General features: G+C 61.0%; 46 protein-coding genes. 25 read left to right on the top strand and 21 right to left on the bottom strand.

The window, feature by feature from the left end; translation table 11 throughout:
• Positions 1-287: 287 nt before the first annotated feature.
• The 4 genes from AC3VI7_RS02855 to argB form a co-directional block, all read right to left on the bottom strand.
• The gene (locus AC3VI7_RS02855) at positions 288-1,112 is read right to left on the bottom strand and encodes an HNH endonuclease (RefSeq protein ID WP_489671385.1); all 825 of its coding nucleotides are present in this window, start codon (positions 1,110-1,112) and stop codon (positions 288-290) included.
• Between the two features lie 29 nt (positions 1,113-1,141).
• Complete coding sequence (locus AC3VI7_RS02850) at positions 1,142-1,861, bottom strand: OmpA family protein (RefSeq protein ID WP_489671271.1); 720 nt, start codon at positions 1,859-1,861, stop codon at positions 1,142-1,144.
• Positions 1,858-3,105 carry a hypothetical protein gene (locus tag AC3VI7_RS02845; RefSeq protein WP_489671270.1) on the bottom strand — a complete coding sequence of 416 codons (1,248 nt, stop codon included), beginning with the start codon at positions 3,103-3,105 and terminating at the stop codon, positions 1,858-1,860. Before AC3VI7_RS02845 ends, AC3VI7_RS02850 begins: the two co-directional genes overlap by 4 nt.
• Before the next feature lie 95 nt (positions 3,106-3,200).
• Complete coding sequence (argB, locus tag AC3VI7_RS02840) at positions 3,201-4,103, bottom strand: acetylglutamate kinase (RefSeq protein ID WP_369420564.1); 903 nt, start codon at positions 4,101-4,103, stop codon at positions 3,201-3,203.
• Positions 4,104-4,183: 80 nt separating this feature from the next.
• Here argB and AC3VI7_RS02835 point away from each other — a divergent pair, with 80 nt between their 5' ends.
• The 11 genes from AC3VI7_RS02835 (at position 4,184) to AC3VI7_RS02785 (ending at position 16,091) form a co-directional block, all read left to right on the top strand.
• Positions 4,184-4,600, top strand: coding sequence for a hypothetical protein (locus AC3VI7_RS02835; protein ID WP_489668566.1), 417 nt, complete (start codon positions 4,184-4,186; stop codon positions 4,598-4,600).
• Positions 4,601-4,698: 98 nt separating this feature from the next.
• Complete coding sequence (locus AC3VI7_RS02830; protein ID WP_489668565.1) at positions 4,699-5,022, top strand: copper-binding protein; 324 nt, start codon at positions 4,699-4,701, stop codon at positions 5,020-5,022.
• Positions 5,019-6,338, top strand: a complete 1,320-nt coding sequence (locus tag AC3VI7_RS02825) for a TolC family protein (RefSeq protein ID WP_489668564.1) — start codon at positions 5,019-5,021, stop codon at positions 6,336-6,338. The genes AC3VI7_RS02830 and AC3VI7_RS02825 overlap by 4 nt, the downstream gene beginning before the upstream one ends.
• On the top strand, positions 6,335-7,870 hold the full coding sequence (locus AC3VI7_RS02820; RefSeq protein WP_489668563.1) for an efflux RND transporter periplasmic adaptor subunit: 1,536 nt from the start codon (positions 6,335-6,337) through the stop codon (positions 7,868-7,870). The genes AC3VI7_RS02825 and AC3VI7_RS02820 overlap by 4 nt, the downstream gene beginning before the upstream one ends.
• A gap of 18 nt (positions 7,871-7,888) precedes the next feature.
• Positions 7,889-11,038, top strand: a complete 3,150-nt coding sequence (locus AC3VI7_RS02815) for an efflux RND transporter permease subunit (RefSeq protein ID WP_489668562.1) — start codon at positions 7,889-7,891, stop codon at positions 11,036-11,038.
• A gap of 98 nt (positions 11,039-11,136) precedes the next feature.
• Positions 11,137-11,367: a hypothetical protein gene (locus AC3VI7_RS02810; RefSeq protein WP_489668561.1), complete on the top strand. Its 231-nt coding sequence runs from the start codon at positions 11,137-11,139 to the stop codon at positions 11,365-11,367.
• Positions 11,368-11,466: 99 nt separating this feature from the next.
• A complete protein-coding gene (locus AC3VI7_RS02805; protein ID WP_489668560.1) occupies positions 11,467-12,303 on the top strand; it encodes a DUF6502 family protein in 837 nt (278 codons plus the stop codon).
• The gene (locus AC3VI7_RS02800) at positions 12,300-13,499 is read left to right on the top strand and encodes a DUF5666 domain-containing protein (protein ID WP_489668559.1); all 1,200 of its coding nucleotides are present in this window, start codon (positions 12,300-12,302) and stop codon (positions 13,497-13,499) included. The genes AC3VI7_RS02805 and AC3VI7_RS02800 overlap by 4 nt, the downstream gene beginning before the upstream one ends.
• Before the next feature lie 18 nt (positions 13,500-13,517).
• Positions 13,518-14,315: a DUF3187 family protein gene (locus AC3VI7_RS02795; protein WP_489668558.1), complete on the top strand. Its 798-nt coding sequence runs from the start codon at positions 13,518-13,520 to the stop codon at positions 14,313-14,315.
• Positions 14,316-14,336: 21 nt separating this feature from the next.
• Positions 14,337-14,549, top strand: a complete 213-nt coding sequence (locus AC3VI7_RS02790) for a hypothetical protein (protein ID WP_489668557.1) — start codon at positions 14,337-14,339, stop codon at positions 14,547-14,549.
• A 30-nt stretch (positions 14,550-14,579) separates the two neighbouring features.
• Positions 14,580-16,091, top strand: a complete 1,512-nt coding sequence (locus AC3VI7_RS02785; protein WP_489668556.1) for a multicopper oxidase family protein — start codon at positions 14,580-14,582, stop codon at positions 16,089-16,091.
• On the opposite strand, the gene AC3VI7_RS02780 is transcribed toward AC3VI7_RS02785, so the two are convergent.
• The gene (locus AC3VI7_RS02780; protein WP_489668555.1) at positions 16,088-17,596 is read right to left on the bottom strand and encodes a carboxypeptidase M32; all 1,509 of its coding nucleotides are present in this window, start codon (positions 17,594-17,596) and stop codon (positions 16,088-16,090) included. The two genes, AC3VI7_RS02785 and AC3VI7_RS02780, sit on opposite strands and share 4 nt — an antisense overlap.
• Positions 17,597-17,709: 113 nt before the next feature.
• Here AC3VI7_RS02780 and AC3VI7_RS02775 point away from each other — a divergent pair, with 113 nt between their 5' ends.
• Complete coding sequence (locus AC3VI7_RS02775) at positions 17,710-19,419, top strand: FAD-dependent oxidoreductase (RefSeq protein ID WP_489668554.1); 1,710 nt, start codon at positions 17,710-17,712, stop codon at positions 19,417-19,419.
• On the opposite strand, the gene AC3VI7_RS02770 is transcribed toward AC3VI7_RS02775, so the two are convergent.
• Positions 19,308-19,721 (bottom strand): S-adenosylmethionine decarboxylase family protein, encoded by a 414-nt coding sequence (locus AC3VI7_RS02770; protein ID WP_489668553.1) that lies wholly within the window; start codon positions 19,719-19,721, stop codon positions 19,308-19,310. The two genes, AC3VI7_RS02775 and AC3VI7_RS02770, sit on opposite strands and share 112 nt — an antisense overlap.
• Positions 19,722-20,187: 466 nt before the next feature.
• Here AC3VI7_RS02770 and AC3VI7_RS02765 point away from each other — a divergent pair, with 466 nt between their 5' ends.
• The 7 genes from AC3VI7_RS02765 to AC3VI7_RS02735 all read left to right on the top strand — a co-directional run bounded on the left by AC3VI7_RS02765 (position 20,188) and on the right by AC3VI7_RS02735 (position 27,198).
• Positions 20,188-21,378 carry a maltoporin gene (locus AC3VI7_RS02765; RefSeq protein ID WP_489668552.1) on the top strand — a complete coding sequence of 397 codons (1,191 nt, stop codon included), beginning with the start codon at positions 20,188-20,190 and terminating at the stop codon, positions 21,376-21,378.
• A 64-nt stretch (positions 21,379-21,442) separates the two neighbouring features.
• On the top strand, positions 21,443-22,690 hold the full coding sequence (locus tag AC3VI7_RS02760; protein WP_489668572.1) for an ABC transporter substrate-binding protein: 1,248 nt from the start codon (positions 21,443-21,445) through the stop codon (positions 22,688-22,690).
• 33 nt (positions 22,691-22,723) lie between these two features.
• Positions 22,724-23,596 (top strand): carbohydrate ABC transporter permease, encoded by an 873-nt coding sequence (locus AC3VI7_RS02755; protein WP_489668551.1) that lies wholly within the window; start codon positions 22,724-22,726, stop codon positions 23,594-23,596.
• 26 nt (positions 23,597-23,622) lie between these two features.
• Entirely contained in the window at positions 23,623-24,471 is an 849-nt protein-coding gene (locus AC3VI7_RS02750; protein ID WP_489668550.1) for a carbohydrate ABC transporter permease, read from the top strand.
• Between the two features lie 15 nt (positions 24,472-24,486).
• Positions 24,487-25,581 carry an ABC transporter ATP-binding protein gene (locus AC3VI7_RS02745; RefSeq protein WP_489668549.1) on the top strand — a complete coding sequence of 365 codons (1,095 nt, stop codon included), beginning with the start codon at positions 24,487-24,489 and terminating at the stop codon, positions 25,579-25,581.
• A gap of 37 nt (positions 25,582-25,618) precedes the next feature.
• Positions 25,619-26,608, top strand: a complete 990-nt coding sequence (gene glk, locus AC3VI7_RS02740; protein WP_489668548.1) for a glucokinase — start codon at positions 25,619-25,621, stop codon at positions 26,606-26,608.
• Entirely contained in the window at positions 26,605-27,198 is a 594-nt protein-coding gene (locus AC3VI7_RS02735) for an MOSC domain-containing protein (protein WP_489668547.1), read from the top strand. Before glk ends, AC3VI7_RS02735 begins: the two co-directional genes overlap by 4 nt.
• Positions 27,199-27,226: 28 nt before the next feature.
• On the opposite strand, the gene recQ is transcribed toward AC3VI7_RS02735, so the two are convergent.
• Complete coding sequence (gene recQ / locus AC3VI7_RS02730) at positions 27,227-29,146, bottom strand: DNA helicase RecQ (protein ID WP_489668546.1); 1,920 nt, start codon at positions 29,144-29,146, stop codon at positions 27,227-27,229.
• A 99-nt stretch (positions 29,147-29,245) separates the two neighbouring features.
• On the opposite strand from recQ, the gene ssb reads away from it, so the two are divergent.
• Entirely contained in the window at positions 29,246-29,758 is a 513-nt protein-coding gene (gene ssb / locus AC3VI7_RS02725) for a single-stranded DNA-binding protein (RefSeq protein ID WP_489668545.1), read from the top strand.
• Positions 29,759-30,012: 254 nt separating this feature from the next.
• Positions 30,013-30,930 (top strand): DUF2726 domain-containing protein, encoded by a 918-nt coding sequence (locus AC3VI7_RS02720; RefSeq protein ID WP_489668544.1) that lies wholly within the window; start codon positions 30,013-30,015, stop codon positions 30,928-30,930.
• On the opposite strand, the gene AC3VI7_RS02715 is transcribed toward AC3VI7_RS02720, so the two are convergent.
• Positions 30,927-31,403, bottom strand: a complete 477-nt coding sequence (locus AC3VI7_RS02715; RefSeq protein ID WP_489668543.1) for a YqaA family protein — start codon at positions 31,401-31,403, stop codon at positions 30,927-30,929. The two genes, AC3VI7_RS02720 and AC3VI7_RS02715, sit on opposite strands and share 4 nt — an antisense overlap.
• Before the next feature lie 108 nt (positions 31,404-31,511).
• On the opposite strand from AC3VI7_RS02715, the gene dusB reads away from it, so the two are divergent.
• From dusB to ruvC, 4 genes are read left to right on the top strand one after another with little or no spacing between them, the layout of a single operon-like run.
• Positions 31,512-32,546, top strand: coding sequence for a tRNA dihydrouridine synthase DusB (dusB, locus tag AC3VI7_RS02710; protein WP_489668542.1), 1,035 nt, complete (start codon positions 31,512-31,514; stop codon positions 32,544-32,546).
• Positions 32,543-32,821, top strand: a complete 279-nt coding sequence (locus AC3VI7_RS02705; protein ID WP_489668541.1) for a helix-turn-helix domain-containing protein — start codon at positions 32,543-32,545, stop codon at positions 32,819-32,821. The genes dusB and AC3VI7_RS02705 overlap by 4 nt, the downstream gene beginning before the upstream one ends.
• A gap of 59 nt (positions 32,822-32,880) precedes the next feature.
• Entirely contained in the window at positions 32,881-34,467 is a 1,587-nt protein-coding gene (gene purH, locus AC3VI7_RS02700) for a bifunctional phosphoribosylaminoimidazolecarboxamide formyltransferase/IMP cyclohydrolase (protein WP_489668540.1), read from the top strand.
• Between the two features lie 28 nt (positions 34,468-34,495).
• On the top strand, positions 34,496-35,071 hold the full coding sequence (gene ruvC / locus AC3VI7_RS02695) for a crossover junction endodeoxyribonuclease RuvC (protein ID WP_489668571.1): 576 nt from the start codon (positions 34,496-34,498) through the stop codon (positions 35,069-35,071).
• Positions 35,072-35,085: 14 nt separating this feature from the next.
• Here ruvC and AC3VI7_RS02690 read toward each other — a convergent pair whose 3' ends face one another.
• From AC3VI7_RS02690 to AC3VI7_RS02630, 13 genes are all read right to left on the bottom strand, one after another.
• Positions 35,086-36,219, bottom strand: coding sequence for a hypothetical protein (locus AC3VI7_RS02690; protein WP_489668539.1), 1,134 nt, complete (start codon positions 36,217-36,219; stop codon positions 35,086-35,088).
• Positions 36,220-36,254: 35 nt separating this feature from the next.
• Complete coding sequence (gene lpxC, locus AC3VI7_RS02685) at positions 36,255-37,190, bottom strand: UDP-3-O-acyl-N-acetylglucosamine deacetylase (protein WP_489668538.1); 936 nt, start codon at positions 37,188-37,190, stop codon at positions 36,255-36,257.
• A gap of 25 nt (positions 37,191-37,215) precedes the next feature.
• A complete protein-coding gene (gene ftsZ, locus AC3VI7_RS02680) occupies positions 37,216-38,601 on the bottom strand; it encodes a cell division protein FtsZ (protein ID WP_489668537.1) in 1,386 nt (461 codons plus the stop codon).
• Positions 38,602-38,721: 120 nt separating this feature from the next.
• The gene (gene ftsA / locus AC3VI7_RS02675; protein WP_489668536.1) at positions 38,722-39,951 is read right to left on the bottom strand and encodes a cell division protein FtsA; all 1,230 of its coding nucleotides are present in this window, start codon (positions 39,949-39,951) and stop codon (positions 38,722-38,724) included.
• A gap of 24 nt (positions 39,952-39,975) precedes the next feature.
• Positions 39,976-40,797 (bottom strand): cell division protein FtsQ/DivIB, encoded by an 822-nt coding sequence (locus AC3VI7_RS02670; RefSeq protein ID WP_489671384.1) that lies wholly within the window; start codon positions 40,795-40,797, stop codon positions 39,976-39,978.
• Positions 40,790-41,779, bottom strand: coding sequence for a D-alanine--D-alanine ligase (locus tag AC3VI7_RS02665; RefSeq protein ID WP_489668534.1), 990 nt, complete (start codon positions 41,777-41,779; stop codon positions 40,790-40,792). The genes AC3VI7_RS02670 and AC3VI7_RS02665 overlap by 8 nt, the downstream gene beginning before the upstream one ends.
• Positions 41,776-43,197 carry a UDP-N-acetylmuramate--L-alanine ligase gene (gene murC / locus AC3VI7_RS02660; RefSeq protein ID WP_489668533.1) on the bottom strand — a complete coding sequence of 474 codons (1,422 nt, stop codon included), beginning with the start codon at positions 43,195-43,197 and terminating at the stop codon, positions 41,776-41,778. The genes AC3VI7_RS02665 and murC overlap by 4 nt, the downstream gene beginning before the upstream one ends.
• Positions 43,194-44,321, bottom strand: a complete 1,128-nt coding sequence (gene murG, locus AC3VI7_RS02655; RefSeq protein ID WP_489668532.1) for an undecaprenyldiphospho-muramoylpentapeptide beta-N-acetylglucosaminyltransferase — start codon at positions 44,319-44,321, stop codon at positions 43,194-43,196. The genes murC and murG overlap by 4 nt, the downstream gene beginning before the upstream one ends.
• A complete protein-coding gene (gene ftsW / locus AC3VI7_RS02650; RefSeq protein WP_489668531.1) occupies positions 44,321-45,565 on the bottom strand; it encodes a putative lipid II flippase FtsW in 1,245 nt (414 codons plus the stop codon). Before ftsW ends, murG begins: the two co-directional genes overlap by 1 nt.
• The gene (murD, locus tag AC3VI7_RS02645) at positions 45,562-47,061 is read right to left on the bottom strand and encodes a UDP-N-acetylmuramoyl-L-alanine--D-glutamate ligase (protein WP_489668530.1); all 1,500 of its coding nucleotides are present in this window, start codon (positions 47,059-47,061) and stop codon (positions 45,562-45,564) included. The genes ftsW and murD overlap by 4 nt, the downstream gene beginning before the upstream one ends.
• A gap of 30 nt (positions 47,062-47,091) precedes the next feature.
• Positions 47,092-48,273, bottom strand: a complete 1,182-nt coding sequence (mraY, locus tag AC3VI7_RS02640) for a phospho-N-acetylmuramoyl-pentapeptide-transferase (RefSeq protein ID WP_489668529.1) — start codon at positions 48,271-48,273, stop codon at positions 47,092-47,094.
• Positions 48,263-51,208: a bifunctional UDP-N-acetylmuramoyl-L-alanyl-D-glutamate--2,6-diaminopimelate ligase MurE/UDP-N-acetylmuramoyl-tripeptide--D-alanyl-D-alanine ligase MurF gene (gene murF, locus AC3VI7_RS02635; protein ID WP_489668528.1), complete on the bottom strand. Its 2,946-nt coding sequence runs from the start codon at positions 51,206-51,208 to the stop codon at positions 48,263-48,265. Before murF ends, mraY begins: the two co-directional genes overlap by 11 nt.
• Entirely contained in the window at positions 51,208-53,034 is a 1,827-nt protein-coding gene (locus tag AC3VI7_RS02630; protein WP_489668527.1) for a peptidoglycan D,D-transpeptidase FtsI family protein, read from the bottom strand. Before AC3VI7_RS02630 ends, murF begins: the two co-directional genes overlap by 1 nt.
• Between the last annotated feature and the right edge of the window lie 61 nt (positions 53,035-53,095).

Genomic DNA, 53,095 nt, shown 5'->3' with positions numbered 1-53,095 from the left:
AGGCCACGCCATCCCGGCGGCCCACCCCTTACGCCAACACCCCGACCCCCGCCTCGCCCGCATGAGCCACGACTTCTCCAGCATGACAGGAGAAAACTGGCCGGCGCTTTGAACAGACTACCGACCCCAAACGAGCGGAAAGTCGCTGGGTCTGCGAATGGCATCCACGCATAGATCCACATCGAGAAGTGCTTTACATAATCCACTTAGAATAAGTCGCTCGGGGGAATTTTCGGATCTAAATAAACCTAGAAACCATTTCCACACACCCAAAAAAAACATACTTATTAATTACACCAACCAGGGAATTTCTCAGTAAATTCACGATATTCCGGCAAACTATTTATATGAGCATGATTATATTTTTTTGAGTGACACCCAATACATAGCACACGAAGATTTGATCGCTCATTATTACTTTTTTGCCCATCCACATGATGCACATGCAGATATCTTTTGCTTGATGAAAGATTAATCCCACACTCTTGACACGTCCAGTTATTCTCGTCACGCAACCTTTTGCTAATATCATCAAAGTTTTTTGTATAAACATTCTCCGGAGCGGTAATGGAGTTATATTTAGGCAACTTACCATGCAAAGACATAGGATATTTTTCAAAGAATTCTCTTATCGAGAACGCAGAAACAAATTGAGTTTTTCTTGTTTTGCTCCAACCATAATTAAAACCAGAAAACTTTAATAGACTTAGGCAATTCTGACACACCAACAACTTAGCATCTTTACGCCTAGCCTCATTGCCTTTTATGAGATTAATTAAAAAATAGCCATCAAGCCTAGTTGAAACAACATACCTTTCAAATCTATCACCCTGCCTCATATTTTGCAAAGTTGCGCAGTTTCCAAGATGGTACTTTGGATCAGACGTATTACCACCATAGTGCGCAACATCTCTAATATAGAGAATGACGCGAGTATCCTTGTAAGCCAAGGTTCCATCATCTAATACCTTTAATGACTTCTCAGGTATATCAATACCACTCGATACAATTCGCTCTAGCTCACGCTGGGTCAACCCACCCGACGACACAGAAATATCAATACTGCCATACACATCTCTTGGAATACCCATTCTTGATTTTAATTCATTCATGGGCTCAAATAGACAAAAATTCGGCAGCTTCATTTTCTTGAAATGCTCAGTATTTCAGAGAGGCGGTGTTCGGCATTAGTTCTCAAACGAAATTCAACCCGCTGAGAGCCGATCTGATCTTCCGTTCCATCTGGCATATATTTGCGCCTAGAGAACGACAACCCATTGGCAGTCAATCTAGATATAAGCCATATTTCCTGGCTCATGACCCGATTAATACTTAATAGATACTGCAAAGTTACTCTAGTTCTTGATTGCGAAAGCTCCATATTTAAAAAATATGCATCACTAAAATTTGAAGCACCTCCCCACATGCTTGACGTATGCCCTTCTACACGGATCTCCTCAATAAATTCAATATATTTAGGAGATGAAATAATTTTCACATACCTAGGAAAGAAGTCATCAAGAATCCGCATGAATTCAGTTTTCAGCGAAGACTTTCCCGTATCAAAAAGAACACTTGGCTCATTAAATCTAAACGTCAGATCTTTATCAATTTCAGCGCCCCACCGCTGCAAATCACCCTTGAATTCATTCTGCAAGTCGACATAGAGTTCCGCTCTCATTCCTTCATAAATTTTGGCAACATCTCTGACCTTCTCGCTTTCTTTTTCAACCTTCATCATAAATGTCAACGCAATAAGCATAAACATCATCATGAGCCCAGTCATGAGATCAGCAAGAGGTATCCAGTGCTCTTCTTTTGAAGCCACCGACTTTGATGAAAAGATATTTCTTGTTGTCATGTTTTCTTCTCCTCATAAATACGCACAACCTCACGAAGCCTCTCTGTAAGAGGCATGTAATCCTTCACAAACCTTTCAGACAATGCAGTCAATTGTTTACCGAGGCTTGTTAGTGACTTAGTCAACTCAGTCTCTAAAGCAGCATCAAGCGCAGCAATCTGTTGATTCGTTTTATTCACCATTTCGGTGACATTCTTATTAAACGTCTCATTCGCTTGGTTCATCTGGCGCGCAGAATCATCCAAAGATGTTTTAATCGATGCCGCATTTTGATTGAGAGCCTCATTTAATTGGCTCTGATTTTTTTGAACAGATTGCGTGACATCTTTCGTCAGTTGAAGAACTTGATTCCGAACCGTCGGCAAGTTACTGGATACAGAATCAATCAACGATCTTAACGAATCCAGCATTTTATGCAGCTGATCTCTTTGTATTTCTATTGCGTTTAATATACGCAAAAAACCATCTGACACACCAACAAAAGATTGCGAATCCCGCACCAATTCTTTAAAAGAATTGGCCGCTTCAGCCATCGACTTTTCTGTGGATTTTAGTTGAGCCGTTGCATGTTCTATGTGATTTTTATAATTCCCTTGCCAATCAACAAGCTTATAAACAGCCGAGTTAAGCTGCTTGAAGTTATCACCAAATTGGTCTGATATTTTTGAGTTAAATTCACGAATAACATCTCGCAACCCCTCCACCAGAGATTTCGACCCCATAGCCGACATTTTTTCTAATGATTCCTTTTGCGCATCACTAAGAGCATCTAGCCTTGCACAAATTTCTGAATTTAACAATTTTAAATGCGAAGAAATTGCACCTTCATCTTTCCCAACAAGCGCACGCTGAATATTCACTAACCGCCTCTCAATATCAGCAACGGTTACATCATCTTCAGATTTTGAGCCGTCAGCAGGTACCCCTGACAAAACAAAATAATGCCTAAACTTAATCGTAAGTGCGCCGCCGACCCCAACGACAGAAGCCCAGAATGCAGTTCTAATGCCATCCAACAATGAAGGCATACTACTTTGAATATTTTTCGGGTCGAAATCTGCCAATCCAATAGCGATACCGAGAAATGTTGAAAATATACCAAACGTCGTCAATATGGTCGGACCATGTATGTGCGCCACATCGTTAAATCTCGCATGAAATGCAAATGTCATCAACACAACAACGGCAATTAAAAATTGCGCATGATGAGGCAATGCCAAAATACCATGAGTCAGTGCATTCAAAGTTTTCTCCCTGATCTTATGAAAATGCGATAACAAAGCAGGCAAACACCGCAAAATATCTGCCCGCCTGCTTATTGCCCGCCTGCTTCTGGCCCTCAACGCGCCCGAATCATCGTCCCAAAGGCTTGGTCGGTGAGGATTTCGAGGAGGAGGACGTGGGGGACGCGGCCGTCGATGATGTGGACGGCGTTGACGCCGCATTTGGCGGCGTCGATGGCGCCGGCGAGCTTGGGCAGCATGCCGCCGCTGATGGTGCCGTCGGCCACCAACTCATCAATGCGGCGTGAGGTCAGATCGGTCAGGAGTTGGCCTTGCTTGTCGAGCACGCCGCTGATGTTGGTCAGCATCAAGAGCTTCTCGGCCTTCAAGACTTCAGCCAGCTTGGATGCCACCAAATCGGCGTTGATGTTGTAGCTCTCGTTGTGCTCGCCAAAGCCAATCGGGCTGATCACGGGGATGAAAGCGTCGTCTTGCAGCGCCTTGACCACGGCCGGGTCGATCGAGTCGATCTCGCCGACTTGGCCCACGTCGTATTCCTTGGTGGGATCGTCCTTGTCGAGCAACTTCATCTTGCGGGCGCGCACCAAGCCACCGTCACGCCCGGTCAGGCCCACGGCCTTGCCGCCGGCGTGGTTGATCAGGCCGACGATGTCTTGCTGCACTTCGCCGGCCAGAACCCACTCGACCACGCCCATGGTTTCGGCGTCGGTCACGCGCATGCCCTGAATAAAAGTGCCCTTCTTGCCAATGCGCGCCAGCGCTTCGTCGATCTGCGGGCCGCCGCCGTGGACCACGATCGGGTTGATGCCCACCAATTTCAGCAACACCACGTCTTCGGCAAACGCCGCTTGCAACGCCGGGTCGGTCATGGCGTTGCCGCCGTACTTGATGACCATGGTCTTGCCGTGGAACTTGCGGATGTACGGCAAAGCCTGGGCGAGGATTTCGGCCTTGTCGCGAACGGCAATGTGCGACAGGTCAAGGGGCGTGTGGGACATGAACAACTCCGTGATTTGAATCGGCGAAACAGGCGGGGATTCTAGGCAAGAGCGCAATGCTGCGTAGAATCGCCCCCGTCATGTCACGCCGACCCATTCACCCCGCCTTCGCGTTTTTGCGTCTGCTGCGCTGCACCCTGTGGGTGCTGATCGCACTGCTGCCGCTGCGTGGCTGGGCGGTGGCCGGGATGGGCATCGAGTCGCTCAAAACGGTGGCGGCTCACACGCTGATGAAGACGATGACGGCCGCTGACAACGAGGCTTTACCGCCCTGTCACCAGCATCACAACGACAACACGCAGGCCGATACCGATACTGATACCGATACCCAGGCTCATTGCGCGCACTGCACCCTGTGCCACGCCGCCAGCGCCCCGCCGCTGCCCATGATCTCGACCGCTGAAGAACCCCGCTCCAGCCATGTGATGTCGGCCCACGTGCCGACCGGCCACGCCCAACAAGGCTGGTCCGCTCTAGAACGCCCACCGCGCGCCTAAACATTTCCCGTTGGCCCTGAGAAAAGTCGTGCGCTGCCCCGCTGGGCACCGCGCTGCATCGTCCAGGCTCTTCCACGTCGTTTTGACGGAAATGTTTCATGCTTACGCCGATCTCTCCCCTCCTGCGCCGCGCTTTGGCGCTGACGTCGCTCGCCTGCACCGCCTTCATCACCCTGGGCACCACCGTGAGTGCCCATGCCGAACCCGTCAAGGGCGAGGTGATCAAGGTCATGGCCAGCCAGCAAAAACTCACCCTGCGCCATGAGGCCATCCCCTCGCTCGACATGCCGCCCATGACGATGAACTACCGCGTTGCCAAGCCGGAGCTGCTCAGCAGCGTCAAGGCGGGCGACAAGGTGATCTTTGAAGCCGAAGACCGCCAAGGCAACTTCATCGTCACCCAGCTCAAGGTGCAGCCATGAACGTTCACCGACCCAGACCCCGCTTCAAAACGCTGCTCATCACCGCCTTGCTGAGTGCGTGGTGCATGGGTGTCCGGGCCGGTGACACGCCGCCGCTGAGCCCTCCTATCGCGCCCTCGGCATCGACCTTGGGGGCGCAGGTGGACGAGCTGCTGCGCTTTGCCCGTGAGCGCAATCCGGAAGCCCTCAGCCTCCAGCAAGAAGCGCTCACGGCTTCCGCACGGATCGAATCCGCCGGGGCCTTGCCCGACCCCCGGCTGCGGACTGAACTGATGGACGTGACTCAAGGGGGACAACAAAGCCCCAGCGTCTCCCCCAGCCGGGTGGGCAGCACGCGCTACACCTTGATGCAAGACGTGCCGTGGTTTGGCAAGCGCGACTTGCGGCGCGACATCGCGGAGCAAGACGCCAAAAGCGCCCACAGCCGGGCGCAGGGCACGTGGTCCGAGGTGGCGGCCAAGATCAAAACCACCTACGCGCAGCAGTACGTGCTTGCGAAAAACGAAAGCCTGACGCGCGAGATCCTGGCCCTCCTCGCCCGGCTGGAAAAGCTGGCGCAGACGCGCTATGCCAGCGGACTGGCCGGCCAACAAGACGTGATCCGAGCGCAGGTGGAACAAAGCGTGATGCAAGGCGAGCTGATCGGCGTGGAAACCGAGCGGCATCACATGCACGCCCGCATGAACGCGCTGCTGGGCCGCCCGAGCAACGCGGCGCTGGCCGCACCCCAAGGACTGCGGCCCCTGCCCAGCAACGAACACCTCGATCAGACCCGCTTGGAAGAGCGCATCCAAGCCCACAACCCGCAACTGCTCGCTGAAGACGCCCGACTCCAAGGGGCCGAGAAGAGCCGTGAGCTGGCCTACAAGAACCGCTACCCCGATGTCACCTTCGGCATCGTGCCCAACCAGGTGCAGAACTCGATCAAGCAGTGGGACTTGATGATCGAGCTGAACATCCCCTTGCAGCAAAGCAGCCGCCGCAGCCAAGAAAGCGAGGCCGAAGCGATGCTCACAGTGGCCAGAACGCGGCGTGAAGCCACGCGCAACCAAGTCTCCGCCGACTTGGCCGAGAACATCGCGGGGCTCGACGCCGCACGCCGCCTCGAAGCGCTGGCTGCGCAAAGCCTGCTGCCCCAAGCCGAGCTGAGTTTCAAGTCGGCCTTGGCGGGCTACGAAAACGGCAAAGGCGATTTCGCCAGCTTGCTCGACGCCCAGCGACAAATTCGCCAAGCGCGCCAAAGCCAGATCAAAGCCCAAGCCGAAGCCCAAGCGCGGCTGGCCGATATCGAACGCATCCTCGGAGAAGATCTATGACCGCTCGCACCACAGCTCGCACTACCAAGATGGGGATCGTGATCGTGGCCGCTTTGCTGGCTGCCGGCGTGTACGGCGTCGGTTACTGGATGGGCCACCGGCAGGCTCCTGCCAACGAAGCAGCCGCGCAAGCGCGCAAACCGCTGTTCTATCGCAACCCGATGGGGCTGCCCGACACCTCGCCCACGCCCAAGAAGGATTCGATGGGCATGGATTACCTCCCGGTCTACGCCGGTGAGCAGCCCGACGAAGCGCCCGGTGCGACGCAGCAGATCAAGATCAGCACCGACAAAGTCCAAAAATTGGGCGTCCGCACCGAAGCCGTGCAACGCAAGGTGCTGGACCGCACGCTGCGCGCTGCGGGCCGCGTTGAGCTTGACGAGCGCCGCGTCTACACCATCGCGGCCAAATTCGAGGGCTATATCGAGAAGCTGCATGTGAACGCCACCGGGCAGGCGGTGCGCCAAGGCCAACCGCTGTTTGAGGTCTACAGCCCGGAGCTGGTGTCGGCGCAGCGCGAATACCTGCTGGCCAACCAAGCCCTGAAAGACGCCAGCGCGGACAACCTACCCGGTCTCCAACCCGGCATGCAGCAGTTGGCCGACGCGGGCTTGGCCCGGCTGAAAAATTGGGACATCTCGCCCGAGCAGTTGGCGCAAATCAAGGCCGCAGCCGCAGCCGGCCAAACGCGCCGCACCCTGAGCGTGAGCTCACCCGTGGGCGGTGTCGTGACCGAGAAAAAAGCCGTCCAAGGGATGCGTTTCGCACCGGGCGAGGTGCTCTACCAAGTGGCCGATCTCTCGACGGTCTGGGTGATGGCCGATGTGTTTGAACAAGACATCCGCTGGGTCAAGACCGGCAGCCGCGCCAAGGTGCATCTCAGCGCCTATCCCGACAACGTCTTCGAAGGCTCGGTGACCACCATCTACCCGACCTTGAAGGCCGAAACCCGCACCGTGGCGGTACGCATCGAACTCAGCAATCCGGGCGGTCTGCTCAAGCCGGGCATGTTCGCCCAAGTGGAGCTGGGCAACGCCACCCCCCGTGACGCGACCCTTTCTGTGCCCCTCTCGGCGGTGATCGACAGCGGCACGCGCCAGATCGTGCTGGTCCAGCGCGGCGAGGGCCGCTATGAACCCCGCGAGGTTCGACTGGGGGTTCGCAGCGACAAGGAGGTCGAGGTGCTGAGCGGCGTGCAGGACGGCGAGGCCGTGGTGGTCAGCGCCAATTTCCTGATCGATGCCGAAAGCAACCTTAAAGCGGCCATCAGCGGCTTTGGCCACGCGGCGGTCGGTCACCACGCCCAAGGCAAGGTCGAGGCCATCGACGCCGCCAACAAAGAACTGAGCATCAGCCACGGCCCGGTCGCCAGCTTGCACTGGCCGGGCATGACGATGGATTTCAAAGTGGCCAACGAGGCCCTGCTGCAAGGCTTGCAGCCCGGCAGCGCCATCAGCTTTGAATTCGTCGAACGCGGCCCGGGTGAATGGGTCATCACCGCTGTGCAGCCCACGGCACACGCCGGCCACTGACCCACAAGGACACCCAACATGCTGGCCCACATCATTGATTGGTCAGGCAGAAACCGCTTCTTGGTGCTGCTGGCGACCCTGTTTGTCATCTTGGGCGGCGGCGTGGCCGTCGTCCAAACCCCGCTCGACGCGCTGCCCGATCTGTCGGACGTCCAAGTCATCGTCTACACCGAGTATCCGGGGCAGGCCCCGCAGGTGGTCGAGGATCAAGTCACCTATCCGCTGACCACGGCGATGCTCTCGGTGCCCAAATCGAAGGTGGTGCGCGGTTTCTCGTTTTTTGGCGCGTCCTTCGTCTACATCATCTTTGAGGACGGCACCGACATCTACTGGGCGCGCTCGCGGGTGCTGGAGTACCTCAACTTCGCCTCCAGCCGCATGCCCCGAGGCATCACGCCGCAGATCGGACCCGACGCCACTGGCGTGGGCTGGGTCTATCAATACGCCCTGCTGGCCAAGGACCGCTCCTTGGCCGAACTGCGCACCTTGCAAGACTGGTACCTGCGCTACCAGCTGACCAAGGCGCACGGCGTGGCCGAAGTGGCCTCCATCGGCGGCTTCGTCCAGACCTACCAAGTCACGGTCGATCCGCTCAAGCTGCGCGCTTACGGCATCCCGCTGTCCAAGGTCTCGCAGGTGGTGCGCGACTCGAACCGCGACGTGGGCGGACGGGCGATCGAAATGGCCGAGACCGAGTACATGGTGCGCGGCAGGGGCTATCTGCGCGGCGTGGCGGATCTCGAAAACTTGGTGGTCAAAGCCGACAAGGGCACCCCGGTGCTGATCCGCGACATCGCCCGGGTCGAGCTGGCCCCGGACGAGCGACGCGGCCTGACCGAGTTGAACGGCGAAGGCGAAGTGGTCTCGGGCATCGCCATGGCGCGCTACGGTCAAAACGCGCTGGAAGTCATCCAGAACCTCAAAGACAAGATCCGCGAGGTTTCCGCCGGCTTGCCCGAAGGGGTCAGCATCACCGCCGTTTACGACCGCTCCGAGCTGATCCAGCGCGCCATCGAAACCCTCAAGCACACGCTGATGGAGGAAAGCCTGATCGTCGCGCTGGTCTGCGTGGTCTTTTTGATGCACGTGCGCTCGGCGCTGGTCGCCATCCTGATGCTGCCGGTGGGCGTGTTGATCGCCTTCATCGCCATGCGCTTGCTGGGCATGAACTCGAATCTGATGAGCTTGGGCGGCATCGCCATCGCCATCGGCGCGATGGTGGACGCGGCCATCGTGATGATCGAAAACGCCCACAAACACCTTGAGCGCCTCAAGGAGGGCGAATCGCGCTTCGAAGCCATGCTGGCGGCGTGCAAGGAGGTCGGCCCAGCGCTGTTTTTCTCGCTGCTGATCATCACCGTGTCGTTCTTGCCGGTGTTCACGCTCGAATCCCAAGAGGGCCGGCTGTTCTCACCGCTGGCCTACACCAAGACCTTCGCCATGGCCGGTGCGGCGCTGCTCTCGGTCACGCTGGTGCCGGTGCTGATGATGTTGTTCATCCGGGGCAAGATCATGCCGGAGGCACAAAACCCGGTGAACCGCGCACTGATCTGGCTGTACCGCCCCATCATCGCCGGCGTGATGTGCTGGAAAAAAACCACCATCGCCATCGCCATCGCCGCCTTGGCCGCCTCGATCTGGCCGGCCACGCAGCTCGGCTCCGAGTTCATGCCGACGCTCAACGAGGGCACGCTGTTGTACATGCCGGCTTCCCTGCCGGGGATGTCGATCACCAAGGCGGCCGAACTGCTCCAGACGCAGAACAAGATCATCAAAAGCTTCCCCGAAGTCGCCTCGGTCTACGGCAAGGCCGGCCGGGCCAACACCGCCACCGACCCCGCCCCGACCGAGATGTTCGAGACGATCATCAACTTGAAGCCCGAAAGCGCGTGGCGGGCCGGCATGACCATCGACAAGCTGGTGGCCGAGCTGGATAAGGCGCTGCAATTTCCGGGCATCTCCAACGCCTGGACGATGCCGATCAAGGCCCGCATCGACATGCTCGCCACCGGCATCCGCACACCCATCGGCATCAAGGTCTTCGGCAAAGATCTGGAGGAAATGGAACGGCTGGCGCGGCAGATTGAGACCGTGGTCAAGACCGTGCCCGGCACCACCTCCGCTTTTGCGGAACGCATCACGGGCGGCTTTTATCTCAACATCGAGCCGGATCGCGTCCAACTGGCGCGCTACGGGCTGGCCGTGGGCGAGCTGCAAGACGTGATCGGCACCGCCTTGGGCGGCGAGATCGTCACCACCACCGTCGAAGGCCGGGAACGTTTCGGCGTCAACGTGCGCTACCCGCGCGAGTTGCGCACCAACCCGCAACAAATCGCCCGCGAAGTGCTGGTGCCGACCCCGGATGGCGCGATGGTGCCGCTTGGCCAAGTGGCCACGATCAGCATCAGCAAGGGAGCCCCCGGCATCCGCACGGAAAACGCCCTGCTCTCGGCCTACATTTTTGTGGACATCCGCGAGCGCGATATCGGCGGCTATGTTGCCGACGCCCGCAAGGCGGTGGCCGAACAGGTCAAGTTCCCGCCGGGCTACTACGCCACTTGGAGCGGTCAATTCGAGTCGATGGAGCGCGCCATCCAGAAGATGAAAGTGGTGGTCCCGGTGACGCTGCTGCTGATCTTTTTGCTGCTCTATCTCAACTTCAGACGCCTGACCGAAACGCTGATCGTCATGCTGTCCGTGCCGTTTGCCTTGGTCGGCGGCATCTGGCTGATGTGGGCCTTGGGCTACAACCTGTCGGTGGCCGTGGCCGTCGGCTTCATCGCCTTGGCAGGGGTCGCGGCTGAAACCGGGGTGGTGATGCTGATCTATCTGGATCACGCCTGGGAAGACGCCAAAAGGCGCTGCCACAGCGCAGGCCGCGCCCCCGACGTGGCCGACTTGTACGCCGCCGTGATGGAAGGGGCCGTGGAGCGCGTGCGCCCCAAGATGATGACCGTGGTGGCCATCATGGCCGGCCTGCTGCCCATCCTCTGGGGCACCGGCACCGGCTCAGAAGTCATGAGCCGCATCGCCGCCCCGATGGTCGGCGGCATGCTTTCCTCCACCGTCCTCACCCTCGCCGTGATTCCCGCCCTCTACGCCTTGGTCAAGCAATGGCGGCTGGGACGGGGGTTGGAAGGCCCCAGCCGTGAAATTCACACACCTTGAGCGCCACCCCGGTTGACGTGGAAAAATTTTCCACGCACAATCCAATTGCCGTGGAAATTTCTTCCACGGCAGCCTTACCACCCACGGAACCTCGCATCATGAACGTTCAATCCCTTGCCCTCTCCTTGATCGCCATGTTCACCTGTGGTACCGCCTTTGCACAGACCGCCCCGGCAGCAGCGATGCAAAAGCCCACGGTCACCATGCAAAAACCTGCGATCACCACCGCAACACCGGCCACGCAGATGATGCAAAGGCCTGCTGTCACCCCCATGACACCAGCAGCCACCATGCAAAAGCCGGTGATGCCCGGCAAGATGGGCCGCTGATCCACGGTCCGGATGGAGACACGAACCCCGCGTTGCACTTCAGAAATAAGCTCACGGTTCGTAGATAATTCACCCCCTCATTTTTGCAAGTGCAACGCCATGAAACCGTCCTCCATTTCCAAAACGCTGGAGTATGCTTTTGCACAGATACTGCGACCTATTATTCGTTTAGCTTTATCCCATGGCGTCACCTATCCTGCCTTGGCTGAAATCCTGAAGTTCACGTGTGTGGATGTGGCTCAACGTGATTTCAAGATTCATGATGAATCCCCCAGTGATAGCCGAATCAATCTACTAACCGGCATCCATCGGAAAGAAATAAAACGCTTACGAGAAATGTCGGTGAGTGAAGCCACAGACATCTCAGAGACCGTCTCCCTCGGCGCTCAAATTATTGGTATTTGGTTGAGTCGCCAACCCTATTCGGATGCCATGGGCAGCCCAAAACCGTTACCACGCTTGGCCAGCGTGGGGGGGGAGGCATCCTTTGAAACCTTGGTCACTATCGCCAACAAGGATATTCGTTCGCGCGTGATTCTTGATGAATGGCTACGCTTGGGGGTTGCCACCATCAATGACCAAGATGAAGTGATCTTAAATGCCCATGCTTTTATTCCAAGCCAAGGTTTTGAAGAAAAATCGTTCTATTTCACAAAAAATATTCACGATCATGCCGCTGCTGCCGCAGAAAATCTATCTGGGCAACAGCCAGCTTGGTTAGAGCGGAGCGTCTACTACGATGCCTTGAGTGCCAAAAGCGTTGATGAGTTACATCGCATAGCTCAGCAAACTGGCATGGATACGCTTCAGATTCTGAATCGCAAGGCGATTGAATTGGAATCATGCGATACCCAAGATCCACAGAAACACCGTTTCACCTGTGGCATTTACTTCTATAGCGAGGCGACATCCCCACGTGATGTCGAAAAGCCATGACCCGCCATTTAAAAATCACGACACCTATGCTGATGAAATCATGGGCCACCATAGGTGTGGTACTTATATCACTGACGGCGTCATGGTCTGTGATGGCTCAAACACCCGTTTGTACCGAGCGTCCCTTGGTATCACCTACCCTACCAGATAAAAAAATTGAAGCAGGCGTTTTATCCATCATGGATAACGGCGGCATTGGCGGCACCGGCAACAAAGCAGATGCGGGTGGGGTTGGCATCATTGGCACCATCACCGGCTTCGCCAGTATCTGTCTCAATGGTCAAGAAGTTCATTACGATGCGACCACCCCTGTGAGCCGAAACGGTGTCTCGACCCATTTTGATGCACTTGCCGTGGGTCAAATCGCCGCCATTGATGCCGTCGAAACACCCAAAGGGTGGGTTGCGCGTCAAATTCATTTGATCAATGTCTTGGAAGGGCCGATCACCCACACGGCCACAGAAAATGGTTCAATTTCGGTTATGAATCAATCCGTGGTGATGGATGCCTCAACCCGCTTGGGTGGATTCAGTCACTTGGATCAATTGAAGTTAGAAACACCAGTACGAATTGCAGGTTTCCGAAATACCCAAGGGCAGATTCACGCCACCCGTATTGAGATGGCCCCTGATCTGATGGTCAGCAGCAGTATCGGTATGCCGACGCAAGGTTCAACGAATCCGATGACCAGCGCCGACGAGATGCTGGTGCGCGGTCATTGGAATGGCCAACAGCTGGAGTCGCAGAGCACACAACCGAGTCCCGCCACACCGTTCACAACGCATGGCCATCGTGTCATCGTGGAAAGCATGATTCTTGAATCCAAGAATCCCACCCATTTGCGAGTCACTGGCTTTGACGTGAGCGTGGATAAGCGCACCCAGATGCCGAATGTGCCTAATGCACTAGGTAATCAACCCATGGCCGAAGGTCAGCGCATACAGATCACCGGCCATATGGATGGCAAACATCACATCGTGGCAGAAACCATTGTCTTCAGTTCACCTCGTTCATTTGATTCGAAGCATACCCTTATGCCCATGCCTAAAAAGGGTGGTTCGATGCCATCGGATCAACCCATGATGATGGATCGCATGAAAACGCCTGATATGCCACAACGCATGAATTCAACACCCATGCCTCATCATCCAAGGATGCCTCCTGGTTCAGGCATGCCCCAAATGCCAAAGATGTAATCTCATACGTACACAGGAATGAGCCCCATTTATTCAGCCCCCATGCGATTTAAAAAATTTCTTCTGTGGGTCATTCCTCTGTGCATGGCCCATAGCCTGCCCGTTGCAGCCAAAGACATGACCCTATTCACGGGCATCGACTACTCATCGGGCACCTATGGAGCGACTCAATCAACGGACATCATTTATCTACCGATCACCGTCAAATATGAAAAACCGTCATGGTCACTCAAATTGACGCTGCCTTATATTCAAATGACGAGCCCGGACAACACCATCAACAGCGGCACCCCTGTGCAAACAGCTTCGGCGGTCAGCTTGGTTCGCCAAACAGTGTCTGGACAAGGTGACATAATCGTGACAGGCACACACAACCTTCACCAAGATTTGGCCCATGGCTTCGCGATTGATTTAACCGGAAAAATCAAGCTGCCAACAGCTGATGCCACCCAAGGTCTTGGCACAGGCAAATACGATTACTCCGCCCAGTTGGATCTTCTCAAACAAAGCGGTAGCCATATGCTTTTTAGCAGCGTTGGGTATCGTAAGATGGGCGATCCTGATGGCCTTGATTTCAAAAATCCATGGTATGGCTCTATCGGATGGGGGCATACCGCCAGCAACACCATCCAATGGGGCGGTATTTATGAACTACAACAACCCGTTATTGACGGCAATGCCTTACTCAAAGATGTTTTAGCTTATATCACCTACAAAATAACAGCTACTCATACCGTGCAGGGATATCTTGTCAAAGGCCTGTCAGATGGCAGTCCAGACTGGGGTTCTGGCATAAGTATTAGCACATCTTTTTAACAACATACCATCTTCATCATCATGAAATCAAAACAACGCGGCGAAATCACCACCATCATGCTTATCGTGATGGCCGGCATGCTGATCTGGACTTTCTCTAATAAACATACTCACATGGGACCGATGGGCATGATGAATCACGCTGACCACGCGGCCGAACCAGCCAATCCACCAGCATCCACCCCTGACGTTCAGGCCTCAGAAAAATCAGCCAGTGCCACCGCGCACCATTGATGTATGAAAACCCCTCTCAACAATGTACCGATGCACACGACCCGTCGCAGCCTGCTGCGCGGTGTCGCCGGTCTAGCCTTGACCCCGCTTTTGCCATGGCTCAGTGCCTGCGGGGGTCAGGGTATGGGCGGCATGGGCAACATGAACCCAACCCCGCTGATCAACCCGAATCTGGCCAGCGCGCGGCCACTGCCGATCGTGCCGCTGGCGACCGGCACGGTCGATGGCACGGGGACGCGGCGTCACAGCCTCAGCGCCCAAGCGGGCACGTCGCAGCTGGTGAGCGGCGTCAACACATCCACGTGGGGCTACAACGGCGCGCTGCTCGGCCCGGCGCTGTTGCTGCGCCAAGGGGAAGCCACCGCGCTGACCGTGCAGAACACCTTGGCTGAGACCACCACCGCGCATTGGCACGGTCTGCTTCTGCCCGCTGAGATGGACGGCGGGCCGCACCAAGAGATCCTTGCGGGCAGCAGTTGGACGGCGGCCTTCACCGTCAGCAACGCGCCCTCCACCTGCTGGTATCACCCGCACACCCACGGGGCCACCGGCCGGCAGGTGGCCCAAGGGCTGGGCGGGCTGCTGATCATCGAAGACAGCGCCAGCGCCCAAGCCCTGCTGCCGCACGTTTGGGGCGTGGATGACGTGGCACTGGTCTTCCAGGACCGGCGCTTCAACGCCGATGGCTCGATCGACTACGCCCTGACGCAAGCTGACAAGGGCCGGGGCTATCAGGGCGATCACCTGTTGGTGAACGGCTGCCACAACCCGGTCTGGCAAGCGCCGCAGCAATGGGTGCGGTTGCGACTGCTCAACGCGTGCAACGCCCGCTTTCTCAGCCTGCGCCTGAGCAACAGTGCCCTCTTGCACCAGATCGCCAACGAAGGTGGCCTGCTCGCCAGCCCGGTGACCCGCAGCAGCCTGATGCTGGCCCCGGGCGAACGCGCCGAAGTGCTGGTCGATCTCTCCGGCCTGAGCTTGGGTCAGAGCTTGAGCCTCAACGCCCGCTCCAGCGGCATGATGGACAGCGGCAGCGTTGAGGTCAGCGCGCTGTTTCTCAGCGTCAGCCAACCCGCCCAAGCCGGGGCGATCACTGCCCTGCCCGCCACGCTGCCCGCCACGCCGACCCTCAGCGCCCCAGCCGGGGCCATCCGGCGTGCTTTCAGTTTGGATGGCGGGATGGGCGGGGGTGGAATGGGCAGCGGCATGAGCTTCACGATCAACGGCTCACCCTTCAACATCGCCCGCACCGACTTCAGCCTGACCGCCGGGAACACTGAGATCTGGACCTTCACCAACACCACCGGCATGGGCCACCCGATCCACGTTCACGGCGTGCGCATGAGCCTCTTAAGCCGCAACGGCACCCCGGTGGCGGCGCAGGAACAAGGTCAGCGCGACACCTTTGTGGTCGATGGCAACGGCAGTGTGGACGTGGTGGTGCAAGCACCGGCCACCGCCAGCGCCATGCCCTTCATGCTGCACTGCCACATCTTGGAGCACGAAGACGCCGGGATGATGTTGCAGTTCGTGGCGGCCTAAGGGGCATAGCGCCCTTCCAGATGCCGCCGAAAGTGCAGCGGGTTCAGGGCTTCGGTGCTGGCGCGGCGGCTGAGTTCGTCGGTTTCCCAGCGCGAGGCTTGGGTCCAGATGTGCTGCGCAAGCCAGTCCCGCAAGGGGCGAACATGGCCGGCTTGGAGCTGGGTGTCGAGGTCGGGTTGCTGGCGGCGCAAGGTCGCCAGCCACTGGGCGGCATACATGGCCCCCAAGGTGTAGCAGGGGAAATAACCAAACAGGCCTTCGGGCCAGTGGACGTCTTGCATCGGGCCGTCGCGGAAGTTGCCCCGGGTATCCAAGCCCAGATCAGCGGCCATGCGCGCGTCCCAAAAAGCGGGCACATCCTCGACGTCGATCTCGCCGCTGATCAAGGCGCGTTCGAGGTCAAAGCGCAGGGCGATGTGCAGGGGATAGCTCAACTCATCGGCATCGACGCGGATCAACCCCGGCTGCACATGCAGCAGGCTGCGCGCCAAGGCGGCGGGCTCGAACGCCGGTTGATCACCGCCGTGCTGGCGCAGCAGTTGGCTCAGGTGTGTCATCACCCCGGGATGGCGCGCCAGCTGCATCTCAAAGGCCAAGCTCTGGCTCTCGTGGATCGCCATTGAGCGCGCCCGGCCCACCGGCTGGCCCAGCCAAGCGCGCGGCAGGTGCTGTTCATAACAGGCGTGGCCGGTTTCGTGGATGGTGGCCAGCAGGCCTTCCAGCACCCGGTCTTCGTCCAACCGGGTGGTGAGCCGCACGTCCTCGGGCACGCCGCCGGTGAACGGATGGGTGCTTTCGTCGAGCCGCCCGCGCTCGCCCTCAAAACCCAACCACGCCATCACCGCCCGATGCATCAGGCGCTGTGCCCCAAGAGCCATATGCGGCCGGGGCGGCAGCGGCCCAGCGCTGGCTTGGTGCGCCATCACCCGGAGAATCAGCGCGGGCAACCACGTTCTGAGATCGGCAAACAGCGCCTCAACCCGCTCGGCGCGCATGCCGGGCTCAAAGCGATCCAGCAGCGCGTCATAGGGCGACAGACCGCTGGCTTGGGCCAAGTGCTGAGCTTCCTCGCGGGCCAGCGCGACCACCTCGCGCCACAGCGGCACAAAACCGGCCCAGTCGTTGGCCGGACGCAAGCGCCGCCAAGCCTGCTCACAGCGCACGGTGGCTTGGGTGCGCCGCGCCACCAAATCTTCTGGCAAGGCTTGCAGATGGCGTGCATCGCGCTGCATCTCGCGCAAGTTGGCGCGCTGAACCTCATCGAGGTGGGTGCGCTCAATGCGCCCGACACGATCCAGCAGGGCCAGCACCTCGGGCGCAGTGCGCTCGGCGTGCAGCAGCACATCGAGCTCTGCCAAAGCGTTGGCCCGGGCTTCAGAAGCCCCCTCGGGCATGCCCACGGCCCGATCCCAAGAAGCGATGGCCCCCAGATGCTCCAGCCGGTACCAACGCAGATGGCGTTTTTCAAGGGTGGTGTAGGCGGGATGAAGATCAGGCAAGGGCATGGGGTGAGGCCGACGAAGCCGCATGGGAAAGAGCAGCGAGTGTAGTGAGTAGTGAGGTGCATGCACACTGCGCACCTTGATCGACCTCGACCGCAAGCAAACAGGATTCTGGAATGCGCTTTCGTTCTGTACCGCGACGGACCGCGCTCATTCATTTGGCCAACATGGCCGGTATGGCGGGGATGGCGGGTATCGGGTTGAGTGGCTGTCAACCGGCCGTGATCGACACGCTAAGCGAGCTTCAAGGCGGCTGGGTGGGGGCAGCGGTGCAGCGTGGGCATCGGCTGCGTGATCAGCTCAAGGGCCGCACCGGGACCCTGCCCGCCGCCTCTGTGCAGCACCGCACCCGGGTGCTGATCGTCGGCGGCGGCGTGGCGGGCTTGGCGGCGGCGCGGGCCTTGCGCGCAGCGGGCATCGACGACTTGGCCCTGCTGGAGCTGGAAGACAGCGCGGGCGGCAACGCCCGTGGGCACAGCATGGGCGGGATCGCTTGTCCGCTGGGGGCGCATTACCTGCCGGTGCCCAAGATGCAGGCGGACATCTTGGCCTTGTTGCAAGAACAGGGCTTGGCACGTTTCGAGCTGGGACGTTGGACGTTTGAAGAGCGCCATCTTTGCCACAGCCCGCAAGAGCGGCTTTACTTTGAAGGCGCTTGGCACGAAGGCTTGTTGCCGCCGGTCGAGTCGGACTCCAAACATGGTTCGCAAGGTTCAAGCACGCAAGCGGCTTATCGCCGTTTCAGTGCGTTGGTGAGTCAAGCCCAGCGCACATGGGGCTTTGCGGTGCCCAGCCTTGGCATGCCTTGGACGGCGGGTCATGCCGCGCTGGAGGCGCAGACTTTCCAAGCTTGGTTGGACAGCGCCGGGTTGGACGACGAGCGCCTGCGCTGGTATCTGGATTACTGCTGCCGCGACGACTACGGCGCAGGCATTGACACCGTCTCGGCTTGGGCGGGGTTGCATTACTTTGCCAGCCGGCACGGCTTTCATGCTCCCGGGGATGAGGACCGGGCGCATGAACCCGTGTTCACCTGGCCCGAAGGCAACGCTTGGCTCACCCGCCGCATGGCCCAGCCGCTGGGTGAGCGTTTGCACAGCGCGCGCACGGTGCTGTCGGTACACGAAGGCCGTCACGGTGTGGAGCTGCTCGCTTGGGACGAGCGCGCTGGGCGCATGGAAGCCTGGCAGGCCGAGCAAGTGGTGCTGGCTGTGCCGCTTTTTATCGCCGCACGGCTCTGGCAAAACGCACCCAGCGCCCTTCAGCAAACGGCAGCCCAAGCACGCTACGCCCCGTGGCTGGTGGCCAATATGCACATCCATCACCCGCTGCTGCAACGCGTCGGCGCGCCACCCGCGTGGGACAACGTCGCGTATGGTGGGGCGGGGGGCTCAACCTCGCTGGGCTACGTCGATGCGGGCCATCAGCGCCTCAACCCCACGCCGGGACCGACCGTGCTCACCAGCTACGTTGCCTTGAGCCAAGCCGAGCGCGCCGCCTTGCTCCATACCGACTGGTCCTTCTGGGCGCAGCGGGTGATCCGTGACTTGAGCGGCTTGCACCCTGACTTGCCGGCCAAACTGCAACGCATCGACCTGATGCGCTACGGCCACGCCATGCGCATCCCCCTGCCCGGCACCCGCAGCGCTGCGGCCCATCAAGCCCTGCCGCACTTGCCGGGGCGCATCCACTTGGCGCACGCCGACTTGGCGGGTTACTCGGTGTTTGAAGAAGCGTTTGCAGCGGGGATGCGGCAGGGGATGGATATAGGCACAGCACTGCGCACCACAGCGCGCTCATCCACCCGCTCGGGCGCGAACCGCTGAATCAAGCCCGCCATCACCTGCCGCGCTGCCGGGCCCGCGTCATGGCTGCGGTTGCAAACGTAGATATCTAAAGTGACAAGGCCAAGCTCTGGCCAAGTATGCAAAGCCAGATGCGACTCGGCCAGCAAAAGCACCCCCGTCACCCCAGCGGGGGTTTCGGGATGCTCAGGCGCAAAGCTGTGAAACAGCTCGCCCACCACGTTCAACCCCGCACCACGCACCGCCGCCAAACATAGCTCACGCAACCACAGCGCATCACACAACCCCACCACCGCACAGCCGCAGCCATGCAGCTCAGCCATCAAATGAAGTCCGTGGGCAGTGTGGGGCGCGGTGGGCATGGGGGCGGATTATCACGGCAGCACCTTGGCCACACGCAAGCCGATCATGGGGCCTTGGCTGCTGGGGGTATCGGCGTCGCGGACGGCGGAGCCAAAGTCCCAGCCACCGCACTGCCCATGGCGCCCATCCATAGGCTCAAACCCAACACGGCATAAGCATGCCGCCAATGGCTTATATCTTCATGCTTCATTCATTATCCTTGCGTTACTACATTGATCTTTATAAATACAAAGCCTACGCAAAGCCCCTTGAATCAGGGGTAAGTGGGTGTTGAGGCCTGTGGTTTTTTCACGCTTGAGGCTCAGGAATCAAGGTAAACCCTGGGGGTGTTGTATACGGGAATTCACCTATCGTTAAACTTTCATAAATCTTTAATCTATCGTTCAGCCGACCCAATCGGCACCATCCATCGAACAGGAGATTCCCATGACACAGCCCCGCACTGCTCGCCGTTTGCTGCCAGCAGCCATCCTTCTTGCGTTTGGTTCCTTGGCCGGTTCGGCCCAAGCGGTGGATTGGGGCGGTTACTTCCGCGCCGGGCCGGCCATGGCCGACAAAGATGCTTCACGCGCTTGCTACGGCTTGAGCGGCGCGGGCCTGAAGTACCGTCTGGGTAACGAGTGCGACATCTACGGTGAATTCGCCCTCTCGCAAGGGCTGAAGTCAGAAGGCGTGGACTACAAGGCCACCTTGATGACCAACCTGTACAACCCGCAAACCGACACTGGCGCAGCCACCGTCGGCATCAACCAGATGTTTGTCGAGGGCAAGGGCTACGACATCGCCCCGAACACCGCGTTCTGGATCGGCAAGCGCTTCTATGGCCGTGCTGACGTCCACATCGTCGATACCTTCTTCACCAACCTCAGCGGCGTGGGCGGCGGGGCCGACATCCCACTCAGCTTCGGCAAGCTGGGGGTGGCGTATTTCAAGAAGGACGTGGACGCGACCCAATCGGGCAACCGCTACAACGTCGATCTCTCGGACATCAGCGTCAACAAGGACGGCAAGCTGCGCGTGCTCTTGACCTCGACCCAAGGTAACTACACCGGCGGCACCTCGGGCGTGGGCCTGACGATTCAACACAACCAAGACAAGTTCTTGGGTCTGGGCGGCGGCAACACCTTGTGGCTGCAAACCGCGCAGGGCTCGGCCGGGTTGGACGGCAACTTTGGCGGCCTCGGCAACGACAGCAACGTCAAGAGCACCCGCTTGGTGGAAAGCATGACTTGGCAAGTGGGCGCTTTTGGCGGTCAAGCCTTGGCCATGGTGCAAAACGACGATGCAGCGGGTGTCAAAACGGCGTCGAGCTCGGTGGGGGGCCGGATGTCCTACGCCTTCACACGCAATTTCAAGCTGCTGGGTGAAGTGGGCGTATCGCAGAAAAAGCCTGACGGCAGCGACGCGCAACAACTCACCAAGATCACTGTGGCCCCAACCTTGGCCGTTGGCCCGGGCTTTTGGAACCGGCCTGAACTGCGCTTTTACGTGACCCACGCGACTTGGAACGATGCAGCCAACTTGGCGGCTGGGGCCAATGGGTTGACGGGTGTCCCGGCACTCTCCACCAAGACCAGCGGCACCAGTGTCGGCCTGCAAGCTGAAATGTGGTTCTGACGTGGTGCTGCGATTTTCCAAATTTGACCAAGTTGACCAAGGATTGATCATGAAAACATTGCACATGCTCCCCGTGGCGCTGGCTTCGGCCGTGCTGGTGGCGTTGACGGGCGGTGCGGCCCACGCCGGTGAAGTCGAAGTGCTGCACTGGTGGACGTCGAGCGGCGAGGCCAAGGCGGCTTCGGCCTTGAAGAGCACCTTGCAGGCCAAGGGCCACACATGGAAAGACTTTGCGGTGGCCGGTGGTGGCGGCGATTCAGCCATGACGGTGCTGAAATCGCGCGTGGTCTCGGGCAACGCCCCAGCGGCCGCACAGATCAAGGGGCCGTCCTTGCAGGAGTGGGCCAAGGAAGGCGTGCTGAGCAACATCGACGATGTGGCCAAGGCCGAGAAGTGGGATAGCCTGCTGCCGCCCGTGATCGCCGACATCATGAAATATCAAGGCCACTACATCGCCGCGCCGATCAACGTGCATCGCGTCAACTGGCTGTGGGCCAATCCGGCAGCGCTTAAAAAAGCCGGCATCAAGACCACCCCGACCACTTGGGATGAGTTCTTTGTCGCCGCTGAAGCTTTGAAGAAAGCCGGCATCATCCCCGTGGCCCACGGTGGCCAGAACTGGCAAGACTTCACCACTTTTGAGAGCGTGGCGCTGGGCGTGGGCGGAGCCGATTTCTACAAAAAGGCCCTTGTGCAGCTGGATCCCGCCGCGCTCAAGAGCCCCACGATGGAGAAGGTGCTCACCACCTTCAAACGCGTCAAGAGCTACACCGACAAGAACGCCCCGGGCCGCGACTGGAACCTGGCCACCGCGATGGTGATCAAGGGTGAAGCGGGCATGCAGTTGATGGGCGACTGGGCCAAGGGCGAGTTCATCGCTGCGGGCAAGGTACCGGGCAAGGACTTCAGTTGTTCGGCCGCACCGGGCACCGCCAAGGCCTTCACTTTCAACGTCGATTCGCTGGCCATGTTCCAAGTCAAAGGTGCCGAGAAGATCCAAGCCCAGCGTGACTTGGCTGCCGCCATCATGTCGCCCGAATTCCAAGAAGTCTTCAACCTCAACAAGGGCTCTATTCCGGTGCGTCTGGGCATGAAACTCGACAAGTTCGACGACTGCGCCCGCCTGAGCAGTACCGACTTTGTGGCGACCGCCAAGAGCGGCGGCTTGGTGCCCTCCGTGGCGCATGGCATGGCGATTGCGTCGGCCGCCCAAGGTGCGATTCAGGACGTGGTGAGCCAGTTCTGGAACAGCGACAAGATGACCGCTGCTGACGCGATGGACAAGATCGCCAGCGCGGCCAAGATCCACTGAGACCCACCGACCCCTTCTGAGAATTGAGTCATCATGGCCACCCGCCGCTTTGATCACTGGTTGCCCAAGCTGGTCTTGGCCCCAGGGTTCCTGCTCTCGTTCCTGTTCATCTACGGCTTGATCGCTTGGAACGGGGTGTTGTCGGTCTCGGCCTCACGGCTGCTGCCCAATTACACCTTCGTCGGCTTTGAGCATTACGTGGCCTTGTTCGAAAGCGAGCGCTGGTGGGTGGCCCTGCGCAACTTGCTGGTCTTCTCTTCGCTCTTCATCGGTCTGGCCATGGCGGTCGGGCTGCTGCTGGCGGTGTTGCTGGACCAGAAAGTTCGCGCTGAAGGGGCGCTGCGCACCATCTACCTCTACCCGATGGCGCTGTCCTTCATCGTCACCGGCACGGCGTGGAAGTGGATCTTGAACCCCGGGCTTGGCATCGAGCATCTGGTGCAGTCCTGGGGCTTTGAGAGCTTTCGCTTCGACTGGATCGTGGACCCGGACCGTGCGATCTACACCGTGGTGATCGCCGGGGTGTGGCAAAGCGCGGGCTTTGTGATGGCGCTGTTTTTGGCGGGCTTGCGCGGGATCGACGACTCGATCCTGAAAGCCGCGCAAGTCGATGGCGCTTCGTTGCCGCGCATCTACTGGCGCATCCTCATCCCGAGCCTGCGGCCGGTGTTTTTCAGCACGCTGATGGTGCTGGCGCACATCGCCATCAAGAGCTTCGACTTGGTCATGGCGCTGACCTCGGGCGGCCCCGGTTTTGCCACCGACATGCCGGCAACCTTCATGTACGCCATGGCCTTCACACGCGGTCAGATCGGTTTGGGCGCGGCCTCGGCCACGGTGATGCTGGCGACGGTGGCGGCCATCGTTGTGCCTTATCTCTACAGCGAGCTGCGCAAGCGCTCATGAGAACTTGAGAACAGTTGAGGTTCATCATGAAAATCTTGCAGCGCGTTTTGTTGATGTCCGTTTTGCTGGGCTTTGCCGCCGTTTTTTTGCTGCCGATGGTGGTGATGCTGATCACCTCGTTCAAGGACATGGACGACATCCGCACCGGCAGTCTTTTGGCCTTGCCCACGCACCTCAGCACCGAAGCTTGGAGCCGAGCTTGGTCAAGTGCTTGCACCGGCACCGACTGCGGCGGCCTGAAGCCTTACTTCTGGAACTCGGTCTTCATGGTCACGCCCGCCGTGCTGATCTCGACCGCGCTCGGGGCGCTGAACGGCTACATCCTGACCCAATGGCGCTTTCGCGGCAGTGAGCTGATGTTCTCGCTGATGCTTTTTGGTGTCTTCATGCCGCTGCAAGTCGTGCTGCTGCCGATGTCGCAAGTGCTGGGCTGGCTGGGCTTGTCGGATTCGCTTTGGGGCTTGGTGTGCGTGCATGTGCTGGTCGGTTTGGCCTCGACCACACTGTTTTTCCGCAACTACTACCTGGGCATTCCGCCCGAGCTGATCAAAGCGGCGATGCTTGACGGCGCAGGGCTGTTTCGGATCTTCTGGCGCATCTTGCTGCCACTTTCGACCCCGATTCTGGTCGTGACGCTGATCTGGCAGTTCACCGCCATCTGGAACGACTTCTTGTTCGGCGTGGTGTTTTCAGGCTCAGATGCCAAGCCGATCACCGTCGGCCTGAACAACTTGGCCAACACCAGCAGCAGCGTCAAGGAATACAACGTGGACATGGCAGCTGCGCTGATCGCAGCCCTGCCGACCTTGGTCATCTACGTGCTGGCGGGCAAATATTTCGTGCGCGGCCTCACCGCCGGCGCGGTCAAAGGCTGACAAGGAACAAGCACCATGGGCGCACTTTCCATCCGCAACGTTCGCAAGAGCTACGGCGACACCCACATCCTCAAAGGCATCAATCTGGAGATTGAGCGCGGCGAATTCTTGATTCTTGTCGGCCCCTCGGGCTGCGGCAAATCGACCCTGCTGTCGATGATCGCCGGGCTCGATGCGCCCACCGAGGGCACGATCCACATCGGCGAGCGTGACGTCACCCACGCCCTGCCCAAGGACCGCGACATCGCCATGGTGTTTCAGAGCTACGCGCTCTATCCCAACATGAACGTGGCGCAAAACATCGCCTTCGGCCTAGAGATGCGCAAAGTGCCCAAGGCCGAGCGCGAAGCGGCCGTGCTGCGCGTGGCCAAGATGCTCCAGATCGAACACCTGCTGAGCCGCAAACCGGGCGCGCTCTCAGGCGGGCAGCGCCAGCGCGTGGCCATGGGCCGCGCCTTGGCCCGCGACCCGCAGCTCTTTTTGTTTGATGAGCCGCTCTCCAACCTCGACGCCAAACTGCGCGTTGAGATGCGCGCCGAGATCAAACGCCTGCATCAGCGCACCCACACCACCACCGTTTACGTCACCCACGACCAAGTTGAAGCCATGACCTTGGGCGACCGGATCGCCGTGATGAAGGACGGCGTGGTGCAACAGTTCGGTCGCCCGGACGACATCTACCGCCGCCCAGCCACGCGCTTTGTGGCCGAGTTCATCGGCTCACCCGCCATGAACCTGATCGACGGCAGCGTGGGCCTTGAACGGGCGTTGATGCATGTGTTGGTCCACGGCACACCCGTGGCCCTGCAAGATGGTGCCCAGCGCGTCGTGCGGGTCGGCCAAGCGCTGAGTTACGGTCTGCGGCCGGAAGATGTGGTGGTCAACCCCGAGCCCGGCCCAGAGTCCAGCTCGGGTTTGGCCGGCGAGATCACCTTGGTCGAGCCCACCGGCCCAGAAACCTACGTCAGCGTCGATACCGCTGTGGGCGTGCTGGTGGCGCGCATCCCCGGCCAAGTACATCACCGCGTGGGTGAGCGGGTGCGCCTCGGCTGGTCGCCCGAGGTCGTGCATCTCTTTGACACAACCACAGGCCAGCGCGTCGGGCCCTGAACACGATAAACAGGCTTGGGCCTGCGATGATCACGGCATGACGACACATTCATTCCCCCGTGTAGTGGCCGACATCGGCGGCACCAACGCCCGTTTCGGCTGGCAAGCCGCCCCCGGTGACGACATCACCCATATCCGCAACCTCATCAACGCCGACCATGCGGGGGTGGCTGAGGCCGTTCGGTCCTATTTGCTGGCCGAGCATCTGCCTCAACCCAAAGCCATGGCCATGGGTATCGCCACCCCGGTGCAAGGCGACTTGATCCGCATGACCAACAGCCCGTGGGCGTTCAGCATCCAGGCGCTGCAAGCAGCACTGGGGTTGACCAAGCTGGCCGTGATCAACGATTTCACCGCCTTGGCTTTGGCGCTACCTTCGCTGCGCAAACCCCAACTGCGCCAAATCGCCGGGCCGTGTACCGCGCTCACGCCCGAGCACATCTGCTCCGGTCCCGTGGCCTTGCTCGGCGCGGGCACCGGCTTGGGTGTTTCCGGCCTGTTGCCCTTACCGGGCGGGCGTTGGGCACCGATCTCGGGTGAAGGCGGTCACGTCACTTTGGCCGCCACCGATGCCTTCGAAGCCGCCTTGCTCGACAACCTGCGCCGCCGCTTTGAACACGTCTCGGCCGAGCGCGTTTTGTGCGGCAACGGCTTGGCCCACTTGTACCGCGCTGTGGCCGAAGTCAAAGGCCATGCGGTGCTTGATCTAGGGCCGGCCGATATCAGCCGCTTGGGCCTGAACAGCACCGATGCTGATGCCGTCGCCACCCTGCACCACTTCTGCGCCTTCCTGGGCTGCGTGGCCGGCAACCTCGCCCTGACCCTCGGTGCCCGCGCCGGCGTCTACATCGGCGGCGGCATCATCCCCCGCTGGGGTGACTTCATCGAACGCTCGCCCTTCCACCAGCGCTTCATCGCCAAGGGCCGCTTCACCGACTACCTCTGCGCCCTGCCCATCTGGCTCATCCAAGCCGAAACCTCCCCCGCCCTCTACGGTGCCAGCCGCGCACTCGACCAAACAGCATGAAACTCCTGAGCCTCCAAATCGGCACCGCCAAGTCACTACCCGTGGGTGACCCCGTGGGCGAATCAAGCGTGTTGTCGGCGATTGGCAAGACGGCGGTGACGGGGCCGGTCAAGGTGCAGCGATTGGGGTTGGAAGGTGATGAACAGGCGGATTTGTCGGTGCATGGCGGGCTGGCGAAAGCCGTCTACGCCTACCCTTCAGAGCACTACGCTTATTGGCGACAACAACGGCAACAACAACGCCATGCACTTGGGTTATCCCTTGATTTGCCTTTTGGCAGCATGGGCGAAAACCTGACGCTGGCGGGTTTGTTGGAGACGGATCTTTTCGTCGGTGACGAATGGCACTTCAGCGACTGTGTGTTGCGTGTCACCCAGCCGCGCCAGCCTTGCTTCAAATTCAACGCCGTGATGGGCGACAAACTGGCGGCGAAGAAGATGGCCCAGACCGGGTTTTGTGGTGTTTACCTTTCAGTCGTCACCCCAGGCCGCCTGAGCGCCGGCGAATCTTTCCGCCTTGTCCCCGGCTCACGCCAGACCTCGATCCTGTCGCTGTTCAAGGTCAGCATGTTGAAAACGCGCAACGACTGAGACATCCATGATGTCGCTCGCAGCGGGCTCATGCAGCGTGCAGCACATCCAGAATCTGCGCGCCATAGGCGGTGAGTTTTTTGGAGCCAACGCCGGGCACGCAGGCCAAGTCGTCGAGGTTGTGCGGCCAGCGCTGGGCCATTTCGGCCAAGGTGATGTTCTGGAAGACGAGGTAGGCCGGCAGGTTGTGGTCGCGGGCCACCCCGGCACGCCATGTTTTGAGGGCTTCAAAGCGGGCTTGGGCGGTGGGATCGAGGTCTTCCAGCACCTTGGCCGCTTCAGCCGCCGCCCCGGTGCGCCAGCCCCGGCGCTCTTGGGCCTTGCGACCGGCCACCTCTTTGGGCAAGGCCGGGGTTTTCATGCGCAGGCTGACTTCGCCGCGCAAGACCTCACGCGCGCGCTCGTTCAGCGCCAAGGTGTTGAACTCGCCTTCGGTATCGAGATAGCCCATGGCCACGAGTTGCCGCATCACGGCGCGCCATTGGATCTCGGACAAATCGGTGCCGATGCCGAAAGTGGACAAGCACTCATGGCCCATCTGGCTGACTTTGTCGGTGAGCTTGCCGCGCAAGACATCAATCAAATGCGCCACGCCAAAACTGCGCGCACTGTGCTGCGCCACGCCGTGCTGGGTGAAACGATAGATGCACGACAAGGCCTTGCGCGCCGCCTCGGTGCCGTCCCACGTCTGGGGCGGATGCAGGCAGTTATCGCAGTTGCCGCAGGGCTCGCTGGCTTCGTCGAAATAACTCAGCAAACGCACGCGCCGGCAGTCATGCGCCTCAACCAGCGCCAGCAAAGCGTCAAGCTTGCGCCGCTGGGCGCGCTTGAACATCTCATCGGCTGGGCTGTCGTCGATCAAACGGCGCTGATGCACCACATCGGCCAGGCCGTAGTTCATCCAAGCCTGGGCTGGGGCACCGTCGCGGCCCGCTCGGCCGGTTTCTTGGTAATAGCCTTCGATGTTTTTGGGCAGTTCCAAATGGGCCACAAAGCGCACATCGGGCTTGTCGATGCCCATGCCAAAGGCGATGGTGGCCACCATGATCAAGCCGTCTTCGCGCAAGAAGCGGTCTTGGTTGCGGCGGCGCTGCTCGGCGTCCATGCCCGCGTGGTACGGCAAGGCGTTCAGGCCCTGCTCGCACAGCCAAGCGGCTGTTTCTTCCACCTTGCGCCTGGAGCCGGCGTAGATGATGCCGGCCGCATCGGCGTGTTCACTGCGAATAAAGCGCAGCAACTGTGTGCGAGCGCTATCGCGCTCAACGATGTTGTAGTGGATGTTGGGTCGATCAAAGCTGGCCACAAAACGGCGTGCTTCGTTCAATTGCAAGCGCTCCAAGATATCGGCTTGGGTCTGGGCATCGGCGGTGGCGGTCAGGGCCAGACGCGGCACCTGCGGGAACTGCTCGTGCAGCACCGAGAGTTGCAGGTAGTCCGCGCGGAAGTCATGACCCCACTGGCTGACGCAATGCGCCTCGTCGATGGCAAACAGCGCCAACAAGCCGCGCTCAGCCAACGAGGTCAAGATGCCCAAAAAACGTGGCGAGATGACGCGCTCGGGCGCGGCGTACAGCAAGGTCAAGCGCCCGGCGAGCAAATCGCGCTCCACCGCTTGGGTCTGGGCGGCGTTCAAGGACGAGTTGAGAAAGGCCGAAGCCACGCCCGCTTCATCGAGCGCGCCCACTTGGTCATGCATCAGGGCGATCAAAGGGCTCACCACCACCGTCACGCCCATCCCCGCTTGGTGGCGCAGGATGGCCGGCACTTGGTAGCACAGGCTTTTGCCACCGCCCGTGGGCATCAACACCAGCGCATCGCCCCCTTGAGCCACGTGAGCGACGATGGCTTCTTGCTGGCCCCGGAAGGCGGGATAGCCGAAGACCTCGTGCAAGACACGACGGGCAGCGGGGGCGGGGTTTTCGAGCAAATCTTCAAACGAGGCAGGCATGGGCGGGGATAGTAACGGGGTGCATCACGGGGTGCATTCGTTGAACCCAAGCTGGGGCACAATCGCCGGTCATTCAGCAGCGCATTCAGGAGTGGCTTCATGGCCTCCGTCAATAAAGTAACTCTCATCGGCAACCTCGGCCGAGACCCCGAAGTCCGCTACCAACCCAGCGGCTCGGCCGTGTGCAACGTCTCGATTGCCACCACCCGGAACTGGAAAGACAAGACCTCGGGCGAACGCGCCGAAGAAACCGAGTGGCACCGCGTGGTGTTCTTCGACCGCTTGGCCGAAATCGCGGGTGAATATCTGCGCAAGGGCCGTCCGGTCTACATCGAAGGCCGCCTGAAGACCCGCAAGTGGCAAGACAAAGACGGCAAAGACAACTACACCACCGAAATCGTCGCCGAGCAGATGCAACTGCTGGGCGGACGTGAAGGCATGGGGGGTGGGGACGACATGGGTGGTGGCGGTGGCGGCGAATCTGCACCCCGTGCAACACCGCGCCAAGCACCGCAACGTTCGGCAGCCCCAGCACCGGCACGCAGCAACCCGAGCCCTGCGCCCTCCTCGGCGTCGAGCTTTGGCGGCATGGATGACGACATCCCGTTCTGATCCACGCCGTCAGGTGCCCTGAAAAATCAGCGGGGTGATGTCGTTTTTTACGCCGTTTCGAGCGCTCATGGGCTTGAAACGGCCCAGCCAAGTCGGGTTCATCGCCCTGTTTCAGCTACAGTCGCAGGCATCACATCAGGCTTGTTTTTTGCAACCCCCCGCCGAGATCGACAAAGTGCCTTGGATCACAGTCTGCAACTTGAGAGATGAGCCTGCGGCAGCCCCTGCCCTCGGCTGTCTGAACGGGTAACGCCATGTCTGTCAGTGTTTGGCTGCTCGTCGTCATCGCCTTGGCCTTGCTGGTCGTGGTGGTCTTCACCCTGCTGTGGCGCTCAGCGCGCAAGCAAGCCGCCGATGACTTGCCCACCGAGTGGCCGCTGGTGCAGCGCCCGCTGTTCTCGCCGGAAGAGCGCACGCTTTATCGGCAACTGCGCGCCGCTCTGCCGCACCACATGATCTTGGCCAAGGTGCCCTTGGTGCGCTTTTGCCAGCCGGTGGACCGCAACGACGTGCGCTACTGGTTTGGCCTGCTGGGCCCGATCCACGTGAGTTTCATCATCTGCGCCGACAACGGCCGGGTCTTGGCCGCCTTGGACATCAAGCGGCCCGACTTCAAGCCCTCACGCCGCACCACCGTCATCAAGCAAGCGGTGTTGACGGCTTGCCGAATTCGCTACATCGAGTGCCGCAGCGATCAGTTGCCTTCCACCTCGGATCTGCAAGGCATCGTGCCGCAGCAAGGTGAAACGGCCGCACGCACCTATGTGCCTGGATCCGGCCCTCAAACCCACGCCAGCCCGCCGGATCGCTCCGCCGCCAGCGGTGCCTCTTCAGGCCATGCCGGTGCGCCCCAACAAGGCAGCAATGGTCGCTCAACCCTGGCCCATGCCGTGCGTACACCGCGTAACGGCACCCCTTGGTATGAATCGGGCTTCAGCCAAGATTCCTTCTTTGCCCCGGATCTGCGCGATCAGTCCTTCCCAGAGACCGATCCCAACGCGGGCTTGAGCTCATCGAACAGCCGCTTCCCCAGCTTTGCTGCCGGCAACAACGCCGATCTCCAAAGCCACCGCCAATGGCCGCCACAAACATCCACTGGCGGCCCGCCCTCGGTACCCCCGCCGGCACCCGACGGCTTCGGCAGCCCGCCACCGGCTTTTCGCCGCCGTTAAAAGACCCACAGCAGGGCGCTGGTCATGACCACATAGCGCCCCAGCTTGCCCACGGCCATGTAGGCCACACAGGGCCAAAACGGCAAACGTAGCCAGCCGGCCACAGCACACAGCGGATCGCCCACCACCGGCAACCAACTCAGCAGACAAGCCCGCGCACCAAAGCGCCGCAACCAGCCCAGCACCCGATGCTCGGGGCTGTGATGGGTGGTTTTTTCGTAGAGTTTTTCTGCGCCCCAGCCCATCCACCACGAGACCGCCCCGCCCAAGGTATTGCCGACGGTGGCCACCAAAATCGCCGGCCAGAACAGTTCGGGATTGAGCTTGATCAGGCCAAACACCACCGGCTCTGAGCCCAAAGGCAGCAAGGTGGCCGAGACGAACGCGATGATGAAGACTGCGGGTAGGCCGATCTCAGGCAAGGCCATCCAGAGCAGGAGCTGTTGGATGATTTGGGCGATCCAAGCTTCCATGGTGAGCGGCGCTTAAAGGCGCTAGAGAGCGTGATCACACGAAGCTGCGAGTGTGCCCCAGCCCACATCGGGCCGCTATACTCCTGCCTCCTTTTTCAGCAACTTGCGATGCATATCGGCCCCTTCGAGCTGCCGAACCCGGTTTTCTTGGCCCCCATGGCGGGCGTGACCGACCGGCCCTTTCGCCAACTGTGTAAACGGCTGGGTACGGGCTACGCCGTGGGCGAGATGGTGACCGCCAAGCCCGAACTGCGCCATAGCCGCAAAACCGCCACCCGCTTGAATCACGTCGGTGAGAGCGCGCCGATTGCGGTGCAAATCGCCGGCACCGACCCCGCACAGATGGCCGAGGCCGCGCGCTTCAACATCGACCACGGGGCGCAGATCATCGACATCAACATGGGCTGCCCAGCCAAGAAGGTCTGCAACGTTTGGGCGGGATCGGCTTTGATGCAAAACGAGCCGCTGGCGCTCACCCTCATCGACGCCGTGGTCAGCGCCTGCGTCCCCCACAACGTGCCGGTCACCCTCAAGATGCGCACCGGCTGGTGCGCCAGTGAGCGCAACGCTGAACGCCTAGCGCGTGGTGCTGAAGCCGCTGGCATCGCGATGGTGACCGTGCACGGTCGCACGCGTGAACAGGGCTACAAGGGCGAGGCCGAATACCGCACCATCGCGGCCGTCAAAGCCGCGCTACGCATCCCGGTGGTCGCCAACGGCGACATCGACTCGCCCGCCAAGGCCCAAGCCGTCTTGGCCGCCACCGGCGCGGACGCCGTGATGATCGGCCGCGCCGCGCTGGGCCGCCCTTGGCTGGGCGGCGATATCGCCCACTACCTTGAGCACGGCACGCTGCGCCCGGCACCGCTAACTACCGATGTGGCGGCTTGGCTGATCGCCCAACTGCATGAGCATCACGCCCTGTACGGTGAGTTCATCGGCGTGCGCAGTGCCCGCAAACACATCGGCTGGAGCGTGGCCGAGCTGGCCGAAGGCACAACCTTTCGGGCGCAGATGAACACCTTGACGACTCCCGACGCCCAGATCGCGGCGGTGAGCGATTTTTTCAGCGCGCTGGCCCAGCGCCATCCCCGCTGGCCCACACCCGCCTCTTTCCCTGTCCCTGAAGACCTTGCTGCATGAGCCAAGATAACGATCCCCCCGATGCCACCCCCGAAGAGGGCAAGGGCAGCCCCATCGATGCATGCATCCGCACCACCATGGCGATTTACTTTGCTGATCTGAACGGCACCGAACCGCGCTCGCTCTATGACATGGTCGTCAAAGCGGTCGAGCGACCCTTGCTCGAAGTGGTGATGCAGCGCGCCGAAGGCAACCAGAGCCGCGCCGCCGAATGGCTCGGCATCAACCGCAACACCCTGCGCCGCAAGCTGGTCGAGCACGAGCTGGCTTCTTGAGCCACGCCTGAACGCCGACCTCTCTCCTTTCCTCCTTACCTAGAAAAGCCGCTTTCATCATGGCCCTGACCGCTCTCCTCTCCGTCTCCGACAAGACTGGCATCCTCGAATTTGCCCAAAGCCTGCACGCGCATGGCATCAAGCTGCTGTCCACCGGCGGCACGGCCAAGCTGCTGGCTTCCAACGGCCTGCCCGTCACCGAAGTCTCTGAGATCACCGGATTCCCCGAGATGCTCGACGGCCGTGTCAAGACCTTGCACCCGCGCGTGCATGGCGGCCTGCTGGCCCGGCGCGATGTCCCTGAGCACATGGCCGCACTTGCGGCGCACGGCATCGACACCATTGATCTCTTGATCATCAACTTGTACCCGTTCGCCCAAGCCACGGCACGCGCCGACTGCACGCTGGAAGATGCGATCGAGAACATCGACATCGGCGGCCCGGCGATGCTGCGCGCCGCCGCCAAGAACTGGCAAGACGTGGGCGTGGTGATCGACCCGAGCGACTACCCGCAAGTACTGGCTGAGCTGACCGCCTCCAACGGTGCAAGCCTCACGCGCACCACCAAGTTCATGCTGGCCAAGAAGGTGTTCTCACACACCGCCGCCTACGACGGCATGATCAGCAACTACCTCACCGCCCTCGAAGCCGGCTCAGAAGAGAAGACCGCCGACGTGCCCAAGCGCGAGGCCTACCCGAGCGTTTTTAACCTGCAACTGCACAAGGTGCAGGGCATGCGCTACGGCGAGAACCCGCACCAAAGCGCCGCGTTTTACAAGGAAGCCAAGGTCGCTGAAGGCTTGCTGGCCGGTTGGACCCAGATCCAAGGCAAGGAACTCAGCTTCAACAACATCGCCGACGCCGACGCTGCGTGGGAATGCGTCAAGGCCTTCGAGCAACCAGCTTGCGTGATCGTCAAGCACGCCAACCCCTGCGGCGTGGCCATCGGTGCCACCCCGCTGGAAGCCTACGAGAAGGCGTTGAAGACCGACCCGACGAGCGCCTTCGGCGGCATCATCGCCTTCAACCGTCCGCTCGACGCCGACGTGGTGGAGAAAATCAACGCCAACAAACACTTCGTCGAAGTGGCGCTGGCCCCAGCCATCACCCCGGCCGCCCGCGCGGCTTACGCCAGCAAGGTCAATGTGCGCCTGCTGGAAGTGCCGCTCAGCCGTTTGAGCAACCCGCTCGACATGAAGCGCGTCGGCGGCGGCATGCTGCTGCAATCGGCCGACAACATCGACATCGTCGGTGACATCAAGGTCGTCACCCAGCTCGCGCCGACCGCGCAGCAAATGCAAGACATGCTGTTTGCTTGGACCGTGGCGCGTTTCGTCAAGAGCAACGCCATCGTCTTTTGCAAGGACAGCATGACTTATGGTGTCGGTGCGGGCCAGATGAGCCGCTTGGATTCAGCCCGCATTGCCGCCATCAAGGCCCAAGCAGCGGGCCTGAGCTTGCAAGGCACAGCGGTGGCCAGCGATGCCTTCTTCCCGTTCCGCGACGGGCTGGACGTGGTGGTCGATGCGGGTGCCACCTGCGTCATCCACCCGGGTGGCTCGATGCGCGACCAAGAAGTGATCGATGCGGCCAACGAGCGCGGCATCGCCATGGTGCTGACCGGCACACGCCACTTCCGTCATTGATGCCACTGAGGCCACGGCATTGAGCACTATGCGCATCCTCGGTATCGATCCCGGCTTGGCCACCACCGGCTTTGGCGTGATCGATGTCGAGGGCCACGACTTGAGCTATGTGGCCAGCGGCACCATCCGCACCATCCGCACGACAGGCACTCAAGGCACCACGGGCGTCACCTTGGGTGACTTGCCTGGACGACTCAAGATCTTGTTCGAAGGGGTGCGCGAGGTGGTGGCGACCTACCAGCCGCAGTGCGCCTCGGTCGAGATTGTTTTTGTCAACGTCAACCCTCAAAGCACCTTGCTGCTGGGCCAAGCGCGTGGAGCAGCCATCACGGGGCTGGTGTCATGTGATTTGCCGGTGACGGAATACACCGCTTTACAGATGAAAAAAGCCGTGGTCGGCCACGGACACGCCAGCAAAGCACAGATCCAAGCCATGGTGATGCGCCTGCTGCGCTTACCCGGTCAACCCAGTCAAGACGCCGCTGACGCCTTGGGGCTGGCCATCACCCACGCCCACGCCGCCAAATCGTTTGCCGCCCTCGGCCAAGCCACCGAAGTCAACCGCCGCACCTACGCGCAGTATCGGGGTGGGCGGATTTATTGAGCGAGGCGAGAGCCTCAGGCTGATTTGTTCGGTCCTTCAACCGATATACCGCTGCCTGACTCTCGGCTGGGTCGGATGTTTTCGAGCGCTTTGGCCGCAAGGTTGGCAACGTACGCCTGCGAAGCGCCGTTCTTGACCGCTTCATTCAGAGCAATCAGATCCCCGCTGATGGCCATGCGACTCTCGGAAAGTTGGCGCTCCATCTTGGAGCGCATCGCGGCCTCCTTTTGGATGGCTGCTGATTCGCCGCCACCGCTCTTGAAAAGCGACTCCACGGTTTCCACCAAGCGTTGCAGCACGGTATAGACCATGGCGGCGGAGAAGCCACCCAGCAGAGCCAGTAAGGGTTTGCCAAAGGCCACACCGCCAGCAGGCGGGTGCTCCTTGGTGGTCTTGGCAGCAGATGCATCGATGGCCGCAGAGGTTGCCGATTCTTGGGGTCCAGAAGCGGCCTGAGGAGCCGTTGCAGACGCCATGGTGACGGTCTGGAAACTGGTCAAGCTCTCCAACGAGATCACTTGCGACATCACCAAGCCCGCCATCAAGCCCAAGATGATGCGGATCCAGTACGAGCTGTCGTAGCGCGTGTCGTAGGTGGCGTTGCTGACGTAGCGATAGGACGAAAAAAGGGCGTTGAAGCAAGCCCCCAAGCCCGAGGCACTCATCAGAAACATCAGCACAACGAACAAATTCCAGCCCTGCATGCTGTAGATGCCGGCTTCCAAGTTCTTGTAGTTCACGTGGGACGACAGACTGGTCGCCACGAACATGGCCGTGAAAAACAACGCCGCCAAGATCAGATAACGCACGTTGGGCAGCGGGCCAAAAATACCCAGCAAAGTACCCTTGTGCGGGTCATTCATCAAGGTATGGACCGCGTGTGGCATCGCTGGGGCCACCACATCGGCCAAGCGGTTATGCAGCTTGACGGTGTTCGCTAACGTCAACCGGGGTTGATGCTTATCGAGGTGTTCCAGTGCGCTCGTCAATTCATCCGGGATCTTGATCGCTTGGCCCACGGCGTAGTGCAACATCGACTCGCACTCGGCCGTGAGCTCTTTCAACAAGTCGATATTTTCCGCGCTGATGGCCGGCGAGCCCTTCGGCAGATCACCGACCAAGTTGTTTTCAGTCAGTGCAAGACTCATGACCCAGAGACCTTCTTCATACCGTTCGGGTTAGATCACCAAGCCGGGGCGAGATCGGCAAAGCCTTCAGGCGCGAGACGCGCATCGTCAAAGGTGACGATTTCCCAAGCGGTGGCATCGGCATACAAAGCGTGCAAAAGCTTGCTGTTGAGGGCGTGGCCGCTACGGAAGGCGCTGTAGGTCGCCAACATCGGATGCCCGGCCACATAAAGGTCGCCGATGGCATCCAGAATCTTGTGCTTCACGAACTCATCGTCGTAGCGCAAGCCTTCGGCGTTGAGCACCCGGTAATCATCGACCACGATGGCGTTGTCCATGCTGCCGCCCAAGCTCAAGCCGCGCGAACGCATCATCTCGACGTCTTTGGTAAAGCCAAAGGTGCGCGCCCGAGCAATATCACGCCGATATAGCCCTGAGCCCAAATCAAAACTCACGCGCTGGCCGGTGGCATCGACAGCAGGATGGGCGAAATCAATTTCGAAGTTGAGCCGATAACCGTGATGGGGTTCGAGTTTGGCCCATTTAAGACCCCGACCTTCGCCCTCACGAATCTCAATCGGTTTCTTAACGCGCAAAAACCGCTTGGGAGCCGCCTGAACCTCAATCCCTGCGGACTGAAGCAGAAAGATAAAAGACGCCGCTGAGCCGTCGAGAATAGGCACTTCATCGGCGGTGATATCGACGTAGAGATTATCCAAACCCAGGCCACAGCAAGCCGACATCAAATGCTCGATGGTCTGGACCTTGGGCGCACCCGGATCACCGCCCACCGAAATGGTGGTGGCCATGCGTGTATCGCAGACCGAGGCGGTGGTGGCCGGAATATCCACCGGATTGGGCAAGTCGATACGCCGAAAAACGATCCCGGTATCGGGCGCAGCCGGCCGCAAGGTGAGCTCCACCTTTTGGCCACTGTGCAAACCGACACCGACCGCGCGTGTCAACGCTTTGAGCGTACGTTGGCAAATCATGCGCAGATTTTAGGCTCCGGATGTTTCAGTCAGCTTGCTTGCGCAAAAAGGCGGGGATTTCGATTTCATCCATGCCATTACTCGCCAAGGCATCTACCCGGGCCGCAGCTTGGCTGCGGTTATTGCGCCAAACGCTGGGCGGCACAAAATCGCTACCCGAACCGACGGTATAGCCACCACTTTGAGGCACTGGGGTATTGAGCACCGGGATGTTATCGGTGCCGCGATTGCCGGGAGCCGATGGCGGCTGTTGCGGAGCAGCGGCCGTCTGAGGTTGTTGCGCGCTCGGATGAGCACTCAAGCCTTGTTGTGGGTGAACCGCCGATTTCGGTGGCGCACTCGGATGACCAGGATGGGGTTGATGCGAAGGCTGGAAACCCTGCGGAACATAGCCCTGGGGCATGGCGGGATAGCCAGTGGGCTGTTGTTGCCCATACAAGCCTTGGGCGGCACGCTTGCCCGAAGCCAAGCCGGTGGCGATCACGGTCACCCGCAACTGATCCACCAGCGACTCGTCGTAGGCGGTTCCGAAGATCACATGCGCTTCATCGGCCGCATAGCGCCGGATGGTGGTCATGGCGTTGCGGCTTTCCGCCAGCTTGAACGTGGCCTTGCTGGCCGCGATCAGCACCAGCACACCGCGCGCACCCGACAGATCAATGCCGTCCAGCAGCGGACACGCCACGGCAGCTTCAGCCGCCTTGGTGGCGCGATCCGGGCCGCTGGCCGTGGCCGTGCCCATCATGGCTTTACCGGGCTCGCTCATCACCGTTTTGACGTCTTCAAAGTCAACGTTGACCAAACCGGGGATGTGGATGATGTCGCTGATGCCGCCCACGGCATTTTTAAGCACATCGTTGGCTTCGGCAAAGGCGTCTTCTTGGGTGACGTCATCGCCCAAGACTTCAAGCAGCTTTTCGTTGAGCACAACGATGAGGGAATCCACGTTGGATTCCAACTCCACCAAGCCGGCATCGGCTTGCTGCGTGCGGCGCTTGCCTTCAAATTCGAAGGGTTTGGTCACCACGCCGACCGTGAGGATGCCCATGTCCTTGGCGATGCGCGCAATCACGGGGGCCGCTCCAGTGCCGGTACCCCCACCCATACCCGCCGTGATGAACACCATGTGAGCGCCCTCAAGGGTGGCGCGAATCCGATCCACAGCTTCTTCGGCAGCAGCACGACCCGCATCCGGGCGCGATCCAGCCCCCAAACCAGTGTGGCCCAATTGCAACAACTCATGGGCTGAGGAGCGATTCAAGGCCTGCGCATCCGTGTTGGCGCAGATGAACGCCACCCCCTGCACGCCTTGCCTGATCATGTGCTCGACGGCATTGCCACCACCACCACCTACGCCGATCACCTTGATTTGCGTGCCTTGATTGAACTCTTCGATCATTTCGATTCCCATACCGATCTCCTAGCTTACCGCGCTGCGACCCGCCTCACCATCCTCATTGCCGTGGAAAGCCCCCTATAGGGTTGGCATCCACCCGTATTCATTACCTGAGCACACAGCTCCAAAAACAGCTTAAAAATTCTTCAAAAACCAGTCCCTTGCCCGTCCATAAGCCGACTGTACTTGGCCCGGGATCCGCGTCACCTTCGCACCCCTGTAACGGGCCCGACGCGCCTCTTCCAACAAACCCATGGCCGTGGCCGAACGAGGGCTCGCAAGCATGTCATAAAGTGGCCCGCCATAGGTGGGCAAACCTTTACGTACCGGCTTCAGGAAAATATCCTCGCCCAGCTCGACCATGCCATGCATCACCGCTGCGCCACCCGTCAAAACGATGCCGGAAGCCAAGCGTTCGCTGTAGCCTGACTCGCGAATCACTTGGTTGACCATGGCAAAGATTTCTTCCACACGCGGCTCAATCACGCCGGCCAAGGCCTGGCGGCTGAGTAACCGTGGGCCGCGATCCCCCAAGCCGGGCACCTCGATTTGTTCGATCGGATCCGCCAACAACTGTTTGGCCACCCCGAAGTCGATCTTGATCTCTTCGGCGTCGCGCGTTGGGGTGCGCAAGGCCATGGCGATATCACTGGTGATCAAGTCACCCGCCACCGGAATCACCGCCGTGTGGCGCACGGCACCGTCGGCGTAGATCGCCACATCGGTGGTGCCTGCCCCCACATCGACCAACACCACACCCAGATCTTTTTCATCAGCCGTCAGCACCGCCAAACTTGAGGCCCGGGGATTGAGCACCAGCTGCTCAACTTCCAGACCGCAACGGCGCACGCATTTGATGATGTTTTCAGCGGCACTTTGGTTGCCGGTGACGATATGCACCTTGACCTCAAGCCGCCCACCCGACATGCCCACCGGCTCTTTGACAGGCTGGCCGTCGATGATGAAGCTCTGGGGCTCGACCAGCAACAAGCGCTGATCGGCCGAGATGTTGATCGCCTTGGCGGTTTCGACCACCCGCGACACATCCAACGCCGTCACGTCTTGATCGCGCACGATCACCATGCCGGTCGAGTTCTGGCCCCGAATGTGGCTGCCAGTGATGCCGGTGTAGACCCGCGTGATCTTGCAGTCGGCCATCATCTCGGCCTCTTTGAGCGCTTGCTGAATCGACTCCACCGTGGCGTCGATGTTCACCACCACGCCCCGCTTGAGCCCATGCGACGGTGCCACCCCCATGCCGGCCAGACGCAGCTCACCACTGGGCAAAATCTCCGCCACCACCGCCATGATTTTGTGGGTGCCGATATCAAGGCCAACCACCAATTCCTTGTATTCCTTGGCCATTCCTGTTCCTCGCAAGCAGCGCGCTCAGCGCGCCTTGCGCTTGGTGCTCTCAACCGTCGTCGTGCCCATACCCACCAGACGCACGGCAAAACCTTCGTTATGACGCAAATCAGCGTATTCCACGGCACGACGCTGGAAACGCTCCTGCAATTGTCCGATGGTTTGGGCAAAGCGCTGTGTCCGACCTAGCACTTCCTCACGCGAACCGCGTCCCAATTCCAACACTGGGCCGCTGCGCAGCTCCACCCGCCAAGATCCTCGGTCCGAAAGAGCGACCCGACTGAGCTCAGAGCCCAGCGGCTTGAGCACTGGGGTCACCGCATGCCAAAGCGCCAACACCTCGGGAGCCGAGCCCTGAGGGCCGCGCAAGCTCACCATATCGGCGTCATCCACGTCCCCCATATTGACTTCAAACACCCGCCCTTGGGCATCGACCAGCAGGTCATCGCCTTCGTCGCGTTCCCACAACGCCACGGGCTCATATTCTTCAAGCGTCACGGCCAAACGGTTCGGCCAGACGCGGCTCACCGTGGCGCGACGGATCCAGGGAATGGACTCAAACACCGCCCGAGCCGCCTTCAGATCCATGCTGAAGTAGCTCCCCACCAGCCGAGGGACAGCATAGTCTTGCAAGGACGCGGGGCTGTGATGCGGAACATGCCCGCGTACATCCAAGCTGCGCACCACAAACAAGGACGAACGACTCCCCCAAGCCAAGGCGGCCAGCACCAAGGCAACTCCGACCAAGCCAACCAACACCAAGGTGACCCAACGCATCAAGCGCAGATCGAACGGCAGTGCCGAAGCGGGCCTCGTCGGCATGGGCGCAGGGTTCGCTTCAGGCATGACCCGGTCCATCGGCAAGCGTGCCGCCCAAAGCCGGTGAGGCATCGAGCCGCGCGGCAGCCAGCAAACGCAGGCAAAGCTGCTCGTAGCTGAGGCCCGCAGCGCGCGCTGACATCGGCACCAAGGAATGCCCGGTCATGCCTGGTGCGGTGTTCATCTCCAGAAGGAAGGGCTTGCGATCACTGGCGCGGATCATGAAATCAGCGCGACCCCAGCCCCGGCAACCCAACGCCCGAAACGCCGCCACAGCCAAGCGCTGAATCGCCTGCTCTTCGGCTTCGGGCAAGCCGCTTGGGCAAAGGTAGCCGACCTCATCGCTGAAGTACTTGTTTTGATAGTCGTACTTGCCTTCGGGAGCGACGATGCGCACCACCGGCAAAGCGTGGGCTGAAGCGCCCTCGCCCAAGATCGGGCAGGTGAGTTCTTCACCCGCGATGAAGGCTTCACACAGCACATCCGGGTCATAACGCCCAGCCAACTGCACTGCTGCGTGGATTTGATCTTCGTCGGTGACTTTGCTGATGCCAATCGAGGAGCCCTCGCGCGGCGGCTTGATCATCAGCGGCAGGCCCAAATCAGCGGTCAGATCGCGCACGCGCTCGTCGCTGCGATCATCCGGCCCGATCCAGCGATAGGCCGGCGTGGGCAGGCCTTCGGCGATCCAGACCCGCTTGGTCATGACCTTGTCCATGGCGATGGCTGAGGCCATCACGCCCGAGCCGGTGTAGGGAATACCGAGCAGCTCCAGCGCGCCTTGCATCGAGCCGTCTTCGCCGTGGCGACCGTGCAGCGCGATGAAGCAGCGGTCAAAACCCTCGCTGCGCAAATCCCCCAGCGGGCGCTGCGCCGGATCAAAAGCGTGCGCATCCACCCCTTGGCTGCGCAGGGCTTGCAAGACGCCGGTGCCCGACATCAACGACACATCCCGCTCTGCGGACGTGCCGCCCATCAAAACAGCCACCTTGCCCAAACGTTTATTCATGCTTGTTCTTCCTTGAAAAGCTCCACCAGCCGGGCGGGCAGCGACCCAATCGAGCCCGCGCCCATGGCGATCACGACATCCTGATCGCGAACCTGAACGCCCAAGGCCTCGGGCAGCGCGTCCACTGCATCGACAAACACCGGGTCCACTCGGCCGGCGACACGCAAAGCGCGCGCCAAGGAGCGCCCATCGGCCGCCACCAAGGGCGCTTCGCCAGCGGCGTAGACCTCGGTGAGCAGCACCGCATCGGCCGAACCCATCACCTTGACGAAGTCTTCAAAGCAGTCACGCGTGCGGGTGTAGCGGTGCGGCTGAAACACCAGCACCAAACGCCGCCCCGGGAATGCGCCACGTGCTGCCGCGATCACTGCCGCCATTTCGACCGGGTGATGGCCGTAATCGTCGATCAACGTGAAGCTGCCACCGCCGTGCTGCGCCGCCACCGGCAACTCGCCCCAACGCTGAAAACGCCGGCCCACACCGGCAAAGGCGGCCAGCGCCTTGACGATCGGCTCGTCGGGCAACTCCAGCTCGGTGGCCACCGCAATGGCGGCCAAGGCGTTACGCACGTTGTGCTCGCCGGGCAGGTTCAAGGTGATGTGCAAATCGGGCATCGCCACGCCGTTGCGCCGCTGACAGACAAAACACATCTGCCCGCCGGGCAGGGCCTGCACATCGACCGCACGCACTTGCACGTCTTCACCCAACCCATAGGTGATGAGCGGCCGCGAAACCATCGGCAAGATGGAGCGCACGCCCGGATCGTCGCCGCAAACCACCGCCGAGCCGTAGAACGGCATCTTGTGCAAGAAATCGACGAAGGCTTGACGCAAGCGGCTGTAGTCGTGGCCGTAGGTTTCCATGTGATCGGCGTCGATGTTGGTCACCACCGAGAGCACCGGCATCAAGTTCAGGAACGAGGCATCGGATTCATCCGCCTCGACCACGATGAATTCGCCCTTACCGAGCGCCGAGTTGGCCCCGGCCGAATTGAGCTTGCCGCCAATCACAAAGGTCGGGTCCACCCCAGCCTCGGCCAGCACGCTGGTCACCAGCGAGGTGGTCGTGGTCTTGCCGTGCGTGCCAGCGATGGCAATACCGCGCTTCAAGCGCATCAACTCAGCCAGCATCACCGCACGCGGCACCACCGGGATGCGCTTGGCGCGGGCCGCCAGCACTTCGGGGTTATCGGCCTTGACCGCTGTGGAGGTCACCACCGCTTGCGCGCCCTGCACCGCCTCAGCGCTGTGGCCTTGGCTGACGCGGATGCCCAGTTCGGCCAAGCGCCGCGTCACCGCGTTATCGGCTTGATCGGAGCCCGACACGGTGTAGCCCAAGTTATGCAGGATCTCAGCGATCCCGCTCATGCCGGCACCACCGATGCCGACAAAATGAATATGTTTGACCGCGTGTTTCATGCGGCGTCCTTGCGTATCTGTCCAAAAATCAAGGCGTCAAGCTCATCGGCCACACGCTGCGCGGCATGCGGCTGGGCCAATTGACGGGCTCGGCTGGCCATGGTCAGCAACGACGTGCGCTCAAGCTGCTTGAGCACTTGCGCCAATCGCGCCGCCGACAACTCGGTCTGCGGCAGATGCATCGCGGCTTGCTGGCCGGCCAGCCAGGCGGCATTGTCGCGCTGATGGCGGGTGGTGCTGACCACCAACGGCACCAACACGCTGGCCACACCGGCCGCGCACAGCTCGCTCACCGTGATGGCACCAGCGCGGCACAGGATCACATCGCAAGCCGCCAACTGCGCAGCCATGTCGTCGATGAAGGGCACGATCTGCGCTTCAACGCCCGCCTTGGCATAGTCGGCCTGCACCGAGGCCCAGTGGGCTTGGCCGGTTTGATGCGTCACGTGGGGTCGCTCAGCCGGAGCCAGCAGCGCCAAGGCCTGCGGCATGGTCTCGTTGAGCACCCGCGCACCCAAACTCCCACCCACCACCAACACCTTGAGCGGCCCACTGCGGCCGGCAAAACGCTCAAGGGGCGGGGCGATAGCTTCCATCTCGGGGCGCACTGGGTTGCCGGTCACCAAGCCCCGAGGCGTGCGCCGAGCGGCTTCGCCGTCAAAACCAAAGGCGATGCGATCAGCCCAGCGCAGGAGCGAACGGTTCGAGAGCAACAACGCGGCGTCAGCGTTCACCAGCATCAGCGGCAACCCGAGCCAGCGGGCCGCCAAGCCGCCCGGAAAGCACACATAGCCGCCCATGCCCAGCACCGCTGTGGCACCCCGTTTTTGCATCAAGGCGCGCATCAAGGCCCACGCCTGCACCACGCCGCGCAACAACTGCACGCCGCCGCGCAGCGCGCCCCAAGCGCCCTTGCCGCGCAGACCGGCAAAGCCGATCACGTCCATGGGCAGATCCAAGCCCGAAGCGGCCACCAGCCGATGCTCCATCCCGGTGGGCGTGCCCATCCAGCTGACGCTCCAGCCGCGCCGCAGCATCTCGCGCGCCACCGCCAAACCCGGCATGACATGGCCGCCGGTGCCGGCCGCCATGATGATCAGATGCGGCTTGGAAGAGCCCACCATCACGGCAACCTGCCGCGCATCATCTCGCGGTTTTCCATGTCAATGCGCAGCACCATCGCCAGCGCCACGCAACTCACCGCAATGGCCGAGCCGCCGTAACTCATCAGCGGCAAGGTCAAACCCTTGGTAGGCAGCACACCCAAATTCACACCCATGTTGATGAAGGCCTGCCCACCCATCCACAGGCCAATGCCTTGGGCCGTGAGGCCGGCAAACACCCGGTCCAGCGCGATGGCTTGGCGACCGATGACAAAGATGCGCCGCACCATCCAGAAGAAAGCCAAGATCACCGCCAGCACACCCACCAAGCCCAGCTCTTCGCCGATCACGGCCAGCAAGAAGTCGGTATGCGCTTCAGGCAGGTAATGCAGTTTCTCGACCGACGCCCCCAGCCCTTGGCCGAAGACCTCGCCCCGACCAAAGGCGATCAGCGAATGGGTCAACTGATAGCCCTTGCCCTGCGCGTACTTCTCGTCCCACGGGTTGAGGTAGGCAAAGATGCGCTCACGGCGCACCTCGCTGAAGGTGATGATCAGCACAAAAGCTGCCATCAACACCGCCGTGGTCATCAAGAACATGCGCCCGTTCACCCCACCCAAAAAGAGCACGCCCATGGCGATCATGGCGATGACGATGAACGCGCCCATGTCGGGCTCGGCCAAGAGCAGCACCCCGGCCACGCCCAAGGCGACGGCCATCGGGGCCACCGCGCGCATGAAGTTTTCCTTCAAGTCCATCTTGCGCACCATGTAGTTGGCGGCGTAGAGCACGATGGCCAGCTTGACGAATTCGCTGGGCTGAAAATTCATGATGCCCAAGGGGATCCAGCGCCGCGACTTGTTCACCACCTTGCCGATGAAAGGCAAGAGCACCAGCACCAGCAGCAGCAAGGAAGCAATGAATATCCACGGGGCCCAGCGTTCCCAGAACTTGATCGGCGTGGCCAACACCACCCCCGCACCGATGCAAGCCAAGGCGATGGACACCAAATGGCGCGTGAAGAAGTGCGTCGGCGCATAGAGCGCAAAGCGCGGGTTGTCCGGCAACTGGATCGAGGCCGAATAGACCATCACCAAGCCCAGCGCCAGTAAACCGATGATCACCCACGTCAGGGCCATGTCGAAGCCGACCCAGCGTGAAGGGGTATCGAGCGGCGCGCCCGGCCAAGCAGCTTCGCCCTGCAAGGACGACCCCGCCAGCCAAGCCGGCCGACGCGCCCACAGCGATGCAAACCAAGTTTTCATACGGTCCACGCTCCGCGCTCAGCGGCCAAGGCCTGGGTGGTGGCAACGAACACCTCGGCGCGATGCGCATAGTTGCGAAACATGTCCAAGCTGGCACAGGCCGGTGACAACAACAGCGCGTCGCCCGAGCGAGCCTGCTCAAAGCCCCAACGCGTGGCGGCTTCAAGGCTCAAGTGATGTTTGAGCGGCATGTTGGCCGTCATCAACGCTGCTTCGATCAAACCCGCATCACGCCCGATCAAAGCCACCGCACGGGCGTGGCGGCGAATCGGCTCCAGCAGCGGGGCAAAGTCTTGGCCCTTACCATCGCCGCCCAAAATCACCACCAACTGCCCCGGGGCCTTGTCTGCGCCCAAACCATTCAGCGCCGCCACGGTGGCCCCGACATTGGTGCCTTTGCTGTCGTCGTACAGCTCGACGCCGTCGAGCACACCCACGCACTGCACGCGATGCGGCTCGCCGGTGTACTCACGCAGACCGTGCAGCATCGGGGCCAGCGGCAAGCCGGCGGCAGTGGTCAGCGCCAGCGCCGCCAAGGCATTGGCCGCGTTGTGCCGCCCCCGAATGCGCAAGGCGTCGGCCGGCATCAGGCGTTGCAACACCAGCGCGGCGCTGGGCTCAGCGGCCCGACGTCGCCGTGGCGAAGGCGGAACTTCTTCGTCGGCCGCACAAGCGCGCACCAACCACGTCATGCCGTTGTCTTCGCTCAAGCCCCAATCACCCACACGTTGCGGCACGCTCAAGCTAAAACCCACGGCGGTCGAGCGCGCCATGGCCCATGTCGGGGCCTCATCGCGGTTCAACACCTGCACCGTGGCCGGCCCAAAAATGCCCGCCTTGGCCGCCGCATAAGCAGCCATCGAGCCGTGCCAGTCCAAATGGTCTTGGGTGACATTGAGCACCGCCGCTGCCGTGGGCTCAAAACCCTCCACCCCATCGAGTTGAAAGCTCGACAACTCCAGCACCCAAACGTCGGGCAGCCGGTCGTTGTCGAGCGCTTGCGACAAGGTATCGAGCAAGGTCGGACCGATGTTGCCGGCCAGGCCCACGCTGTGGCCGCAACGCTCGACCAAGAGTGCCGTCAGTGACGTGGTGGTGGTCTTGCCGTTGGTACCCGTGATGGCCAACACCTTGGGCGCATAGCCACGCTCGGCTTTCAGATCGGCCAAGGCTTGGGCATAAAGACTCAATTCGCCCACCACCGGCAGACCCTGAGCCTGCGCTTGGGCCAACAACGGGGCTAAGGCCGGATCAAGCGGCGAAAGGCCCGGGCTTTTGAACACGCGCGCCATCCCCTCAAGTAGGGCCGGATCGAACCCACAGACCGGCTCGGCCAAGGGCACCTCGGCCTTGAGCTGCGCGCCACGCGGCGGCTGCGCGCGGCTATCCGCCACCACGATGCGCGCCGCCCCACAACGCGCAGCCCAACGCGCCATCGCCAGGCCCGAATCGCCCAGCCCGAGAATCAACACCGACTGTCCTTGTATGCCCTGCATGCTCGTGATCCGTCTTTTTCTTCTCGAGGTTTAACGCAGCTTGAGCGTGGACAAGCCCACGAAACAAAGCAGCATGGTGATGATCCAAAAACGCACCACGACTTGGGTTTCTTCCCAGCCTTTTTTCTCGTAGTGGTGGTGCAACGGGGCCATCAGGAAGATGCGCTTGCCTTGACCGTAGCGCTTCTTGGTGTACTTGAAGTAGATCACCTGCACCATCACCGACAGCGCTTCGACCACAAAAATGCCGCCCATGATGCCCAGCACGATCTCTTGGCGCACGATCACCGCCACCGTACCCAAGGCTCCGCCCAGCGCCAAAGCGCCCACATCGCCCATAAAAACCTGTGCGGGGTAAGCGTTGAACCACAGAAAAGCCAAGCCCGCCCCGGCCATGGCGGTGCAGAAAATCAGCAACTCGCCCGCTCCCGGGATATGCGGCAGGAACAAGTATTTGGCGTAACCCGCGTGACCCGTGACGTAGGCAAAGAGCCCCAGCGCGGCCCCGACCAACACCACCGGCATGATCGCCAGACCGTCCAAACCGTCAGTCAGGTTGACGGCGTTGCTGGCCCCAACGATGACAAAGTAGGTCATGAAGATGAAGCCGAACACACCCAACGGATAGCTCACCGTCTTGAAGAACGGCACGATCAAGTCGGCTTTGGGGGGCAGCTCATTTGAAAAGCCCGACATCACCCAGCGGAAGAACAAATCCATCACCCGCATGTTGGACGTTTCCGAAACGCTAAAAGCAAGGTAGAGCGCAGCCACCAGACCGATGAGCGACTGCCAGAAGAATTTCTCGCGCGAGGCCATGCCTTCAGGGTTTTTGTCCACCACCTTGCGCCAGTCATCGACCCAGCCGATGGCACCAAAGCCGAAGGTCACCAGCATCACCACCCAGACAAAGCGATTCGACCAATCAAACCAAAGCAAGGTCGAGATGGCGATCGACAACAAAATCAACACGCCACCCATGGTGGGTGTGCCCGTTTTGACCAGATGCGACTGCATGCCGTACTCGCGCACCGGCTGGCCGATCTTGAGGGCGGCCAAGCGCCGAATCACACTTGGACCAAAGGCCAGACCCAACAACAAGGCCGTCATGGCCGACATCACCGCCCGGAAGGTGATGTACTGAAAAACGCGCAAGAAACCCAATTGCTCGGGGTAATGCGCCTGCAACCACAGGGCCAGACTAACCAGCATGAACGCTTCCTTCTGCGCCGTGGTCGCGCAACGCCGCCACGGCTTGTTCCATCTTCATGAATCGGGAACCCTTGACCAGCACCGCGCTAGCAAGGGGTAAAGAATGTGTCGGGGCAGCGCGCAAAACGCCCACCAAGGCAACGGTGTCGGCATGGTGGCGGGCCGCCGCGCCAAAGGCCTCGGCGCTGGCCTGCGCCAAAGCGCCGGCGGTCCAGAGCTGCTCGATGCCGCAAGCGCGCGCATACGCGCCGATTTCGGCATGGAACGCCGGGCCTTGATCGCCCACCTCGCCCATATCGCCCAGCAGCAACCAACGCGGCCCCGGCAGTGCGGCCAGCACGTCGATGGCGGCGCGCACCGAATCCGGATTGGCGTTGTAGGTGTCGTCGATCAGGGTGATCACACGCTCTTGGGTCATCGCGACTGAAGCGGGCAAGCGCAACTGCGACAACTGCGAGCGGCCTTTGACCGGCTCAAACGCATCGAGCCCGGCCATCACCGCTGAGGCCGGCACACCGGCCGCCAAAGCGCAGGTGGCTGCTGCCAAGGCGTTGCGCACGTTGTGCAGCCCCGCCAGATGCAGGCACCAATCCAACAACCCCATTTGAACGCGCCAGTGCGTGCCCTGCCATTGCGCCGACGAGGCTGCGCTGGCGGCCTCGTCCAGACCAAAACAAGCGATACGCCGAGGCCCGGCCAACGCTTGCCAAAGCGGCGTGAAGGCATCCCCAGCCGGGAACACCGCCACGCCTTCAACCGGCAGGGCCTGCAACACCGCGCCGTTTTCTGCGGCCACCGCCGCCACCGTTTTCATGAACTCTTGGTGCTCGCGCTGAGCGTTGTTCACCAAGGCCACGGTCGGCTGCGCCATGGCGGCCAGCTCGGCGATTTCACCCGGATGGTTCATGCCCAACTCGACCACTGCCACACGGTGGCTGGCCCGCAGCCGCAGCAAAGTCAACGGCACGCCGATGTGGTTGTTCAAGTTGCCGGTGGTTGCCAAGGCAGCCTCGCCGGCCCAAGCGCGCAGGATCGAAGCGATCATCTGCGTCACCGTGGTCTTGCCGTTGCTGCCGGTGACCGCGATCAGCGGAATGGCAAAACGCGCTCGCCACGCCGTGGCCAAGGTTTGCAAGGCTTTGAGGCTGTCGGGCACCAACAGGCCCGATAGGCCGGCCTCGGCCAGCCCGCGCTCGGCCAAAGCCGCCGCCGCACCGGCTTGGCGCGCCGTGACCAAAAAGTCGTGCGCGTCCCAGCGCTCGCCGCGCAGCGCCACAAACAAATCACCCGCCTTCAAGCTGCGGGTATCGGTGTGGACCCGCAAAACCACGCTCTGGGCCGCGCCGGGCTCAGCCTCCACCAGCACCGAGCCGGGGATCAAGGCTTGGGCTTCGGCCAACGTGAACATGGGTTCACGCCAAGCCTGCAAAGCGCGGGCCGCTTCGTCGATGTCCGAGAACGGCTGACGCTGACCAGCCACTTCTTGGTAATCCTCGTGCCCTTTGCCGGCGATCAGCAAGACATCGGCGGGTGCAGCCCGGGCCAGCGCCAGCGCAATCGCCGCACGGCGGTCGCTGAGGCGGTACACATGCGCGGGCCGCGTCAACCCGCAACCGGCTTCGATCTGATCAAGGATCGCGTCGGGCGACTCGTGGCGCGGGTTGTCGCTGGTCAGCACCACCTGATCGGCCAGCCGGGTCGCCAAAGCGCCCATCACCGGGCGCTTGGTGGTGTCACGGTTACCGCCGCAGCCAACCACGCACCAAAGCCGCCCGCCCCGAGCCTCAGCAAAAGGCCGCAGCGCTTGCAATGCTTTATCGAGCGCGTCGGGCGTGTGGGCGTAATCGACCACCACTTGGGGCAGCGCCGTATTCATCGGGACCGATCCGGGCTGCACACGTTGCATACGGCCCGGCACAGGCGTGACATGCGCCACTTGGGCACAGGCCTGCGCCAAGGGCACGTCTAAAGCCCGCAAGCCACCGATCACCGCCAACACGTTGGCCACGTTGAAGGCCCCAATCAAGCGGGTGCGCACCGGCACAAGGTCCGTGCCGCCGCTGGTCAGGGTCTCAAGCACGCCAAAACTCAGCCCGCCGTCGGTATACGTCACGTCGGTGGCGCGCAACCGAGCGGGTTGATCGACGGCATACGTCCAGATGGCACAGCCCAGCGCCTCCTGGGCAAGCAAGGCCCCATGAGGGTCATCGATGTTGATCACCGCCGCTTGCAGCCCTGGCCAGCCAAAGAGCCGCCGCTTGGCGGCCCAATACGCCGCCATGGTGGCGTGGTAGTCGAGGTGATCCGGGGTGAAGTTGGTGAACAGCGCCACCCGAACTTGCACCGCGTTCAAGCGCTCTTCCTCGATGCCGATGGAAGACGCCTCGATGGCGGCCGCCGCAAAGCCTTGCGCCGCAAAACGATGCAGCGCGGCGTGCAACACCACCGGGTCCGGCGTGGTCAAGCCCGTGGCGATCACCTCGCCCGGTGGCGGCTCGCCCACCCCCAAGGTGCCGATCAGCCCGCAGCGCTGGCCCAAGCCCCTCAAGGCCTGTGCCATCCACCAAGCGGTGGAGGTTTTGCCGTTGGTGCCGGTGGTGGCGACCACGCCCAGCCGCTGGCTGGGATGGTTGAAAAACTGATCCGCAATGGCCCCGGTCGCGCCCTTGAGCCCGACGACTTGGGCGATGCGCGGGTCGTCAAAGCCAAAAGCGTGCGCACCGTCGGCTTCGATCAAACAAGCCGAGGCACCGCGTGCCAACACATCCGCGACAAAATCCCGGCCATCACGCACATGGCCCGGCCAAGCGACAAAGGCGTCACCCGGCTGCACTTGGCGGCTGTCGGTGCGCAAGGTGCCCGTGACGCGCTCGGTCAACCAAGCTGCGGCCTGAGATGGCGTCAAAGACGTCAAAGAGGTCCGAGAAATACCCATCAGAAAGACTCCGGTACGGCTTCGGCGGGCTGATGCACCACGAGTTGCGACTTCACCTCCAGATCGGGCGGCACGCTCATCATGCGCAGGGTTTGTTTGACCACATCGCTGAACACCGGCGCAGCCACATCGCCACCGTAATGCTTGCCCGCAGTGGGTTCATCGACCATTACCGCCACCACCACCCGGGGATTCGACACCGGGGCCATGCCCACAAACCAGGCGCGGTACTTGCCACCGGCGTACCCCCCGCCTTCTTGCTTGTGCGCCGTGCCGGTTTTGCCGCCCACCGAATAACCCGGCACCTGGGCCTTGGGCGCTGTGCCGCCCTCACCGGCGGCCATGGCCAACATCTTGCGCATGGCACGCGCCACCTCGGGCGAAATCACCGGCATGCCTTGCGGGGGTTGATCGGTCTTGAGCAGCGTCACCGGCGGCAGATCGCCGTCTCGGGCAAAGATCAGGTAAGCGCGGGCCAGTTGGAACAAGGAGGTCGAAAGCCCATAGCCATAGCTCATGGTGGCTTGCTCAATCGGCCGCCAATTCTTGAAGGGTCGCAAGCGGCCCGAGACCACACCGGGAAAGTTCAACGGCGGCTTTTGACCAAAACCGACGGCGGAGAACATCTCCCACATCTCGCGCGGCTGCATCTGCATGGCCATCTTGACCACACCGACGTTGCTCGACTTCTGAATCACCTGCTCGACACTGAGCAAGCCGTGCGGATGGGCGTCGCTGATGGTCGAGCCGGTGATCTGAAGACGCCCCGGGGCGGTTTGGATCATGGTGTCCGGCCGCACCCGGCCGGTTTGCAGCGCCAAAGACACCACAAAAGGTTTCATGGTGGAGCCGGGCTCAAAAGTATCCGTGAGGGTGCGGTTGCGCAGCTGCGCGCCGGTCAGACCACGGCGGTCCTCGGGGGTGTAGCTGGGGAAATTGGTCAGCGCCAACACTTCGCCGGTGTGGACGTCCAGCACCACCACGCTGCCCGCCTTGGCGCGGTTCTCGGCCACGGCGTCGCGGATGCGTTGGTAGGCAAAAAACTGGATCTTGGAGTCGATCGACAGCTCAATGTCTTTGCCATCGGTGGAGGCGATCTTGTCACCCACATCCTCGACGATGCGCCCCAGCCGGTCACGCACCACGCTGCGCGAACCGTTGGTGCCCTGCAAGGTCTTCTGGAACGACAGCTCCATGCCTTCTTGGCCCTTGTCCTCAACGTTGGTAAAACCAATCACATGGGCGGCCGCTTCGCCCTCTGGATAGTGGCGGCGGAACTCACGCTCCTGATGCACGCCCTTGATCCCCAGCGCCTTGATCTGCGCGGCCACGGTGGGATCCATTTGACGCCGCAACCAGACAAAGCTCTGGTTGTCATCCAGCCGACTGCTGAGCTCAAGCGGGGTCATACCCAGCAGCGAGGCCAAGGCCCGAAGCTGATCGGGCGTGGCTTGAACATCGCGCGGAATGGCCCAGACCGAGGGCGAAGGCACGCTGGCGGCCAAGATTTGGCCATTGCGATCCATGATGCGGCCGCGTCGGGCGGGCAACACGAAGGTGCGCACGTAGCGACTTTCGCCCTGCTTGAGATAGAACTCGGTGCCGATCACTTGGATAAAGATCGCCCGCCCGATCAAGCCCATAAAGCCCAAACCGAAGGCGAGCACCAACAAGCGCGAGCGCCACAGCGGCGTTTTGGTGGCCAACAGCGGGCTGGTGGCATAGCGCACCGCCGAAGCAGCGGGTGCATGGGCCGCAGACTCGACCGCTGCGTGGCGGCGGTGACGGCGCGCCCTCAAGGCGCTAAAAAAGCCCGGGCCTTTCATGGCAAACGCATCTCCGGCACCGACCGCACGGAGCGGTCATCCACATACTGGGTCACAGCCG

The sequence above is a fragment of the Leptothrix toolikensis (SeqCode) genome (assembly GCF_057922285.1).
The sequence above is the reverse complement of the archived record's forward strand: the minus strand, read 5'-3'. Positions and strand labels throughout refer to the sequence as shown.

Coding starts and splice junctions, on each gene's coding strand:
- AC3VI7_RS02670 (WP_489671384.1), bottom strand. CDS start 40,797: ATGCCTGAAGCGAACCCTGCGCCCATGCCGACGAGGCCCGCTTCGGCA.
- AC3VI7_RS02755 (WP_489668551.1), top strand. CDS start 22,724: ATGGCCACCCGCCGCTTTGATCACTGGTTGCCCAAGCTGGTCTTGGCC.
- AC3VI7_RS02830 (WP_489668565.1), top strand. CDS start 4,699: ATGCTTACGCCGATCTCTCCCCTCCTGCGCCGCGCTTTGGCGCTGACG.
- ssb (WP_489668545.1), top strand. CDS start 29,246: ATGGCCTCCGTCAATAAAGTAACTCTCATCGGCAACCTCGGCCGAGAC.
- ftsW (WP_489668531.1), bottom strand. CDS start 45,565: ATGAAAACTTGGTTTGCATCGCTGTGGGCGCGTCGGCCGGCTTGGCTG.
- AC3VI7_RS02855 (WP_489671385.1), bottom strand. CDS start 1,112: ATGAATGAATTAAAATCAAGAATGGGTATTCCAAGAGATGTGTATGGC.
- argB (WP_369420564.1), bottom strand. CDS start 4,103: ATGTCCCACACGCCCCTTGACCTGTCGCACATTGCCGTTCGCGACAAG.
- AC3VI7_RS02785 (WP_489668556.1), top strand. CDS start 14,580: ATGCACACGACCCGTCGCAGCCTGCTGCGCGGTGTCGCCGGTCTAGCC.
- AC3VI7_RS02715 (WP_489668543.1), bottom strand. CDS start 31,403: ATGGAAGCTTGGATCGCCCAAATCATCCAACAGCTCCTGCTCTGGATG.
- AC3VI7_RS02825 (WP_489668564.1), top strand. CDS start 5,019: ATGAACGTTCACCGACCCAGACCCCGCTTCAAAACGCTGCTCATCACC.
- purH (WP_489668540.1), top strand. CDS start 32,881: ATGGCCCTGACCGCTCTCCTCTCCGTCTCCGACAAGACTGGCATCCTC.
- murC (WP_489668533.1), bottom strand. CDS start 43,197: ATGAAACACGCGGTCAAACATATTCATTTTGTCGGCATCGGTGGTGCC.
- AC3VI7_RS02795 (WP_489668558.1), top strand. CDS start 13,518: ATGAGCCCCATTTATTCAGCCCCCATGCGATTTAAAAAATTTCTTCTG.
- AC3VI7_RS02815 (WP_489668562.1), top strand. CDS start 7,889: ATGCTGGCCCACATCATTGATTGGTCAGGCAGAAACCGCTTCTTGGTG.
- murF (WP_489668528.1), bottom strand. CDS start 51,208: ATGGGTATTTCTCGGACCTCTTTGACGTCTTTGACGCCATCTCAGGCC.
- dusB (WP_489668542.1), top strand. CDS start 31,512: ATGCATATCGGCCCCTTCGAGCTGCCGAACCCGGTTTTCTTGGCCCCC.
- lpxC (WP_489668538.1), bottom strand. CDS start 37,190: ATGATTTGCCAACGTACGCTCAAAGCGTTGACACGCGCGGTCGGTGTC.
- AC3VI7_RS02750 (WP_489668550.1), top strand. CDS start 23,623: ATGAAAATCTTGCAGCGCGTTTTGTTGATGTCCGTTTTGCTGGGCTTT.
- AC3VI7_RS02800 (WP_489668559.1), top strand. CDS start 12,300: ATGACCCGCCATTTAAAAATCACGACACCTATGCTGATGAAATCATGG.
- AC3VI7_RS02665 (WP_489668534.1), bottom strand. CDS start 41,779: ATGAATAAACGTTTGGGCAAGGTGGCTGTTTTGATGGGCGGCACGTCC.
- murG (WP_489668532.1), bottom strand. CDS start 44,321: ATGGTGGGCTCTTCCAAGCCGCATCTGATCATCATGGCGGCCGGCACC.
- murD (WP_489668530.1), bottom strand. CDS start 47,061: ATGCAGGGCATACAAGGACAGTCGGTGTTGATTCTCGGGCTGGGCGAT.
- AC3VI7_RS02745 (WP_489668549.1), top strand. CDS start 24,487: ATGGGCGCACTTTCCATCCGCAACGTTCGCAAGAGCTACGGCGACACC.
- AC3VI7_RS02735 (WP_489668547.1), top strand. CDS start 26,605: ATGAAACTCCTGAGCCTCCAAATCGGCACCGCCAAGTCACTACCCGTG.
- AC3VI7_RS02810 (WP_489668561.1), top strand. CDS start 11,137: ATGAACGTTCAATCCCTTGCCCTCTCCTTGATCGCCATGTTCACCTGT.
- recQ (WP_489668546.1), bottom strand. CDS start 29,146: ATGCCTGCCTCGTTTGAAGATTTGCTCGAAAACCCCGCCCCCGCTGCC.
- ftsZ (WP_489668537.1), bottom strand. CDS start 38,601: ATGGGAATCGAAATGATCGAAGAGTTCAATCAAGGCACGCAAATCAAG.
- AC3VI7_RS02805 (WP_489668560.1), top strand. CDS start 11,467: ATGAAACCGTCCTCCATTTCCAAAACGCTGGAGTATGCTTTTGCACAG.
- ruvC (WP_489668571.1), top strand. CDS start 34,496: ATGCGCATCCTCGGTATCGATCCCGGCTTGGCCACCACCGGCTTTGGC.
- mraY (WP_489668529.1), bottom strand. CDS start 48,273: ATGCTGGTTAGTCTGGCCCTGTGGTTGCAGGCGCATTACCCCGAGCAA.
- AC3VI7_RS02775 (WP_489668554.1), top strand. CDS start 17,710: ATGCGCTTTCGTTCTGTACCGCGACGGACCGCGCTCATTCATTTGGCC.
- AC3VI7_RS02760 (WP_489668572.1), top strand. CDS start 21,443: ATGCTCCCCGTGGCGCTGGCTTCGGCCGTGCTGGTGGCGTTGACGGGC.
- AC3VI7_RS02790 (WP_489668557.1), top strand. CDS start 14,337: ATGAAATCAAAACAACGCGGCGAAATCACCACCATCATGCTTATCGTG.
- AC3VI7_RS02835 (WP_489668566.1), top strand. CDS start 4,184: ATGTCACGCCGACCCATTCACCCCGCCTTCGCGTTTTTGCGTCTGCTG.
- AC3VI7_RS02820 (WP_489668563.1), top strand. CDS start 6,335: ATGACCGCTCGCACCACAGCTCGCACTACCAAGATGGGGATCGTGATC.
- AC3VI7_RS02765 (WP_489668552.1), top strand. CDS start 20,188: ATGACACAGCCCCGCACTGCTCGCCGTTTGCTGCCAGCAGCCATCCTT.
- AC3VI7_RS02780 (WP_489668555.1), bottom strand. CDS start 17,596: ATGCCCTTGCCTGATCTTCATCCCGCCTACACCACCCTTGAAAAACGC.
- ftsA (WP_489668536.1), bottom strand. CDS start 39,951: ATGGCCAAGGAATACAAGGAATTGGTGGTTGGCCTTGATATCGGCACC.
- AC3VI7_RS02630 (WP_489668527.1), bottom strand. CDS start 53,034: ATGAAAGGCCCGGGCTTTTTTAGCGCCTTGAGGGCGCGCCGTCACCGC.
- AC3VI7_RS02720 (WP_489668544.1), top strand. CDS start 30,013: ATGTCTGTCAGTGTTTGGCTGCTCGTCGTCATCGCCTTGGCCTTGCTG.
- AC3VI7_RS02690 (WP_489668539.1), bottom strand. CDS start 36,219: ATGAGTCTTGCACTGACTGAAAACAACTTGGTCGGTGATCTGCCGAAG.
- AC3VI7_RS02770 (WP_489668553.1), bottom strand. CDS start 19,721: ATGGCTGAGCTGCATGGCTGCGGCTGTGCGGTGGTGGGGTTGTGTGAT.
- AC3VI7_RS02850 (WP_489671271.1), bottom strand. CDS start 1,861: ATGACAACAAGAAATATCTTTTCATCAAAGTCGGTGGCTTCAAAAGAA.
- AC3VI7_RS02705 (WP_489668541.1), top strand. CDS start 32,543: ATGAGCCAAGATAACGATCCCCCCGATGCCACCCCCGAAGAGGGCAAG.
- glk (WP_489668548.1), top strand. CDS start 25,619: ATGACGACACATTCATTCCCCCGTGTAGTGGCCGACATCGGCGGCACC.